Origin of the sequence: Sorangium sp. So ce145 (assembly GCF_051525985.1) — a bacterium.
Classification (GTDB): domain Bacteria; phylum Myxococcota_A; class Polyangia; order Polyangiales; family Polyangiaceae; genus Sorangium; species Sorangium cellulosum_B.
The window spans coordinates 4994188-5051858 of sequence record NZ_CP150315.1; the positions used below are offsets into that span (position 1 = coordinate 4994188).

Consider the following 57671-nt stretch of genomic DNA (forward strand, 5'->3'; position numbering starts at 1 on the left):
CACGGACCGGAACCTGCCCGGCGGCGACGCGCTGGGCGACGCGTGCGACAACGACGACGACGCCGACGGCGTGCTCGACGCCTCCGACAACTGCCCGCTCCAGCGCAACACCGATCAGACGAACACGGACGAGGACCTGACCGACGGCGACGGGTTCGGCGACGCCTGCGATGATGACGACGACGCGGACGGCGTGCCCGACGTGAACGACAACTGCGTCACGACGCCGAACCCCGCCCAGGCCAACACCGATCTGCACCTGCCCGGCGGCGACGCGCTGGGCGACGCGTGCGACGACGACGACGACGCCGACGGCGTGCTCGACGCCTCCGACAACTGCCAGTTCGCGCCGAACAGCACGCAGATCAACACCGACGAGAGCCTCGCCGGCGGCGACGCGCTGGGCGACGCGTGCGACAACGACGACGACGCCGACGGCGTGCCCGACGCCACCGACAACTGTCGCACCACCCCGAACCCGGGGCAGGAGAACAACCCGAAGAACGGGCCCGAAGACGCGCTCGGTGACGAGTGCGACGATGACGACGACAACGACCGCGTCCTCGACGCAGATGACAACTGCGGATACGACATCAACACCAACCAGCTCGATACCGACGGCGATAGCGACGGGGACGTCTGCGACGACGACGACGACAACGACCTCCTCACGGATGCAGAGGAGGCGGCGCTCCGGACCGACCCGACGAGCGTCGACTCCGACGGCGACACCATCGGCGACTTCGAGGAGGTGTTGAACCGCGACAATCCTGCCGATCCGATCAACAACACCGACGATGACGCGTTCATCGACGCCGTGGACCCCGACAGCGACGGCGACGAGGTGCTCGATTCCGAAGAGGCCGGGGACGCTCTGCTGAACACGCCGGCGATCGACACGGACGGCGATGGGACCCCGGATTACCGGGACACCGACTCGGACGACGATGGCGTGCTCGACGGCGACGACAACTGCCGTCTCATGGCGAACCCGCCGCCCGCGCCGGGCGAGCCGCAGGTCGACACCGATGGCGACGGCAAGGGCGACGTGTGCGACGGCGACTCGGACAACGACGGCACGCTCGACGTCGACGACAACTGCCCGAGCCTGGCGAACGCCGGGCAGCAAGACGCCGACGGCGACGGCACCGGGGACGCGTGCGATCCCGACGGCGATCCGGACGCCGACGGGGTGATCAACGAGGACGACAACTGCGATTTCGCGGCGAACCCGCCGCCTGCGCCGGGCGAGCCGCAGGCCGACATCGACGGCGACGGCCTCGGCGATCCCTGCGATGATGACGCCGACGGCGACTCGATACCTGACGCGGACGACAATTGCCCGCAGAACGTGAATGCCGATCAGGCAGACGCCGACGCCGACCGCCACGGCGACGTCTGCGACAACTGCCCGAGCCTGGCGAACGCCGGGCAGGAAGACGCGAACGGCGATGATCTCGGCGATGCCTGCGATCCCGACGGCGACGGGGTGGTGACCGACATCGACAACTGCCCGAGCGTGGCGAACCCCGAACAGACCGACACGGACGAGGACGGCCAGGGTGACGCCTGCGAACCGCCGGATCCGACCGGCAGCGGCGGCGGCGGAGGGGCCGGCGGAGCGGGCGGCGCTGGCGGCATGGGCGGCGCCGGCGGTGAGGCCGCGACGACGACTGCGACCAGCGGCGGCGCGGCGTCGCCAGATTTCCAAGGCGGCTGCGACTGCCGCATGGGACGTGCGCCGATGCCCCGGGAGGCGTGGGGGATGCTGCTGATCCTCGCCGCCGTGCTCCGGCGGCGAGGCCGGCTGCAACCGCGACGGGCGGCATGACTCCACGCCGCGGAGACGGGGCTCTGGCGATCACCTGAGAGCTACGCCCGGCGAGCGCGGCGGCTCGTCGTCGACGCAGCCGTCCGATATCGTCAATCTTGGATAGCGAGGTGCAGATTCGTGTGATACGGGCTCAGCCGCCAGGCAGGCGAGTGAGGCGTACGAAGGTACGCCGAAGCGAGCCGAACGACGCGGATGAGCCCGCGGCGCACGGAGATGCGCCCCGCCATAACGGAGCTTCAAGGAGGACCCTCATGCAGGCATCTCGGTGGATCGCGGTGTGGATGGCGATGGGCGCGCTCGCCATCGCCGGTACGGGCGCGGGATGCGGAGGTGACGAGGCCCCGGGGGACGCGACGACCTCGAGCTCGACGACGACCACCACCACCACGGGTGAGGGCAGCACGAGCAGCGCAGGGACGGGCGGCGCTGGCGGCGAGGGCGCGGGCGGCTCAGGCGGCGCGGGAACAGGCGGCTCCGGTGGTGCGGGAACAGGCGGCGCCGGCGGGACGGGAACGGGCGGCGAGGGAACGGGCGGCGAGGGCGGCGCGGGGGCGGGCGGCTCCGGTGGCGCGGGGGCGGGCGGCTCCGGCGGCGCTGGCGGCACGTCGGGCGAGAGCTTCAATTTCACCCTCCGCGGCACCGGTTACGTTCCCGCCTACACCGCTGGTGACATGGTCTACGTGGTCGTCGTCGCTGCCGGCGATGCCGCGCCGGCCCTGAGCGCGTCGGACGCGATCGAGGCCGACGGCACGTTCAGCGTGACGGGGCAGATACCCGGCGACAAAGCGTACAAGATGCACTGGTACGTGGACCTTTCACAGAATGGGACTTGCGACGCGGCGCCCACGGATCACGTCTGGACACAGGACATCCCCACCGTCACGGCGGATATCACGCGCGGCGTCGTACCCAACAGCGCCTTCGGCGACTGTCCGTGACGCGCCGCGCTCGGCCGTCCCATTGCCGTTGATTGCCTGATCGTCCCTGGCGCGGCGCGCCCTCGGCGCACCGTCGTCCTGTGGCCGGAATCGTGGCCACGTCGAACGCGGCGCGAGCGGGTCGCAGGCCACCTCCTTGACCTCGCCGAGGATCGCCGCGGCCAGGGAAGAAATGCGGATGTTGCCCCCCGCCACGCGCCCCCGCTATCGTGCCCAGCCGATGAGGCCTTCCTCCGTCACAGCGGTCGCGTCCACGGCCGTCCTCATGACGCTCGCCGGCGCCTCGCGCGGTCAGTCCACCGGCGGGTTCTCCCTCGACCGGTTCGAGCCGGCGCCCGCTGGAGACGCCTTCTTCGGCGTGCCCTCTCCGGCCGCTCCGGGGCACCTCGCGCCGCGCGCCTACGTGATGCTCGATTACGCCCACCGCCCCATCCACACCAGCGGTGAGACCCCGGTCGACCTCGTCTCCTCGCAGGCGTTCCTCCGCCTCGACGCCTCGCTCGCGCTGTGGGATCGCCTGCTGCTCTCGATCGACGCCCCCCTCGCCGTCGCGCAAGGGGGCGACGACCCGGGCTTCCCCGGCGTCGAGTTCACCGAGCTGACGGCGCCCGAGCTCGGCGACCTCCGCTTCGGCGCGCGCCTCCGCGTGCTCGGGAGGGACGCGGGCCCGTTCCAGCTCGGGATCGGCGGCTACCTGTTCGCGCCCACCGGCTCGCCGGCGCAGTACACCGGCGACGCGGAGGCCCGCGGCGCCGTCCACGCGAGCCTCGGCGGGCGCGTCGGCTCGGCGAGCTCGTCGCTCGGATTCCTGTGGAGCGCGAGCGGCGGCGTCGAGCTCGGGGGCGGCCCCAACCGGCCGCAGCTGCTCACGTTCGGCGGCGCCGCCGGGCTCCTGATCGCCGGCGATCTCCTCCAGCTCGGCGCCGAGGCGTACGGCGGGGCGCCGCTCGGCGAGGAGCTCCTGCTCTCCAGTACGCCGGTGCAGCGCGACGAGGCGGGCGTCAACGCCGAGCTGCTCTTCGGCGCCAAGCTGCGCGTCCTCGACGGCCTCACGTTCGGCGCCGCGGTCGGCCCGGGCCTGACGAACGCCATCGGCACACCGCCGGTCCGCGCCGTCGGCATGGTCGGCTGGACGCCGCTCCCGAAGCCGGCCCCGGATCGCGCCCAGGCCGCCGCCGTCGCGGGCGACAGGGACGACGACGGCATCAACGACGACATCGACGCCTGCCCCGACGTGAAGGGCGATCCTTCGCCCGATCGCGCGAAGGACGGATGCCCTCCGGCGGATCGCGACGGGGACACGGTGCTCGACATCGACGACGCGTGCCCGAGCACCCCGGGCGCCCGAAGCGCCGACGCCACGGAGAACGGCTGCCCCGAGGACTCGGACGACGACGGCTTCCACGACGGCATCGACGCCTGCCCCAGCGTGCGCGGCGGGGCGAGCGACGACCCGAAGAAGATCGGCTGCCCTGGCGACACGGACGGCGACGGCATCGCCGACGCCTCGGACGCCTGCCCCACGGTCAAGGGGCCGGCGAACCGTGACCCGAAGAAGAACGGCTGCCCGGACGATCCGGATGGAGACGGCGTGCGCGGCGCCGCGGACGCCTGCCCGAACGAGCGGGGGCCCTCCGACCCCGATCCACGACAGAACGGCTGCCCCAGGTTCGTTCGCGTCAACGCCGACGAGATCAAGACGTCCAAGCCGGTGCAGTTCGTCGTCTACGGCAAGACGCGCGCCGAGACGGTCGATCCCATCTCCGACGAGGTCCTGTACGAGGTGCGCGACACCATCCAGCAGAACCCGGACATCGAGCTCGTCGAGGTGCAAGGCCACACCGACGACAACGGGACCGAGGAATACAACCTCCGCCTGTCGCAGCAGCGCGCGGACGCGGTCCTCTCGTGGCTCGTGGCCGCCGGGGTTCCGAGGGAGAAGCTCGTCGCCAAGGGCTACGGCTTCGAGCAGCCGGTCGGGGACAACCGCGTCAAGACAGGGCGCCAGAAGAACCGCCGCGTGCAGTTCGTGATCGTCAAGCGCAAGGAAAAGCCCTAGCGAGCAAGCGCCGGCGTCGCGGCCCGACGGCCACGACCACGAGCGAAACAACGCCCAAGACACTACAAATCCCGACAGCCGCCCAGACGCGCAGACGCCGATACCTCGCAGTCCAGGGCGATCGCGGCGCCGCGGCACGTCATGCTGCGCCGCCCGCATGCGCCTCCGCCGCAGCCCGACCCCTGGCCGTGACCGTTCCCTGACGGCCGTGGATGGGCGCGTGTGTCACCTTATCGAATGCTCCATACGGTGGCGATCTCAGATATCCATCTTTGCGAGCTCGAGCCGGGTGACGGCCTGTGGATGCGCTACCGTCAGGCTCCTTACTCCCCCGACAGCGAGGTCGCGGCGATGCTGGACGCGCTCCGGGACGAGATGAGGCAGGACACGGCGCGCGGCGCGGGGCGCGACGAGCTCACGCTCGTGCTCAACGGCGATGTGTTCGACTTCGATGCGCCGCGCGTGATCGACCAGCAGAGCGTCTTTCACGATCTCCCCCGCAGCGCCGAGCACGCGGTCCCTGCGATGAAGGCGATCCTCGCGGACCACCCGGTGTTCATCGAGGCGCTCGGTCGCGTCGTCGCGGACGGGCACACCGTCGTGTTCATCTCCGGCAACCACGACGTCCAGCTCACGTTGCCCGAGGTGCGCGACCTGGTCCGGGCCCGCGTCGTCGATGCGGCGCTCGCCGCGCTGGGCGACGCGCAGCTCGCCAGCGCCCCGCACGCGCGCGCGGCGCTTGCCGCGCGCGTCGTGTTTCGCGCGTGGTTCCACAAGACGCCCGACGGCATCATCGTGGAGCACGGCAACCAGTACGACGCGTATTGCAGCTACCGCTACCCGATGGTCCCGTTCGGGCGGAAACCGGGCGAGATCCAGCCGACCATGGGCTCGCTCGTGTGCCGGCTGCTCGTGTCGCGGATGGGCTACTTCAACCCGCACGTGGACGCCTCGTTCATGCTGTCCGCGTTCGGGTACCTCGCGCACTGGGCGCGTTACTACATGTTCTCCAGCCGCTCGCTCGCGGGGGCGTGGGCGCTCGGCGCGCTCCGCACGCTCGTCGAGCTCGTGCGCCGGCGCGAGCCGGAGCGGCGCGCTCGCCTGCGCGAGTGCCTCGCCGCCGCGGCGCAGGAGACGGGCGCCCCGCTCCGCGCCGTGGCCCGTCACGCCCGCCTGTTCGCTCCCCCGGCCGAGGATCGGCTCGGGCTCGTCGCGCGGGAGCTATGGCTCGACCGGGCCGCGCTGGCGCTGCTCGCGGTCGGGGTGGCGCTCGTGTGGCTGCTGCTCGCGCCGCTCTGGCTCGCGCCGGGGGCGCTCGTCGCGCCGGCGGCGCTCATCGTCTATGAGCGCCTCGTGCCGAAGCTCCCGCTCGACGCGACGTGGCAGCGCGTCAGTCGCGCCGCGCGCCACGTCGCCCGCGCCCATCGGGCCAGAGCGGTCGTCTTCGGCCACACGCACACGCCCGAGGGCACCTGGGAGGGCGGGCTGTTCTTCGGCAACACCGGCTCGTGGTCCGCCGCCTTCGAGGACGTGGCCTGCACCAAGCCGGTCTTCGCCGCGCGCCCCCTGGTCTGGCTGAGGTCCGAGCCGGGGGCGGGCAGCGCCGCGCGCCTCTCGGGAGGCCTCGTGACCTGGAAGAACGGCCGCTTCGAGGCCCTCGCGGCCAGCGTCCCGCCCCCTGCCGGGCAGCGCAGCGAGCCGCACGGCGCCCATCCGCCTCTCCAGTCGCCGGCGACCGCCACGCTGCGCACGTGACGCGCGTGCCCGAGCAGGCCGGCGCTCTTCACTCGAATTGAGCTCCTTCCTGACTTGCGCGAGGCGTCCCGCCGCTGGATGCTCCCGGCACGACACGCGTCCCGCTGACGAGGAAGCTCTGTGAACCCCCCGCTCCACATCGAAGCCGCCGGTGACAGCGACGTTGGCCACCAGCGCGAGCACAACGAGGACAGCTTCGCGGTCGATCTGGATCTCGGCCTCTTCGTCGTCGCGGACGGCATCGGCGGCGCCGCCGGTGGGGAGGTCGCGTCGCGGATGGCGGTCGACATCGTGCGCTCGTTCTGCAAGGACGGCGAGGGCGAGATCACCCAGCCGACGGGGTACGACGAGGAGGTGACGCCCCTCGAGCTGCGCCTGGTCTCGTCCATCTGGCGCGCCAACGAGCGCATCTTCGAGGTCGGGCAGCGCGACCCGCTCTGCTACGGCATGGGGACGACGTTCGCGGGCGTCTACGTCGACGGGAGCTCGGCGTGCATCGCGCACGTCGGCGACAGCCGGGTCTACCGTTACCGAAAGCGCCGGCTCGAGCGGCTCACCGAGGATCACTCGCTCTGGAACGAGCACCTGAACACCGGCGAGCAGCTGCCTGACGATGTGGATCCGCTGCTCGCCCGCAACGTCGTGACGCGCGCGCTCGGGATGGGGAAGACGGTCGACGTGGCCACGCGCGTCGAGCGGCCCGAGGCCGGAGATCTCCTGCTGATCTGCTCGGACGGGCTCTCGGGCCCGGTCCCCGAGCTGGAGATCGCCGAGCTGCTCGCGCAGGAGAGCGACCTCGCCGCGACGGCCCGGTCCCTCATCGATCGCGCCAACCAGCACGGCGGCCCCGACAACGTCACGTGCGTGCTCGTGCGGTGGAACGCCGGCGGCTGACGCGGCCGAGCGCGCCGCGCCGGAGCGGGGTGCTGCTTCGATGCGCCCCGCTCTACGGGAGCGTCTTGATCCGGAGCAGATCGGCGGACCTCGTCATGTCGCTGGCGAGCGTGCCCGGGGTCGCGTCGTCGCTCTCGTGCTCCACGAGCGAGAACAGCTTCCCGAACGGCGTCGCGAGCTGCTCGTCGGTCGGCTCCGCCTCGCTCCACCCCTCCGGAAGCGGCGGCAGCGCGTCGCCTTCGATCGCTTCGTACGCGCTCGACAGCCGCTCGAAGCCGTCGCGCACCGCCTCGTCGACCTCCGCGCCTTCGGCGCCCTTGGTCAGGATCCACGGCTGGAAGGCCTTGTAGGTCGCCACGCCGGCCGCGACGTTCGCGCGCATGTCGGCGAGCGTGTACTGGGCGTAGCGGGACTCCTCCTCTCCGGTCGCCGCCTTGCTGGTCTTCTCCACCTGCTCGGCGATGGAGGCGATGACCCCGCGGTAGGCGGACGGCGCGTCGAGCGCGAGCGAGTCAAAATCCGATTGCATCTTCGCCGCGTCGGCCGCGAGGCGCGCGCAGAGCTCGTCCTTGAACGACGCGGCCTCGGCCTCGGTGGCAGGGAAGGCGGCCTCGCTGTAGTTTTCGAGCTCCGACTCGAAGGCGAGGACGGGCTCCGGGATCGCGTCGGCCCAGAGGATGCGCTCGATGGCGTGCACGCCGGTCACCCCCTCACCGTCGAAGAGGTCGTCGTCGGCCTCGACCTCGATGAACGCGTCGTAGCGGGCGTCCGTCGAGTAGTCGAGATCCGGAAAGACGACCGCGATGGCTCCTTCGATGCTCTCGTAGGCTTGCCGTGCCTTCTTCCACTCGGCCTTCATGGCATCGACGGCCTCCTTGTCGCTCGTCGCGCTCCACCCGTCGGCGTCCGGCGCGGGCGCGGCCGCCTGGAGCGCGGCCGTGGCGGCGGCGAACTGGTCGAGGTTGCCCTCGATGAAGGTCTTCACGCCGGACACGGCCTTTTGCTCGTACTCCGCGTCGGTGAGCAGCGTCTCGTTGTCGCTTCCGCACGCAGGAAGCGAGAGGGCGGCGGCGGCGATGGCCAGACCGGACCGCAGGCGGGCGGGGATGTGCATGATGTTCGAGCTCCTTGTCACCGCTCGCGTGGGGCGAGCGCGCGATGTGGATTGGTGCGTGTGCGTCTCGGTGGACGTCGATCAGAGCGAGCGCACGAAGTCGATGAGCGCCCCGCGATCCTCGTAGGAGAGCGCGCGGAACGCGGCGACCGAAGCGGCGGCCTCCGAGCCGGGGCCGTCGTGGAGCAAGATGGCCTGCTCAATGGTCCTGGCGCGGCCGTCGTGGAGGTACGAGGTGCTGTGGCGCACGCCGATGAGCGGCGCCGTCCGCCAGGCGACGGAGCTGGCCGACTCGTCGGCCAGCCCGTCGGCGAGATCTGGGCCGAGGTCGTGCAGGAGGAAATCCGTGTAGACGGGAGCGTCGATGTCCGCGAGCTGCGCGATCGGGTAGTCGGCGCGCGTCCTCAGCGAGGGGACATGGCAGGCGGCGCAGTCGGCCTCGGCGAAGAGCGCCTGGCCGCGCGCGTCGGCGGGCGCGCGCCTCGGGATCTCGAGCAAGCGCATGTAGTCGGCGACGGCGTTCACCGTGTCGAGGACCACGTCTTCGCCCGGCTTGGCGTCGTCCGTGAGCCCGTCGGGGTTCGGCAGCTCGTCCGGCCGGAGCGGCGAGGTGATGCCCATGTCGCCCTGGTAGGCGTCGGCCGTGAAGTCGTCGAGCGTGGCGACCCGCGCCTTGAACCCGAAGCGGCCGATGAGGTTCTCGTCGCCCTCGACGAAGGCGTGGAACGACTCGTCCCCGCTCTTCTTCGAGTGGAACACCACGCGGTTGATGCGCCCGCGGATGGCGTCGCCGCGCGCGGCCTGCTCGGCCGCGACCCGCTCGATCTCGGCGTCGTCGACCGCCTCCATGTAGCCGCGCCCGAACACCGGCGGGCCGAGGCGCTTCGAGACCTTGATCGTCGCCTCGGTCTCGGGCTGCGAGACCGTCGTCGCCCCCCCGACGGCGTAGGGCCGCAACGTGTGTCCGTAGGGGAGCCCCCCCTGATCCGCCGCCGGCGTCACGCCGTCGTCCTCGACGAGCGCCATCTTCTGGACCGCGCCCGGGCCGCGCGCGGCGCCGTCGTGACAGCCGGCGCACGCCGCGCGGATGTAGAGCGGCCCGAGGCCATCGCGCTCGCGAAAGACGAAATCGAAGAGCGCGTCGCCGTCCTTGAACCGAGCTACCTGCTCCGGAGAAGCGCCGTGCAGCGGGATGTCGGTGAGGTCATCGCCGATCAGCGTGATGCCAGCCAGAGGATCGCCGGGAGCGGATTCCGAGCCGCAACCCGCATTGAAGACCAGCGGGAGCGCAAGAAACAGGGCAAATCGTGACATGTCGTCGACCGGAACCGTAGCCGTAAATGAAAGTCAGCGTCAATAACCCAGGGCGCGGCGCGCTCGCCGGGCTGGTGTGCAGCATCGCGCACGGGCGGATCCCACCCCCTTGCGAAGCGTGGCGGAGGCTCGAGCGTTACACTGCCCGAGCCGGCGCGGACGGGCTCACGCTGGAGGACAGCGGATGAAGCAGCGAGATGACGAGCGGCGCGCGGCCTCGAAGGCCCTCCGGGACGGACTGCGGGAGATCGAGCGGAACGAGGAGCGCCGCGCGGCGCACGAGGAGCTCAGCGCCGGCTGGCTCCGGTACATGGGCCCCGGCTACGGCAACGACATCTGCTCGATGTGCGGCGCGCTCCTCGATAGGGGAACGGCCTACATGCACTGCGCGCCCTGCCTGGCGACGCGCGGGATCGACGAGCAGGCGCTGCGCGGCGTGTGCGCGCAGGCGATGGCGGAGGACTGGCCGTTCCAGGATCGCCGGCTCGACGGCGGGCGCTGGGCGCGCGCGCTGATCGCGTTCTGGCGGAATCACGTCGATCCGATCGAGTCGAAGGCGATCCCTTACCGGAACAACACGCTCGAGTCTTCCTTCTACTACATGAAGCGGCGCCTCACCGAGGCGGGGGTCGCGGACATCTGGACGGTGCCTGACGAGAGCCAGCGTGGGCTCGATCCTGCGATGGTCGTGCGGGCCCGGGGCGGCGCGCTGGCGATCGGCGTCACCACCCAGCGGCGCATCGCGACGGCCGACGAGGGCGCGCGCGGCGCGCACATCGCGCTGTTCGACGAGTTCCTCCGCCTCGCGGGCGCGCGCGAGGGCTTCCTTGTGGTCGAGAAGCTGAGCCGACGCGCGCGGCGCGACACGCCCGTCCGGGAGATCGTTGTGACCACCGCCGAGGGACGGCGCGTGACGCAGCTCCGCTGCATGCAGGAGGATCGGAGTTGGCCCGCGCCGGCGGCGCCGGCGTAGCGCCGGGCGCCGTCGCGGCGCGGACCTCACGCCGCGCTACTGCCGGAAACGCTGCTCGATATCGTAGATCTCCGCCGCCACGCCGTCGGCTCCGTCATGGGTCCGGCTGGCCCCGCGCCCTCCGATCCCGGCCTCACCCAGCTCGATGGTCGTGTTCGTGAGCGAGGGCTCGATGACCGCGTACGCGACGGCGATCGAGTGGCCGCCGAGCCCGCCGCCGCCCCGGCCGCCCTGGCCGCCCCGGCCACCGCGACCGCCGGGGCAGGCGGCGTTCAGCCCCGTGGCCTCGCCTCGGGTCCCGGCTGCCCCGTAATCGCCGCCCTCGCCGCCCGGCTGGCCCTCACCCCCATCGCCGCCATGGCCACCGCGGCCGGTCTTCAGGACCACGTCGTTCAAGTCGATCGACGCGCTCCCGACGAAGAGGGCGATGCTCACCCCGCCGGCGCCTCCGCCGCGGCCGCCGAGCCCCCCGCACCCGCCCGAGCCCCCGGCGCCTCCGCCGGCGCCGGCAGCAGAGGCCTCGAAAGGACACATCTGCGCGCCGGTGCCGCCCTTCGCGCCGCCGCCTCCTCCGCCGCCCTGGCCCCGCCTGCCCGGCGTCCCGTCGCCAGCGAGCGGGCCGGTATACCCGTTCAGGAAGAGATCGCCGAAGCCCGTCGCTCCGGCGCCCGGACTCCCGTCCACCCCGTCCGCGCCCTCCTGCCCCGCGGTGCAGCGCTGGGTGCTGGTCTCGCCCTTGCCGCCGTTCATCACGTCGCTCGGAACCCCGCTGCTTCCATCCCCCCCGGACTCCAGGCCACCCGTCCCTCCCGTGCCGCCGCGCGAGTCGTCGGATCGATCGTCGGGCGTACCGCAGGTGTTGTTCACGGGGAGCCCGCCGGCGACCGTCGTGGCCGAGCACGCGGCGTTGCCGAAGTTGCCGGTCATCCCTTTCCCGGCAGCGCCGTCCACGAACGCCCCGCCGCTCGCCCCCGGCGCCCCGTCGCCCGCCTCGAGGATGCACCGCCTGAAATGGACAGGGACCCCGGAGCTGTTCGCGGCGATCGCCGATCTGCCTGCCAGCTCGGTGTGGGTCACCGGGATGGAGCGCGCGATCACGTGGAGATCCTCGATCACCGCCGCGCCTTCGCCGTTGTCGAACGAGAGCGGCGTCTCGCCTTCGGGAGCGGTGAGCGTGGTCTTCTTCTTGTCGCCTATCCAGCGCCAACCGTCGTCGCAGTCGAGCCCGCCGAAGAGCCTGTGTCCCCCCGGCACGATCACCGCCTCATCGAACGTCTGGGCGCAGACATAGATGCGCCTTCCCTTGTCCGGGGAGAGCTCGAGCGCCTCCGAGATCGTCCTCACGGGCGCCCTCTGGATCCCCGCGTTGCCGTCGTCCCCCAGGGTGCTCGAGACCCACACCCCGCACTTCGAGGGGACCGTCTCGTGCTTGCTCGGAGTGCAGGTCTCGTCGGACAGCTCGTCTTCGAGGTCCCTGATCCCGACGATATTATCCGGCTGCTCGAAGCAGCCGCTCAACGCCATCGCGACCGGAATGAACCCCACTACCCATGCATCAACCTTGAATCGAATCCTCATACTATTCCTATTCCGGTCAGCCCTGCGCGTTTTCCAAGCAAAGCGACCTGCGCGTGCCGACCGGCGCGATCGCCACGCCTGCCCCGTCACGCGCGCGCTCGTTGACGGGCGCGGGCGCGCGCGTCGCCCGGGTGGGGGAGGGGTCACCCGGGCGGGGAGGCGACGAGGGCCACGGCGTGCGTGAGCGCGCGGCCGCCGGCGCGCGGCGCGTCGGCTCAGTTGCCCGCAGTTGCCCGCAGTTGCCCGCAGTTGCCCGCAGTTGCCCATCGCCGGGTATTCCGTGCGAACATCGGCGCATGAGCGCGAACCTGAGGGATCTCGTGCGCGAGCTGATCGAGGCCGGCGGCGGCGAGCCGCTCGAAGGCGGTCGCTTCCTGCCGCTCGTCACGCTGGAGTCCGGCGCCCGGGTCGGGCTGGACGGCTCGGGCGCCTGGGTCTTCGCGCCCGAAGGCGGCGGGGTGGCTCAGGCCATCGCGCCGGAGCGCGGGCGGGCCTTCTTCGAGGTGCTGGAGACGAAGCGGGACGACTTCGACGCGAGCATCGAGGCGGCGGCGAAGGCCGCGGGCCTGCCCCCCGAGGAGGTGGCCTTCTCGTTCCCCGCGGCCGACGTCGTCCGCACAGTGCTCGCGAGAGGCTTGCCGAGCATGACGCGGCTCGCGCTCTCGTGGCTCCGGTTGACGGAGGTCCGCGCGCTCCGCGCCGAGATCATGGCCGTCTCGCGCGACCCGACGATGCCCGTGCCCGTCCGGGACCTGGCGGAGCGGCTCACCGTCCCCGTGTGAGCCCGCGCCCCGCCCCCGCCCGGAGGCGGGGCGGCGCGGGGAGGGAGGTCAGACCGTCGCGAACGCGTCGGCCGGGATGTCGAGCGCGGACGAGTCCTCGCGCCCGAGGATCTCGGCCGAGAACTTCGCGTGCGGCAGCACGTTGGCCGCGAAGTAGAGGGCCGCGTGCTTCTTGCCCTCGTAGAAGGCGCGGTCCTTCGCGCCGGCGTCGCCGGCCGGGAGGCCCTCCATCGCCTTGAGCGCGATGACCGCGCCGTCGAGCAGGAGCCAGCCGATCGCGAGCTCGCTCATCATCTCGAGGAAGCGGTTCGCCGCGAGCGGCACCATCGGCATCTTGCCCAGCTGGAACCACGAGAGCAGCCGCATCGCGGTGCCGGCGACGGCCTCGTGCGCCTCGCGGAGCTCCTTGATGCTCGCGGCGAGGACGGGGTGCTTCTCGTTGGCCTTCACGAACTCGGCCACGTCGTTCAGGAAGGCCTGCAGGTTGACCCCGCCGCCCTGGCCGAGCTTCCGCCCGACGAGGTCCATCGCCTGGATGTGGTTCGTGCCCTCGTAGATCGAGAAGACCTTCGCGTCGCGGCAGTACTGCTCGACGGGGTAATCCTTCGTGTACCCGGCGCCGCCGAAGGTCTGGATCGCCGTCTCGCAGACGCGGAACGCCTGATCGGACGAGTAGGCCTTCACGAGCGGCACGAGCAGGTCGACCTGGCCCTGGTTGTAGGCGGCCGCGCGGTCGTCCTTGCCCTGGTAGACGGCGACCGCGTCCTGGTGGCGCGCGAGCTTGATGATGAGCGCGCGGATGCCCTCCACGCGGCTCTTCATGTCGAGCAGCATCCGCCGCACGTCCGGGTGATCGATGACCGGCACGCGCGGCGCCGTCGCGTCCTTCCACTGGAGGATCGACGAGCCCTGCTTGCGATCCTTCGCGTACTCGAGCGCGTTCAGGTACGCCGAGGAGGCGACCGACACGCCCTGCAGGCCCACGGAGATGCGCGCGCCGTTCATCATCCGGAACATCTGCGGCATGCCCTGGTGCTCGACGGTGCCGACGAGCTCCCCGAGGCAGGCGTCGCTCTCGCCGAAGTTGAGCACGCACGTCGACGACCCGTTGATGCCCATCTTGTGCTCGATGTTGCCGACGACGACGTCGTTCGGCCCGCCGAGCGAGCCGTCGTCGTTCACCCGGATCTTGGGCACGACGAAGAGGCTGAGCCCCTTCGTGCCCGGGGGCGCGCCCTCGACGCGGGCGAGCACGAGGTGCACGACGTTCTCGGTGAGGTCCTGATCGCCGCCGGAGATGAAGATCTTCGTGCCGCGAATGAGGTACTTGCCGTCCTTCTGCTTCACCGCGCTCGTCCGCGACGAGCCGACGTCCGACCCGGCCTGGGGCTCGGTCAGGCACATCGTCCCGCTCCACTGCCCGCCGTACATCCGCTTCAAGAAGAGGTCGCGCTGCCTCGGCGTCCCGAAGTGCTCGATCACCTCGGCCGCGCCGTACGTCAGCCCGGGGTACATGTTGAGCGCCGCGTTCGCGCCGCAGAGGAACTCCTCCACCACCGTGTAGAGCGTGAAGGGACCGCCCTGGCCGTCGTAGGTGGGCGAGACCGAGACCGACTTCCACCCGGCCTCATACAGCTTGTCCCACGCCTCCTTGAACCCCGGAGGGGTCTTGACCTGCCCCCCCTCGATGCGACAGCCGACCCGATCGCCGACCGCGTTGAGCGGGCCGAAGACATCGCACGCGAACTTGTACGCCTCGTCGACGACCATCCCGACCTCGTCGCGCCCCCACGCGTCGTAGGGCGCGCTGCCGAGCAGCTCGTCCAGGCGGAATTGCTCGAAGAGGAGGAAGCGGATCTCGCGGAGGTCGGCCTTGTAGCGGTTCTGGTGGGTTTGAGCGTTCGACATGGGAGACCTCCTCGTTGCCGCGGCAGGGAGGCGCTGGCAGCCGGTTCCCTTCCCGGTCTTCCGCGCAGCTGCGGCACAGTTCTGCATTCGCCTAGCATGTCGCCGCGGCGCGTCAACAGCCGTCCGCAACATGTGAAGAATCTCGTGGAGATCCATGAAGATCGGGGCATCCGAGGCGGGCCCTCGGCGGGGCTCCCGCGCCGGGATCCACGGCGTTGAACTGGCGCGCGGCGCGGCGTAGGCTCGCTCGCGATCGACCATGTCCGACCCGGCTTACATCACGCCCAGCGGGGCCAGGAGGCTGTCCGAAGAGCTCGCTCGGCTCCGCTCCGTGGAGCGGCCTCGCGTCGTCCAGGAGGTCGCCGACGCGGCGGCGCAGGGCGATCGCTCCGAGAACGCCGAGTACATCTACGGCAAGAAGAAGCTGCGCGAGATCGACCGGCGGATGCACTACCTGACCAAGCGGCTGGAGAAGGCCGTCGTGGTCGATCCGTCCGAGCAGCGCGGCGACAAGGTCTTCTTCGGCGCGACGGTCGAGATCGAGGACGAGGACGGCGCGCGACGCACGTACCAGATCGTGGGCGAGGACGAGATCGACAGCGCCGCAGGGCGCATCAGCTGGCGCTCTCCGGTCGGCCGGTCGCTCCTCGGCAAGCGCGCGGGGGACGTGATCACGGTCCGCCGCCCGGCGGGCGAGGCGGAGATGGAGCTCATTTCGGTGCGTTACGGCTGAGCGCCGCGCGGCGCCAGGGCCGGAGAAGGAGACGGGAATCGGCATGAGGATCTTGCACACGATGCTTCGGGTCGGCGATCTCGAGCGCTCGATCGGCTTCTACAGGGACGTGCTCGGGATGCAGCTCCTGTCGCGGCAGGACTACCCGGAGGGCAAGTTCACGCTCTGCTTCCTCGGCTACGGGAAGAACCCCGAGCACGCCGAGCTCGAGCTCACCCACAACTGGGGCGTGGACAAGTACGAGCTCGGCACGGCGTACGGGCACATCGCGCTCGGGGTCGACGACATCCGCGCGGCCTGCGACCGCATCCGGGCGGCGGGCGGGAAGATCACGCGCGAGCCGGGCCCGATGAAGCACGGCAAGACCGTGATCGCGTTCGTCGAGGATCCGGACGGCTACAAGGTCGAGCTCATCGAGGAGTCGAGCCGGAGCCGCTAGCCGGAGCCTGGGCTCGAGGCCGGCAGATCGAGGTCGGCGAGGCGCGTCGAGGCAGGGGAGGGTGCGGAGCAGCCGGAGGCCCAGAGGAGCCTCCGCGCTGCCCGCGCATCGTCTCTGCTTCGTCTGCTTCGCGCTCGCCCGCGCGCTCGCTTCAAGCCCGCGAGGCGCGGGTGATCAGGCGCCCGCGACCGGCGCGGCGTCGTTCGCCGGCTCGGGGGACGAGAGCTCGCCGCCCTCTGCCGCGGACGCCTCCTCGTCGGGCGCCTTGGCCGGCGCCTCGGACGAGGCGCTGCTCGCGGCCGCCGCGGCCTTCTCGGCGTTCGGGCGCCGGCCGCGCGGCTTCTGCAGCAGCGACGGGGCGAGGTCGCCGTCGCCGCCCTCGTGCCAGCGCAGGTACGCGACGGCGCGGCGGCACTCCTCGTACGCCTTCGCGACCAGCGAGATCGCGCGGGCGCGGCGATCGCCGGCGTCGGTGATCTTCGGCGCCGCGGACGAGCCCTTGCCGGGCTTCGCGGCGAGCGCGGCGAGGAGGCGCACGCCGAGATCCGCGGCGCGCTCGAGCTCCTCGTCCTCGACCGCCGTCTTGGCGCGGACCTTGTCCCAGGAGCCGCGGAAGAGCTCGGCCAGGGCGATGAGATCGCTCGCGAGATCCGCGTGCCCCTTGCCCTTGCGGATGTCGGCGACGCGCTGCTTGTCGAGGAGGTTCCTGTGACCGAGCGCCTCGGCGGCGACGAGGAGCCCCTCGCGCAGCGTGCCGGCGTCTTCGGTGAGCTTCTTCGCGTCGAGCTCGCTCGCGGGCGTGCTGTAGAGAAGATCGGCGTACCAGGCCGCGAGGGCGAAGTCCTCGAGCTCGTCCAGCATCGCGATCGGATGGTTCGGGAGATCCCGGACGATCTCGTCGCGGAGCTCGCGCAGGTGGGGCAGGGCGGAGAGCACGGAGCTCACGGCCCTGGGGACCTCGACGTAGACGGTCACGAGATCGTCGGGGCCGAGCTCGAGGAGCTTCGGCTCAACGCGGCCGTACGCAGCGAGCGCGGCGGCCGGCGAGGACGGGAGAACGGGAGCAGGTGCTGCTTTCGGGGGTCTCGCCATACAGGTGTCTCCAGCGGAGGGCGCGCACACTGCCAGACAGAAGCGCGAAGGGAAAGGGGGACCGCGCGATCGTCGCCGGAGGCTCGGCCGGAGGGCGCCCTGGCGCGAACAGACTCTCCGGCCGGGCGCGCTGTGCTCTGGTAGATTGCGGCGCGAGGACTCACGACATCATGTACGCGATTGCGATCATTCGTTACAGGCGACCGCTCGACGAGGTGCTCCCGGCCGTCGACGCCCACCGCGCCTATCTGAAGGGGCTCATCGAGCAGGGGCTCGTGCTCGTGTCAGGGCCGCTCGATCCCCGCTACGGCGGCGCGCTCCTGCTGCGGGTGCCCGACGAGGAGGCCGCGGCGACGCTGGATCGGATCCGGGACGGCGATCCCTTCACGGCGAAGGGGCTGGCGCAGTACGAGCTCCTGCCCTGGGCGCCGGTGTTCGGAAAGGAGGAGCTCGACAGGGTGTTCGCCCCGAAGCCCTGACGGGAGCGCCCCGCCGTTCCTCGCACCGGCGCCGTCCGCGCCGCCGACCGCGCGCTACGGCGTGTCGAACGAGAGCACGCCCGAGTCGTCCGTCGTGTAGCGCCCGCCCGGCGTGATGCGCACCGCGAGCTCCGGCTCCCGGGAGACGACGGCCACGTCGTAGCCGCCCTTCGGCAGGAGACCGGTGATCACGTGCCTGCGCGTCGCGCGAGGCACCTGATAGGACAGCGTCCCCGCGCTCGGTCGCGGCTCCGAGCGCAGATCCGAGCGGAAGAGGACGACCGTGCCCGCCACCAGCGCGCCGTCGAAGCCGGAGCCCTGCGCGCTGTCGATCCGCGTCGCCGCATCCATCGCCGCCCCCGCGTCCGCGCCTTGCAGCACGTGCAGGAAGCGGACGTCCGTCGGAGCGGCCTGATCCTCCACGACGAGGCGGTGGGTCGTCGGCTCCATCGCCGCCGGCTTGTCGACGTTCTCGACCGGCACGGCCGTCATGCGGGCGCTCCGCGGCAAGAGGCTCTGGATGAACAGCGTCTGCCCCCGCGGGGTCACGGCGCTGGCCGTCCGGCCGGCGATCCGCGGCGCCGAGGTGGTCATCAGGTTGAACCGCTTGAACCGGCCGGCGGTGCGGGACGTTGCGCGGTCGTAGACGACCACGTGATCCGGCTGCAGCCAGACGACCGACCGGCTCGCATGGACCATGTCGCGGGCGGCGTCCGTGGGCACCCAGACGTTCTCGCGGGTGTTGTACAGATCCGTCGCTATCCCCTCGGCGAACACGTAGCCGGCGCCGCGGGTCATGCGCGTGATCGGATCGCCGGCGGCGCGCCCCTCGCGCCACTGGCCGCCTCGCGCGACGATCTCCTTCTCGTACCAGCGGATATTCGACGGCTTGTCGTTCTGCAGGGAGAGGGTGTTGTGGTAGTCGGTCGTCGCCCCGATCAGGTTGTTCGAGTAACTCGTGTGCTCCTTCGTCAGCCACTCTCCCTTCCGGTAGAGCTCGATCTGATTGCAGTCGCCGATCTGGTGGTTGATGGTGACCCAGCCGCACCGCCAGGTGAACCACGTCGCGCCCGGCGTCCAGTCCGAGCGCGCGCGGAGGGAGCCGCGTCCCTGCGCCCGCTCGAAGAAGGTGGTGGGCATCGCCGGGCGAGGATCCGCGGGGAGCGGCGCGGCCGGGTCGAAGAGCATGAAGCTCAGGATCGCCCGGCTCGGGGCGGGTGAGCCCCAGATCTTGGACGTGCGCGCGTAGAGCTCGGGCGCGCCGCCCGCGATCGTGTTGGCCACGATCCAGCGCGACCTCTGCAAGCGCGCGGTGTTGCCCGTGAGCTGGTCGTAGACGCCCAGCGAGCCGAACAGCTCGGCGAAGCGCGGCTCGACCCAGATCTGCAGCGTGTCGCCGTAGTTCGCCATCTCGTAGACCGGCCCGAGGTCGCTCCTCGACGGGTACGTGACCGGGCCCGGCGCGATCGAGTGCAGGAACCCGTCCGTCAAGCGGTCCCAGTATCCGCTGCGCAGCAGCCCGATCTGAGGCCCTGACTGGGCCTGGGTGCCGTAGCCGGCCGTATAGAGCCCTAGCAGCGCCTGGTGGAGGGTCGCGACGCCGCCGCCGTAGAGGAAGCCCTCCACGGGCAGGCCGCCGCTGGCCACGCCGAGCCCGTCGGACGGGACCCCGAGCTGCTTGGCCGCGGTCTCGGAGGCCTCGAAGACGGCAAAGGCCTGGTAGAGCCACGCGCCCGTCGCGTCCGCGCGATAGCTGCGCAGCGTGTTGCCGAGCTTCCCCGCCGGCGCGCTCGGATCGAGCGGAGGGTCGTCCGCGTCGTCCATCGAGAGCGACATCAGCGTGACATTGCGCAGATGGCCGAGATAGTAGTTGTTCGCAGCCCACCTGAGCTGGAGCGGATCGCGGAGCAGCGCCGGATCGTTCATGACGCCGACCGGGTGGGGGTGCTCGTTGCCCGCCGTCGCGGCGTGGAGGTTGTCGTCAATCCACCTGAGAAAGACCTGCCGTATCTTGGCCTTGTCGCCGGCGGAGAGCACCGGACGGCCGCCGCTGTCGGTCGCGTCATAGATCCAATCGACCGTCAGCGGGAACCCTTCACCCCACCAGCGCGAGCGATCGCCGGTCGCGAACCCCGGGCGGCGGAAGGGCTGGCCATCGGCTCTCCCCTTGCTCGCCTCCTCGATGGCGACCATCAAGAGATTGCGCGCCCTGACGGCGTGGGTGGGGCGGGCCGCGACGTCGGCGTCGATGAGCGACATGAACGCGAAAAACTCGGCATACGCCTCGGTCGGATACTGCTCGTAGGCGTTGGTGCCGCTGTCCGGCCACGTCGGGTTCGGCCGCCCATTCGGGTAGAACCGGCCTTCGTAAGCTGCGATCGCACTCCGGAGCGCGGGCAACATGGCTTCCCTGTACATGCGGTTTCGGCTGTCCGCGGCCCACCCGCGCAGCCTTGTGAGGTGTTCGCTCGTAAGCCAGAGTCGCGGGTGACCGGTGACAGGCTGCGCGGCGGCGCGCCCCGGCGCCCCGACAAGGCCCAGGGAGAGCACCGCGGCGGTGAGGATGTGGTGAATCGGTCGCATGCTGGTTCTCGGTATCGCTGGGCGCGAACAGCCGCGCCGGCCAGCGTTGACCCACGCTGAACAGCACGCGTCGTGCCGAGTATTTGCGTGCGCATCGCGCGTCACGAGGAATGAGCGGTGTGCGTCCGTGTCACATGACCAACATCGACGGCGCCGCCGAGCGGCTCGCGCGTGGCGACCTCATCACCCCTCGGACCGAGACGCGCGCTTCATCCCTGCGCTCGACCGTCGGAGGACAGCGCCATGCACGTCGCGCAGGTGGTGATACTGCATACCATTCGCCTGATAAGGCGACGCCATCGCGGCCGAGGTGGCGCTCGCGCTTCGCGGGGCAGGACCGCGACGACGTAGAAATAGCGAGCGCAATCGAAATGCCGGGTGGAGTGAGCCCTCGCCTCCGCGCCGCTCCGCGGCGCCGGAAGACTCGGACACCTCGGAACCTCGGAGGACACGCGCCTGGAGGCTGGAGGGCACATGACGCGAATCCGCCACACCTCCGCGCGGATCTGTCGCTATACTCGGCGAAGATAGGAGCGCTCTGCAGCATGCCGACGCCAGACTCCTCCCAGTTCCTTGGCGATCCTCGGGTCCTGCGCGAGGGGAATCTCGTGAAGGGCACCCTGCTCGGCTCCCGCGCCGAGGCCCTGCGGCAGCGCTATGGCGAGCGAGCCGTGGCGGATCTGAGCCGCCAGCTCTCGCCGCAGGCGGCCCGCTACCTCGACGATCCGCCGATGCCTCTGGCCTGGCACGACATGGCGCCGCTCCTCGAGATCGACTGCGCGCTCCTGCACGGGCTCTTCGGCGGCAGGATGGAGAAGATGCGGTTCTTCGGCGCGGAGATCGCCCGGAAGGACCTGACGACGACCTACAAGACGATGGCGGCGGTGGGCTCGCCGTCGGTGCTCTTCAAGCGCTTCGGCCTCATGTACAAGACCTACTTCAAGTACGGCGACTTCAGCGTGACGGTCACCGGCGACGCCGCGGGGAGGGCCACGCTCTCGGGCGGCGGCCTGCCGCTCTACATGTGCGGCCATGGCATCTCGGGCTGGGTCGAGGCGGGACTCGCGCTGCTCGGCAGCCGGCGCAGCGCGGTCGAGCATACGACCTGCAGGCACCGCGGGGCGCCGCGCTGCACCTGGTCGATCTCGTGGTGATCCACCCTTAGGCGGCGGCCCGCCCGTCGTCCCCGAACGCCGCCCGCGCGAGCAGCCGCTGCAGCGCCTCGGCGCTCTCCTCCCACGACGGCGGCGCCGCCTCGGCGAACGCGTCCTCGTCCCAGGCTCGCGCGAGCGCCTCACGGAGCGCCCGGCCGAGCGCCCCGGCATCGCGCGACGGGACGAGGAGGCCGGTACGCCCCGGCGTCACCACATCCGGGATGCCCCCGACGCGCGTGGCCACCACTGGACGCGCGGCCGCGAGCGCCTCGAGCACCACGTTCGGCGTTCCTTCCGCCCAGCTCGGAAGCGCCAGAAGATCCGTCGCGGCGAGGTGGCGGGCAACCGCGGAGAGCGGCCTCGCCCCGACCGCGATGATCCGCCCGCGCCCCTCGCCCAGATCGGCGGGAGCGCGCTCGCGATCGCGCCGCGCGGCGGCCTGCTCGACCGCAGCCCGCTCCGGACCGTCGCCGACGATCACGAGATGGACAGGCTCGCTTCCACCGCGGCCGTCGCTGCCGAGCGCCTCGAACGCGCTCAGCAGCTCGTGGATCCCTTTCTCCCGGCTGACGTGCCCGACGAAGGTGACGATGCGCCCGCGCGCCGGGAGCCCGAGCTCGCGCCGGGCAGCGCGCCGGTCGGCGGGGCGGAAGAGCGCGCGGTCGACCCCGTTGCGGACGAGGACCGCGCGCTCCTTCGGCGCGCCGAGCGCCACGAGCGCCTCGACCATCGGCCGGCTCACGCCGATGGCGCATGCGGCGGACCGGAGCGCGCTGCCGACGAGCGGCCGCACCGAGCGCCAGCGCGCCACGACGTTCACGTCCGTGCCGTGGGCCTTCACCGCATAAGGGAGGCCGAGCATCCGGGCGAGCAGCGCCGCGGCGCAGGCGTCGGGGTAGAGCCACGCCCCCAGCACGACGTCGAACCGCCCCCGCAGCCGCGGGACGTACGGCAGGAGCCCGGCCAGGTAGAGCGGCGCGTTCACGGGCGCCAGCACCCGGCCCGCCCCGGGGAGGTACGGCGCGCGCGCGTGGACCACCGGGACGCCGTCGATCTCGTCGCGCGCGGGCACCGCAACCAGCCGGCCCGGGCGTGTGCGATCGCCCAGGAGCGATACGCCCGGGTGGTACGGGATCGCCGCGAGCACCTCCACCGCGCACCGGCGCGACAGCGCCGCGAGCTGCTGCCGCTGGAACGCGCACGACAGCGGCTCAACCCGGTTCGGAAAGATGCGCGTCACCCAGAGGACGCGCAGCGGCCTCGGCCAGCCCGCCTCCTTCATGCCCACGTTCACACCCGACTTCATGGTGTAACATTTGTTACATTCGATGGGTCCGCCCTCAGCGGGGCAGCGATGGACTCCTGGGTACGTCCTGTCCTGTCGGCGCACGTCCACACCGCGAGCGGGCTCCTTGCACGGCCTGGCCCGCTCTCCGGTGCGTCCCCGGCGGCGTCGCGCAGCCCTCGCGCGGCGCGCGGTGGCACCCGCACGCGCACGCCGAGGCCAGATTTGTAATGTTGCAAACATCATCGAACGTGGGACGCTCCGGGCGCCGGGCGTGCTGCCGGGGAGGGGAGGGCGGCCGATTCGGGTCGCTCCGTGCCGCGGGGCTTGCCGCTCGACAGCGAGGGGGCGCGTGTTCTCGTTCGTCTTGCCGATGTGGGACTCCGACGTGACGGCGCGGGCGGCGCTGGAGCAGAGCGTGGCGTCGAACGTCGGGGACGTGGGCTCGGGAGCGCTGATGGCTGGCGTCGTGGGCTCGCTCGAGGGCTCTCTCCGGGGCGAGGTGTCTCGTTATGGACTGAGCGTCGATGGAAGCTACGAGCGGGTATTTCAGGTCTCGCTCGACCCGGCTCGACTCACGCCCTCCGACAGCGCCTCGGCGCGGCTCGGCGGGGGAGCGGGCTGGGCGCTCTCACCGCTCGCGGATCTCTCCGTGGCCGCGGCCGGCTACCTCGCGACGCGCCTCGGCGTGCGCGCCGACGACGCGCTCGCCGCGCGCGATCCGTTCCTGTCCGGCGATCGCCTGCAATACACGCTCTCCGCCGCGCCGGCCGTCGCCATCACGGCGTCGCGGCGCTCCTCGGTGCGCGTCGGCGTCGGCTACGAGCAGGCGGGCGCGCTCTCGGCGGACGACCCTGCCGCGGTCGGGATCGACGCGCATACGGGGCGCGCCGAGGTGAGCACCTCGTTCGACCTCGGCGCGCTGGACACGCTGACACCCGAGCTCCGGTACGAGGTCACCCAGTACCATCACGCGCTGCTCGACACCGAGCTCACGCGCGGCGCGGCCCGCGTGCACGCCGGCGCCGCGCTCCTCTCCGAGTCTCACGAGCTCACGCGGAACCTCTCGACGCGCGTCGCCGGCGGCGTGACCGTGGCGAGCCCGCCTCCGGTGCTGTCGTCGCGCGACGCGGTGATCTCGCCGGCGGCGCGGCTCGGGCTCACCTACGTGGAGGAGCGCTATCGGCTGACGGCGGGTTATGCCTATGCCTACACGTCGCTCGGGCCGAGGATCGGATTCGGACACGAGCACGAGGCGTCCCTCGAAGCGAGCTTTCGGCCCGCCCGGGGCGGCGCGACCCGAGACCTCATCGTGACCGGGGTCGCCCGCTTCTCGACCGGCAGCGCCCCCGTCGCCGCCAATCCGCCGCTCCACCTCACCCCCGGCGCGGCGGCGCCCTCCAGGGAAGGGTCGCTGTCCACGACCACCGCGCTCGCGGGCGCGGAGATCTCCTATCCCCTCTTTCGCGGGCTCGCGCTGAGCGGCGGCGTCGATCTGGAGTACGTGCGCGCCGCGCTCGATCCGGCGCCGAGCGCAGGCGAGGCCGGCGGCTCGCTGAGGAGCATCGTCAGCGCCGGGATCTCGGGGACGCTATCGACGGATCGACACCGGACGCTCCGCCGCGATCCCGACGGCGCATGGGACGACGAGCGCCGCGGCGCGATGATCCAGGGGATGCCCTCCGGCCGCTGGCAGGCGCCCGAGCCAGGCCGCGAGCCCGACGACGGCGGCGACAGCTCCGGCGAGGCCCCACCCGCGCGCGCCGCGCAAGCCGACCCGCGCGCGACGCGCGACGCGCGATAAGCCCCCTCGACACGCCCATCGCTCCCCCGCAGCGGGCGGCGCGCCCACCCGCGCGACGGCTCAGCCGCCGGAGAGCCGGCGAGACGACCGTGCGCCGGGCGGCGCATCCCTGGCGTAGCGCGTGGCGCGTGGCGCGCGGCGGCTCAGCCTCGGTCCACGTGACGCTAAGGACTCGACGTAGGTAATCCGTCGACGGCGTTCTCGCGCCGCGACTCCCCACGACAGGTCGCACGTCATCGCCGCAACCCGGCCGCAAGAGCGCCAATTTCGCCGGGCCCGGCCTCGCGCGCGGCGGCTCAGTCCGCCGTCATGAAATGAGATTCGTCAGAGGCATCTGGCGATCTGCCCCGGTCTGCTCTAGTGTAGGTTCAACTACAACCGTAGGTGCCCCGTCAGAGGCGACGCGCCGTGATGTGCGACCGCCCGGGGCCGACGAGTGGAGGAACGATGCTGGAGCTGTTCCGGTCGCCGCGCCGGGCGATGGTGTGGTTTGTCGAGGCCAGCCTGCTCTCGCTCCTGGTGTGCTGCGCGCCGGGCGTGCTCGTGGGCTGGGAGCACACGCTCGATGCGGAGCGCTTCGGACGGACGGCGAGCATCTCGTTGGTGGCGCTGGCGTCGCTCTATTATCACGGCCTCTACGGGCCCGAGCCTCCCAGGGCACGGGCGCTGGTCCTGACGACGTTCCGGGCGCTCGGCCTGGCGGCGGCCGTGCTGTGGCTCGCGTTCTGGCTCGTGCCGGACGCGCAGATCGGCGACCGGGTGATCCTGACGTCGCTCGGGGCGGCGGCGCTCGTGCTCCCCGCGTGGCGCGCGGCGTGTGATCGGGTGATGAGGAGCGAGAGCTTCTCCAAGCGCGCGGTCGTGCTGGGCTCAGGCGAGCTCGCCCGCTCGTGCGCGGCCCTCATCCGGAAGGATGGACAGGTCCTCGGGCTGCGCCTCGCCGGCCGGCTCGTCCGAGACGAGGAGCCGATCGACGAGCCCGAGATCGCGGGCAGGTACCGTGACCTCCGCCGCCTCGTCGAGCAGCGCGGCGTCGCGGCGGTGATCGTGGCGACGTCCGATCGCCGCGCCGCCTTCCCGCTGGAAGAGCTGCTCGATCTGAAGCTCCGCGGCGTCGAGATCGAGGAGGGCATGGATTTCTACGAGCGGGTGACCGGCAAGATCTGCGTGCGCGAGCTGAAGCCGAGCCAGATCATCTTCTCTCACGGGTTCAGCGTGCGGCGGCGGACGCTGATCGCGAAGCGGATCTTCGACGTCGCGTGCGCGACCGCCGGGCTCGTCCTCGCGCTTCCGCTGATGGCGCTCACGGCCGCCCTCGTGAAGCTCGACTCCAGGGGGCCGGCGCTCTATTCGCAGATCCGGACAGGCGCTCTCGGGAAGCCGTTCAGGATCCACAAGTTCCGCTCGATGAGGACCGACGCCGAGAAGGACGGGGCGGCGTGGGCGACCGAGAACGATCCGCGCGTGACCCGCGTCGGGCGCTTCATCCGGAAGACGCGGCTCGACGAGCTGCCGCAGCTCTGGAATGTGCTCGTCGGCGAGATGAGCATGGTGGGGCCGCGGCCCGAGCGCCCCGAGTTCATCGACGCTCTGGAGAAGCAAATCCCCTTCTTCCGGCAGCGGCTCTTCGTGAAGCCGGGAGTGACGGGGCACGCGCAGGTGCGCTGCCGTTACGGCGCGTCCGCCGAGGACGCGCTGGAGAAGCTCCAGTATGATCTCTATTATATGAAGAGCTTCTCGCTCTGGTTCGATATATCCATCCTCATCGACACCGTGAAGGTCGTGCTCTGGCGCATCGGCGCACGGTGAATCGTCCGGCCGCAGCTCCGTGCAATGGCTGCGCTCTTTAACGCCGGGCTCGGTGGCGCGCCCTCTGCAGAGCACGCGCGAGAGATCGGCGGGCGTCGGTCTCCGGGGGGTTCGGCGATGAAGACGTGGATGAGGGCGAGCGTCGTGAGCTCGGTGCTTCTGGTCCAGGGCTGCGCGGAGCTCGACCCGGCGCCGGGAGAGAGCGTCGCCGTCGCGGCGAGCAGCCTGAACGTCTCGGCCTTCCGCTTCATGGAAGGAGGAGAGCTGCCGTATGTGCTCGGCTTCTCGCCCGAGACCGGCCAGATCCTCGGCGGCGCGCACCAGCTCCTCATCCCTCGGACCGGCGGCCGCGAGGCGCTCGACGGCGCCAACCTGCCCTCGCACCTGCACCCCGAGCTCCGGGGCTCCCTGCTCCAGCTCAACTCGACGCTCCGGGAAGGCGAGGCGCAGTCGACCGCGTTCGCCTCGAACTGGTGGCCGCAGCGGCAGAACGGCATCGCCGATCGCTGGAACTCGACCAACAAGAACTACTCCGACCGGATCTCCGACCCGGACAACATCTCTCCCGTCGAGAAATACGATGTCCTGTTCCACTCGGGGCAGATGGAGACGCTCGGGGCCATCGCCTCGTGGAGCATGGATGATCTCAGGAGGCCTCCCTACCTGCGCAATCCTCCGTATATCCAGCCGACGGTGGTCGTGGCCGGCCCGGCCACGCGCTGGGAGCTACAGCATCACGGGCTCTACCAGGGTGTCTATCCGGAGTACTGGTGGGGGCACTGCAACGGGTGGTCGGCCTACGTCGCCGCCGAGGGGGCCGGGCCGCGCCGCGACGTCCGGGTGAAGCTCTCCGGCACGACGGTGACCGAGTGCGCCGCGGCGGAGACCGGCTGCGTCCTGTTCCGCATGGCGGACATCGAGGCGCTCATGAGCGAGCTCTACTTCAGCGACTCGGTGACCTTCTCGGGGCGCCGCTGCGAGACGCGGGCGGATCGGACGATGCGCGACGTCTACGGCAGGCCCGTCGACCCCGCCTGCCGCGACCTGAACCCGGCGACGATGCACGTGGCCATGACCGGGCTGCTCGGGGTCGGAGCAAAGCCGCTCCACGGCGACTCGACCGAGCGACAGAAGCTCATGTTCGTCGTCGACCACACGTGGGACGTCGAGGTGTGGAGCTTCCCGGTCAAGCAGTTCTCGATCGATGTCATCGAGGAGGTGGACGTCCGGCAGGCCGCGCGGCTCCTGTGCGGCGGCGCGTATGCGGGCGCCGACTGCTACAATTACAGGTTCAACCCGGGCGCGACGCGCTTCGTCCGCGTCGCCGCGCGCTTCTGGATGATCTCCGATTCGGTCACCGGCGAGACGCTGCTCACGCCGCCCGAGCAGCGCACCGTCCCGCTCTCCGTGTCGGAGCTGCACTACGTGCTCGAGCTCGACGAGAACCTCACCATCCTGGGCGGCGAGTGGATCAAGAACCCCTCGATCGTGAACGGGGTCAACGGCAAGGAGCTCCACCCGGATTATCTCTGGATCCCGGTCCGGGCCCAGGGCACGGGCGAGGACGCCGACGATCTCGGGGGCGCCGAGGACAACCCCTACATCTCGTACGCGAAGGTCAAGGCGCTGCTCACGCTCTCGCGGCGCGACGACTGAGGCGCTATGCCGTGCGCGCCGCGCACACCACGCCCGAAGCGCCCGGCCTGTCAGAAGAGGGACGGCGGACGGCGGCGCGGCGGAGATTCAAGAAGCGTTGGCGGGGTGGACGGGACTCGAACCCGCGGCCTCCGGCGTGACAGGCCGGCGTTATAACCAACTTAACTACCACCCCAGACGTCAGGGATACGACCGCTCAGCGAGCGCCGAGCCAGCTCGGCTTTGCTTCCCATGAGCAAGCTCGCCATGAGCCAGACCTCCTCGCCTGGCCTGCACCGAGCGATGCAAGCCAACCAAGGGAGGCTCAGGCGAGCATCGACTCAGATGACAGGGAAGAAAGCTGGCGGGGTGGACGGGACTCGAACCCGCGGCCTCCGGCGTGACAGGCCGGCGTTATAACCAACTTAACTACCACCCCAGACTGACATCACTACAGATCACCCAGGCCCCTAAACCCAGGAAGTGGGCGGGACAGGGGTCGAACCTGCGACCATCGGCTTGTAAGGCCGACGCTCTGCCGCTGAGCTACCCGCCCCGTCGGAGAGGTGCGCGACTGTACTCGCCGAACGGAGTCCGTCAAGATTTATTTCTCGCGGCCTCCGTCCCTGGCTGATCGAGCCCGCGCCTGCCCTTGGATCTCCGTGGCTTTCGCCGCGCGCCGCCACACGCGCCCGCACCGGTCCCGCCGCCCCCCTCGCGATCCGCGCCCGCGTTCGTTCGCGTCCGCGCCGCCCGTCCGCCGCGATTGCAAGCGCCATCACGAACACGCCGGGCAGACGTGCGAGCAGAGCTGTTGGATCGTGTGACAACCTGACTCATCGACACACTTACAGCGCAAAATTCCCGTGTGTCCGCGCTACGCTGTGCGTCAGCGGCGCCAGCCGCGCGTACGCGTAGTGGAGGAGCAAGCAACGTATGGCGGAGAAGATCGGCATCCTCGTCGGCTGGGAACAGTCGTTCCCTCAGGCCTTCCTCGAGAGGTGCAACAAGGTGCCGGGCGTCCGGGCGGAGATCGCGAAGCTCGGCGGGACGCCCGAGCGGTTCGAGAGCCCGTACCGGGTGCTCATCGACCGGATCAGCCAGGAGGTGAAGCACTACCGCTTCTACCTGAAGGCCGCCGCGCTCGGCGGGGCGTTCGTGATCAACGACCCGTTCTGGTGGAGCGCGGACGACAAGTTCTTCGGCTACTCGCTGGCGTCGCAGATCGGCATCGCGACGCCGCGCACCGTCATGCTGCCCCAGCGCGACTACATCCCGGCGATCGTCAAGGAGCGCAGCCTCCGCAACCTCGAGTATCCGCTCAACTGGGAGGCGATCATCGACTACGTGCGCTTCCCGGCCATCCTCAAGCCCGCGGACGGCGGCGGGTGGAAGGACGTGTCGGTGGTGCGCAGCCAGGAGGAGCTGCTCGCCGCCTACAACGCCTCGGGGCAGAACGTCATGACCCTGCAGGAGTTCATCGACTTCGACGACTACGTCCGCTGCATCTGCGTCGGGAAGGATCGCATCCTCCCGATCCAGTACGACCCCAGGGCGATCGGCCCCACGGGGCTCCGCGGCTGCTACGTGCAGCACGACAGCGAGCGGTGGCTCCCGAAGGCGCTGCACGACCGCGTCATCGAGGACGCGATCAAGATCAACAAGGCGCTCGGCTACGACATGAACTCGATCGAGTTCGCGATCCGCGACGGCGTCCCGTACGCGATCGATTTCACGAACCCGGCGCCGGACATGCACATCGAGCACCTGCGGGAGCGGTACTTCAACATCGCCGTCGACTGGATGGTCGCGTTCGCCGTGGAGTGCTCGAGAGGCGACCGGCGGACGCGGGACGGCTACGCGTGGTCGAGGCTCGTCCGGCCCTCCGTGGGCAAGGTCCGGCTCGGGGCCTCGTCATGACCGACGTCGAGGGGCTCCTCGACGGCCAGTTCACGCTCGGCATCGAGGAGGAGTTCCAGATCGTCGACGCGGAGACGCGCGAGCTGCGGTCGTACGTGAGCCAGCTGCTCGAGGGGGGGCCGGGCCACGAGCTGCTGCGCGGCCGGGCCCGCCCGGAGATGCACCAGTCGGTCGTGGAGACGGGCACCGGCGTCTGCCGGGACATCCGGCAGGCGAGGGGAGAGCTCGTCGAGCTGCGCGGCAGCCTGAACGCGCTCGCGCGGCGAGGGGGGATGCGGATCGTCGCGGCCGGGACGCACCCGTTCAGCGACTGGAAGAAGCAGGACATCACCGACGGCGAGCGCTACCGGTGCATCGTGGAGGACCTGCAGGACGTCGCCCGCGCCAACCTCATCTTCGGGCTGCACGTCCACGTCGGCGTCAAGGACCGCGAGGTGGCGATGGCCCTCGCGAACCAGGTCCGCTACTTCCTGCCGCACATCCTCGCGCTCTCCACGAGCTCGCCGTTCTGGCTCGGCCGCCCCTCGGGGCTGAAGAGCACGCGCAGCGAGATCTTCAAGCGCTTCCCGCGCACCGGGATCCCGGGGCTCTTCGAGTCGCACGGCCACTTCCAGCGCTTCGTCGATCTGCTCGTGAAGACGGGCTGCATCGACAACGCGAAGAAGATCTGGTGGGACGTCCGCCCGCACCCGTTCTTCGACACGGTCGAGGTGAGGATCTGCGACATGACCACGCGCCTCGACGACACCGTGGCGCTGGCCGCGCTCGTCCAGGCCGTCATGGGCAAGCTCTACCTCCTCTACCGGCGCAACCTCGGGTTCCGCGAGTACCGGCAGGAGCTCATCGAGGAGAACAAGTGGCGCGCCGTGCGCTACGGCCTCGACGGGCAGCTCATCGACTTCGGGAAGCAGGAGCAGGTCCCCGTCCGCCACCTCGTCGGCGAGCTCCTCGAGTTCGTGCAGGAGTCGGCGGAGATCTTCGGATCGCAGCGCGAGATCGAGCGGGTCCGGAGGATCCTCCACGAGGGGACGAGCGCGGATCGCCAGCTCGCGGTCTACGCCCGGACGAAGAGCTTCCACGCCGTGGTCGACGACCTGATCGAGCAGTCGAGCCTGGGCCTGTAAGAGCTGCCCGGCGGCGGAGGCCGCCGTGGGGAGGCCGCGCGCCGGGAGAGGAGCCCTCCTTCTGGCCGCGCGCGGGTCCGGCGGAGGCGCTCGGCGGGGCAGGGGCGGCGGGGCGGCGGGGTGCATCGAGAGGCGTCCGCCGGCCGAGGCGCGCCTCCGTGCGAGAATTTCTGCTCGCGCTCCGGCTCTGCTACCGTGCGGCCGTGGGAAACGCTCCGCATCGCTGCGTCGCAGCTCTCTCGGTGGGCTGGCTGCTCGCGCTGTCCGTCACCGCGGGCGCCGCGGGTTGCGCGTCGACCGAGTACGTCAACGAAGGTCCTGGGCAGCCGACGCCGCGGGCCTCCGGCTCGCTGCCTCCCGGATCGGTGGGCGTCTGCAAGCAGCCGCTCACGAAGCGGCCGCCCATCGTGAGCGAGGAGCTCTGGGCGCACGCGAAGCCGTGCACGTCGCGCACGCCGCCCTCGACCATCCGGCTCGGCTACGCGAAGGACGGCTCCGCGGGCGCCGATCCGGAGACGGAGCAGCTGGTCGAGAAGGTGCTGGCGGCGCTCGCCGAAGGGACGAAGCCCGACGGCGGGAACAACCAGGTCACGGGCGCGATCCGCGCGGTCCGATCCTACGCGGCGAGGAAGGACGAGCTGCGCGCCAGGATCGCGCGGGACTCGACCTCGGATCAGGCGTGCGACGTGACCTACCTGCTCAACACGATGTCCGCCGCGCGGGGCAAGCTGTCCGGAGGCGACGCCTGCACCGCGGAGGTGTTCGACCCGGAGACGCGCGCCGACGCGTGCCTCTTCGACACGAAGCGGCCCGAGGGGCTCTGGCTGTCGAGCGGCTGGTCCTGCATGACGTTCACCGGGGCGCTCGGGAACGAGGCGTCCTGCCATCAGCTCTGCGGTTACGACGACTACTGCGCGCGGCAGGTGTACTGCGCCGCAGGCGACGTCAACCTGCTGCTCTGCGCGCTCGGCGTCTGCCTGCCGGAGCCGTCCGCCGGCATCAAGTGACGGCCGCGCGGCGCTAGTCCGCGCTAGTCTGCCAGGAGCGCGCTCAGCCGCTCGAGGACGCCGCGGAGCAGCTCGCGCGCGCCGCGAAGGAGCGCGCGCACGTCGCGAAGGGCGTCGTGGACCTCGCCGGGCACGGGCAGGAGGCCCGCGCGGGCGGCGAGCGCCGCCCCCGAGACGAGCAGCAGGACCACGACCAAGGCGAGGAAGATGCGGCGGGGCCACCGCCGCCGCCGGCGGGGCGCCGGCGTCATCAGGGCCGGAGGCGCGGACTTGACCGGCAGCTTGCGGCTGGAGGGCGGCGGCGGGAAGGAGGACTTGGGCTGCGGCTCGTCGAGGGAGACGGGGAGGATGCCGGCGAACGTGGCCGGCAGCGGCGTGTTCCCGGCGGGCGGCCGCTTGCTGCTGCGCGGCTCGCCTCGCCGCCCGGACGTGGAGCGGAGCTCCCCCCGCGCCGACAAGCGGCTGTCCGCGAGCTGGATCGCCGTCGCGAGCTTCTTCCGGCGCTCGGCGACGGCGTCCCCGAGCGTCTCGCGGACGAAGCGGCCGACGTCGCCCTCCGTGACCGGGGTGCCGAGAGAGATCGCGATCTGGTCGAGCGTTCGCTGGAACGACGCGCAGTCGCTCCAGCGGTCCGCCGGATCCTTGGCCAGCGCGCGCTCGATCGCCAGCGCGAGATCGAAGGGGACGTCCGGCACGAGCTCGCGGATGGGGACGGGGGCGAAGCGAATGATGTTCTCCATCGTCTTCGCGTCCGTCTTGCCGCGGAACGGGTGGTAGCCGCTGAGGGTCGTGTAGAGGAGGACCCCGAGCGAGAAGATGTCGGCGCGCCGATCGACCTTGCCCGACGTGAGCTGCTCCGGCGAGAGGTACGGGATCTTTCCCTTGAGCTGGCCGGCGACGTGCGTCTCGTGCAGGCGGCCCGTGGCCTTGGCGACGCCGAAGTCGACGATCTTCACGATGCCGTCGAACGACACCATCACGTTCTGCGGGGAGATGTCGCGGTGCACGAGGTCGACGAGCCTGCCCTCGTCGTCGCGCAGCTCGTGCGCGGCGTGCAGGCCGGCGCAGATGCTCGAGGCGATGCGCAGGAGGATCGGCAGCGGGACGCCGACGCCCCCGGTCGATTTCACCTGCTTGTTCAGCGTGGCGATCGTGTCGCCGTCGACCCACTCCATCACGATGTAGAGCACGCCGTTCTCGTCGCCGAGCTCGACGATCTCGACCGCGTGGGGGTGCCGGATGCGGGACGCGAGGCGCGCCTCGTCGAGGAACATCGCCTCGAAGGCCGGGTCGTCGCCGAACTCCGGCAGCATCGTCTTGATGGCGACGATCTTCTGGAAGCCGCGGGATCCCACGAGGCGCGCCGCCCAGACGGCCGCCATCCCTCCGCGGGCGACCGGCATGAGGAGCTCGTAGCGGCCCAGCGTGTCTCCAGGCTTGAGGTCCGACAGGATCTGCACGCGGTGGTCGTCCTACTGGATGGGGAGGCGGAGTTTGGAGGGGTAGGGATCGAGTGCCACCGTTACGTTCGTGGAGGCCCGTAGCCTCGACGTCTGCCGGAGCGACGCAGCGCCATCGCGCCTGCACGTCACGAAGGAGGTCCCGCAAAGCCAGGGTGCCACGAAGCGTATACGGACCTCAAGCTCGGGGGCGAAGGCGCCTCGGAGGGACGCATCGCTGCGGAGGGGAGGCGAGCGCGGCCCGAAGAGAGGACGCGGCGAGCGCGGCCGGGGCGATCGATGTGGCGCGCGAGGAGATCGGAACGGCTGCGAACCGATGCGAACCGCGTGCGGCGAAAGGGAATGATTCGTTGCGTATAAAGACGCGTGTAAAGACGCGTGTAAAAGTGCGCGTAAAGGTGCGAAAAGTGCGCCAGCTCGCGTTGAAGACGCGGGCGCTGGAGTCGTGATACACGGTGAGCGACCTGCTCGACGAGGCCTCATGGAAGCCAATTTGCGCCCGATCCCGCCGCCGCACGACGAAGACAACGAAGACGTGCACTGGGCGCTGTCGACCGCGACCGCGCTGTGGGGGCGCGGGGAGCGCGATGAGGCCCTGAAATGGCTGCGCCGCGCCGCGGAGCAGGCCTCGGATGCCAACGCCGACCTGCGCGCCCTCGAGCTCTTCAAGGCCGCCGCGGAGGTGGCGCAGAAGATCGCGGCGCTCGAGGCGGATACGGCCACGGCCTCGCAGCCCACGACCGCGAGCGCGCCGCCGAATGCGGCCGCGAGCGCGCCTCCCCAGGCGTCCGGCGCGCCTCCCGCGACGGCGAGCGCGGCGCCGCCGCCCAGGCCGAGCGCGCCGGGGGCACTGGCGCGACCGTCGCATCCGCCGGGCGTGGAGGCAGGACGAGCCGAGCGCGGCGGCGCGGGCACGAGCGCGCCGCCCGCCGCGATGCGGGCGCCTTCGGTCCGCGCGCCTGCGGGCGATGCGCCGACAGGGCCGATCACGTCCGCGGCGGCGACGTTCCGCGACGGCGCCGTGCCCAGGCCCGCGGCGGGGCTGGGCCGGCCGGCGTCGGTGGTGCCGGGGCGCGCCCCTGGGCCGGTGAGCGCAGCGGCCCTTCGCGAGGTGACCCCGACCCAGCTGTCGCCGGCGGCGCGCACGCCGAGCCACGCGCCAGGGCTCCCGGCGCGCCCTGCCGCGGCGACGAAGACCGGCGCCCCTCCGGGTGCAGCCGGATCGCCTGGTCGCGCCGTCCCGGCGAACGCGCGTGCGATCACCGGCTTCGCGGCGTCGCCCCACGGGAGGGTGTCGTCGACCACCGCGGTGACCGAGGAGGTCCCAGCGGTCAAGCTCCCGGCCGCGGGTGCGCTCGCTGGCCAGGAGCCGGGGCGGGGCGCGTCGGACGTCGCGCGCGAGGGTGCCAGCGGGGAGCAGCAGCCGGCCGACGCGGATCCCCCGGCCGATCAGCGCGCGACGGTGCCGACGCCGACGGCCATGGCCGCGGCGTTGGCGCGGCGGCCGGCGGTCCCGCTCGGCGCGGGCTCTTCGCAGGAGGCGACCGAGCGGCGCCCGGGCCTCTGGCCGAGCACGGACGATGAGGGCACCGCGCGCCGCCCCCTGACCCCGCAGGAGCAGCGGGTGCTGATGGAGCTCCGGATCGAGGACCTGGACGAAGAGACGCCGATGCTCGCCCTGGAGCAGCTGGCGGGCGACGGCAAGCCGCCCGCTGCCACGCCGGAGGCGGGCCACGCGTCCGACGACCGCGCCGACTGGACCGAGGCCGAGCCGGATGAAGCTGAAGAGGAGGCCGGCATCGCCTCTGCGGATCATCAGGGCGACCCGACCTTGGCGGGGGAGCCCTCGGATGCGGTGCATGGGCAGCGCGCGGAGGATGCGCCGTCCTGGTCGCAGGGAGACGCCACGGACGATCGTGGGGGCTCGTCGGAGGACTCGTCGTGGAGCGATCCGCCGTACGAAGGGGAATGGCAGGCGCCGCCGCCGCGGCTGCCCGCGTCGCAGATCGAGCCGCTGCCGGCGCTGCGGATCGCGGTGATCGGCATCTCGAGCGCCGGGGAGCTCCGGCTCGTCCCGATGGACGGAAGGAACGCTCCGCCACGGGGCGCAGCGCTCGGGATCCTCGTCCCGCTGAGCCCCGGGGACGGCGAGACGATCGCGCGGCTGCTCCAGCTGCGCAGCTGAGCTGCCGCGGCGCCGCGGGGATACGTTCGGCAAGAAGTGGGGCATCCCCAAGCATCGACGGTAGCCTCGGGGGATGCATGACGAACGGACAGCCCCGAAGCGGATCCGCGTGACAGGACTGCAGGAGGCCCAGCTGCCGGCGCTCGTAGCGCTGGAGCAGGCCTGTACGGCGACGCACCGCGAGGCTGGCCCTGGGGTCTCGGAGATCGAGGCGCGGACGCTCGCCGATCTCGCCGCGCTGACGCGGCGGCACGACGTGCGCGTGGCAGAGGCCGACGACGAGGTAGCCGGCTACCTGGCGTGGCGCGACGAGGCGCCCGGGGTCGCGGTCCTGGAGGAGCTCGCGGTGCACCCGGACCACCAGCGAGGTGGCATCGGCACGCGGCTGCTCGCGGAGCTCCAGGATCGAGCGCGCGAGCTCGGCATGGAGCAGGTCGTGGTGCGCTCCAGGGAGAAGGCGAGCTGGGCCCAGACTTTCTACGAGAAAAAGGGCTTCCAGCCGCTCGGCGAGGGCGCGCCGGCGAAGGTCCGCGCATGGTGGAGCGAGCAGGAGGCCTCCGGGAGCCCGCCGGCCCGAGCCGGCGAGGTCATCCTGTGGGCGGCCATCCCGCCGCAGCGCCCTGAAGCGCTGGACGAGGGCGACGGGGGCGACGAGCGCAGCGAGAGCTGAGCCCGGCCGGGCGGACGGTTCGCTCGGGGACGGCGGGCGCCCGGGCGCGGTCGCAGAAGCGCGCGACGGCTCGGCCGGGGTTCGCCTGGCTGCGCTCGCGCCAGCCGTGGGGCCCGGAGAATCCACCGGGGGCGCTAGTTGACATAATGTTTCTTATGCGATCCAAGGCCGGTGCGACGGGCAGGGGAGATCGGCTCGATTTCACGAGCAAATTCATGCACCTGAAGGCCGATCGGGCCCGCGGCGGTCGCCGCCGTCGCCGCAACCTGGGTCGGTCGACCTCGCCCACGGCAATCTGGGTCCGGCGCCCCGGTCGCCGCTGTCGCCGCTGTCGCCGCAACCCGGGTCGGTCGGCCTCGCCCACGGTAACCTGGGTCCGGCGCCACGGTCGCCGCTGTCGCCGCTGTCGCCGCTGTCGCCGCAACCCGGGTCGGTTCGGCCTCGCCCACGGCAACCTGGGTCCGGCGCCCCGGTCGCCGCTGTCGCCGCAACCCGGGTCGGCGTCGCCCACGGTCGCCGACACCCCTGGCTCTGCCCGCCACGAGACCTGGCTGGAGGCACCCCCGCAACGCGCCCCAAGGCGTCGCGTCGTCCGCAACGCCCTGCGCGGCCCTTCAGCCCGCCAGCATCGAGCCGCCGCGCCTCAGTCTGTACGTGTGTTCAGCCCTTCGGAACCGGGGGCGTCTCGACGTCGAGGCTCAGCAGCGAGCCGCCGTTCGTCAGGACGAACGCGCGCCGGCCGTACGCCGCCGGCGTCATCGCGATACCGCCGCCGGTCTCGATGCCGTCGATCACGGCCCCGTCCAGCGGCGAGAACAGGAAGATCCCGTAGCGCGTGGTCGTCACCAGCAACGCCCCCGAGAACGGCACGGGGGCCGAGATGCCGCCGTCAGGCAGGTCCCGGCGCCAGATCGTGCGGCCATCCTCCGGATCGAGCGCCCACAGGCCGGTCATGCCGGAGGACGCAAGCAACACCTTCTTCGCGGGCACGATCGGACCGCCTCCGCTCCGAGGCTGATGCGCAGGCTGCTCCCACAGGAGAAGCTCGGTCACGCCGACCGCCGCCTCGTTCATCCAGGCCCGGGTCCCGTTCTCGGCGTCGAGCGCGAAGACCCCGCCCGCGTAACCCGCCACGAAGACCACATCGCCCGAGGCGATCTTCCCGAGGACCGGCGTGGTGTCCGTGTCGAGGTACTTCGGCGTCTGGCCGCCCGCGCTCTGCTCGGCCTCGGCGGCCAGGTCGACGAGCGCCCACTGCTCGGACCCGTCCTTGAGGTCGTAGGCCATCACGACCCCGTCCGAGAACGCGGTGTAGACCTTGTCCCGGCCGAGCGCCGGCCCCGCGTGCCCGGAGATCTCCATCCCGCCCGCCGGCGTCCTGTGCTGGTGCCAGCGCATCGCCCCCGTCGCCGCGTCGAGCGCGATCAGCGTGTCGTTCGAGTTCGTCACGTAGAGCACGCCGTCGCGCAACACCGGCCGCCGCGCGACCCTCGCGTTGGTCATGAAGCGGTAGAGCAGCGCGCCGTCGGACGCGCGCACCTTGTAGAGCGCGCCATCGTCCGAGCCGAAATAGACCGTGTCCGACGCGGCGTCGTAGAGCGGCTCGCACTGCACCGGGCCGAGCGTCTCGAAGCGCCAGAGGACGTCGCTCGTGTCCGCGCGCAGCGCGTACAGGCCGTGATCGCTCGATCCGACGAAGACGCGCCGGTGCGCCACGTCGATCTCGGGGCGGCCGCGCTCGTAAGCCTCGCCGACCTTGCGCGTCTCGGCGGTGAGCTCGCGGCGCATCGTGACGCCGAGGGCGCCGCCCGGGTGGTGCAGCCAGAGCGGCGCATCGGGCGCCGCAGCGACGCCCAGGTTGCCGCAGCCGCTCAGCGGCGCGAGCCCCAGCCAGACGAGCGCGACGCCCGCTGCGCGGCTAGCGCGGCGCATCGCCCGCCTTCTTCTCCGCGTTCTCACGCGCCCGGCGGAGCAGCTGCTCGATCTCCTCCGGCGTCATCGACTGGCCCTTCGGACCGCCGAACGCGGCGCGCGACGGCACGGCGGCCGGATCGATCTTGCGGAGCATCTCCTCGACGACCGCCTCGAGGAACTGGAACGGGCGTCCCTCCGGCGACGGCGCCTGAAGCTTCTCGTGCGCGCTCTTGAGCAGCTCCTTCGCCTTGTCGGTGTCGCCCTTGGCCAGGTGGAGCCGCGCCTGGTGGTACAGCGCGAGCTCCTTGTAGCCCTTCATGTCGATCGCCTCGAGCTCCTTGAACGACGCGAGCGCGCCGTCGAGATCCCCCTTGCCCTCGCGGGCGAAGGCGATGCCCTCGATGGCGCGCCCCTTCACGTCGGGATCGGCCCCGGCCAGCGGCGACGAGACCACGACGCTGTACGCGTCCAGCGCGTGCGCGTAGTCCTTCTTGTCGAGCAGCACCCCGGCCTGCCCGAGCTTCGCCAGCGTCGCCGCCCCGGTGCCGGCGTGCTCGTCGATGACCTTGTTGTACTCGGCGAGCGCGGTGGCCGACCGCTCGTCCGCGGTCTTGAAGGTCCTCGTGACGTCGAGCTCCTTCTCCTCCTCGGTGCGCGTGTCCTCGGCGAGCACCCTGCCCCGGTCCGCGGCGACGGCCGAGACGAGCGCCGACGAAGAGACGGCGTCCTTCTTCTCGGCCCGCGACACGTAGAACAGCGCGCCGCCGGTCGCGACGAGTGCCGCCAGCGCGCCCCACTGGAGGATGTGGAAGTTCGCCTTGATCCACCGGCCAGCGCCGCTGCTCATCCGGCTGAGCGCGTCCTCGACCATCTCGCCCGGCAGCAGCTGGACCGGACGGCGCCCCTCGGCCTGCTCCCTGCGGCGAGCGAGCAGCTCCTTCGCGCGGGCGTTCTTGTCCTTGGGCAGCTCCTCGCCGGTCGCCTTCTTCTTGCGACGGCGCGCGGTGGCCTCGTCGCGGCGGCGAGCCGCGCGGTTCGGCGCCGCCTCGGCCGCCTCTTCGCCCGCCGCCTCCGGCGCGGGAGCCTCCTCCGCCTCGCCGACGCCGAGCGCATCGGCCACGCGCTGCGCGGCCTCGCCGTCGCCGTCGCCGCCGGCGTCCTTCACCGGAGCGCCGCGCGGCGGCCTCGCCGGGGCCGCCTCCGCGGCCCCGTCCTCGTCGCCATCGCTCCGCGTGGCGACATCGCCGTCGCTCCGCGCGGATTTCTCTTCGGCCTGCTCTCGGTCCTTGTCCGACACGCGGCGGACTCTAGTCTCGCGGCCTGCGGCGTCAATCTGGCCGGTGAGCGGCGGGCGCTTCGTCGTCCGGGCGCGGCGGCGCCCCGGCCTCCCCGGGCGACCAGGGCGCAGGCGGCGGGGGCGGGATCTCGTCGCTCAGCGGGACGACCGCGCACGCGGACACCTCGACGTTCTGGGTCGCGTACACCACGAAATCGCCGTAATTGCCGGCCTGCGCGCCCGCCGCGGGCGGCAGCGCCGCGAACGCCTCGGTCGGCTCGCTCCCCGGCGGGATCGCGAGCGTGACCGCGCGCTCCGGATCGAGCTCCGGCGCGCTGGCCGGGACGAGCGACGCGCCGTCCCGCTTCGGCGGGCGCCAGCCACGCGTGGGCCTGCCGAACCGCACCTCGCCGGGGCGGCCGTCGTCGGTCCGCGCGCGGCAGATGACGCGGACGCCCTTGCCGTTGCCGGCCTTCGGGATCACGACGCCGAGGCCCACCCCGCTCTTCGCGAAGCGGCGCAGGCGGCCGAGATCGCGCTCGCGCGGCCCGCCGAGCAGGTCGAGGATGTCGGCCCGGAGCGCGAGCCCGAGCCCCCCCGGCAGCGGATCGGGCGTGCCGAGCATGCGCAGGAGCGGCGCCCGGAGCTCGGGGCCGGCGCCGAGCTTCACGAGGGCCTCCGCGATCGCGACCCGCGCGGTCTGGTACGGCTCCTGGCTCAGCCGCTCCGCGAGCGCCGGCCGCGCGGCGTCCTCGCCGATCGCCGCGAGCGCGGCCGCGGCGTACGGGCGGAGCCGCACGTCGCCGAGCGCCGCGATGAGCGGCGGCAGCGCCGCCTTCACCCGGATCTTGGCGAGCGCGTCCACGATCTCGCGCGCCCGCTCGAACGAGGTCACCTCGCCCGCGTCGGCGCCGCCGTCCTGCTCGGGGCCGCGGACCACCTGCCGCAGCCACGCCACGAGCACGTCGTCGCCGCGGCGATCGCCCGCCTCCGCCAGCGCGAGCGCCGCGAGGCGCCGCCACTTGCGATCGCGATCGACGACGAGATCGCGGGTGAGCGGCGCGCCCTCGCCGAGCCGCGTGAGCGAGAGCGCCGCCCAGCGCCGCACCTCGTCGTCCTCGTCGCGCACGAGCGCGAGGCGCAGCGAGGGCGCCGCCTCGGAGCGGCGCAGATCGAACAGCACCTCGCCCGCCTTGCGCCGGATGGCCACGTCCGCGTCGTCGAGCAGCGCCGCGACCTCGACGACCGCGTCGGCGTCGCCCGCGATGCCGCGGCGGAGCGCGTCGGGCCAGCCCTTGCCCTCCTGCCGGAGGCCGCGGACCTCGTAACGCCCGTGCGACGCCTCGACCGCGCGCAGCTCCGACCGCATCGCGGCGAGCTCCGCCGGGCGCAGCGCGGAGATGTCTTCCTGCTGGCGCGGATCGGTCGCCACGTCGTAGAGCGCGCACGCGCCGATCTTGCGCGCGCAGACGAGCCGCAGCGTGCCCTTGGCGAGCAGCGTCTGCGTGTCCGTCTCGGCGAACGCGAAGCCCGGGAGCGAGGGCGGCCCGCCCGGCGCGGCCGCCTTGCCCTGCTCCGCCGCCTCGTCGCCGGAGGCGAGCAGCGGCCCGAGGTCGGCGCCGCGCACGCGCGCCGGCCTCGGGATGCCGAGCCCCGCGAGCACCGTCGGCAGGAGATCGACGAGCTGCACCGGCGCCCGGACCACGCGCGGCGAGAGCAGGCCGGGCGCGCTCACGAGGAGCGGCACGCGCGCCTGCTCCTCGTACACGGTCGTGCCGTGGTAGCGACCGCCGTGCTCGCCGAACTCCTCGCCGTGATCGGCCGTGACGATCACGACGGCGTCCGGGCGCCCCTTGCGGACCTCGTCCACGATCGCGCCCACCCCCGCGTCCGCCACGGCGATCTCCGCGTCGTAGCGGTCGATGTCGCGGTCGCCGAGCGGGTGCTCCGGGTGCGCCTCGTACGGCTCGTGCGGCTCGAAGAGATGCACCCACATGAACGCGCGCTGCTCCGGCCCGAGCCCGGCGAGGTAGCTCCGCACCTGCTCCAGCCGGAGCCCTGCGCTCGCGAACTCGACCTTCCGGTACTCGAAGTCGAGCGCCCGGTCGCGCAGCGCGCCGAAGCGCTCGCCGTCGATGAAGAACACCGCCGGCGGGTAGAAGCCCGCCGTCTTGTAGCCGTAGCGGCGGAGGTGCTGCGCGAAGGTCTCGGAGTCGTCCCCGAGCCCTTGCAGCACGAGCGGGCGGATGTACTTGCCCGTCATGAGCGACGACACGGCGTACGACGTGTGCGGCGTCGGCGTGTACGCCGCGTCGAAGCGCACGCCCTCGGCCGCGAGGCGATCGAGGTTCGGGGTGATCTTCCTGTCGTAGCCGTACGCCCCCACGTGGTCGGCGCGCAGGGCGTCGACGCTGATCAGCACGATGTCGCGCCCCCGCAGATCGATGGCGTGCCCGCTCGCGCGCTCGTCGAGCGGCGCGGCGTCGAGCGGCTCGGGCGGCGACAGCACGGCGGCGAGCTCGACCACGTGACCGAGCAGCGGGCCGTGCGTCGCGTAGATCAGCCGGATGTTGTCCGCCAGCGCGAGCCTGTCCGCGGCGCCGGGCGCGAGCGCCGCGCCGAACGCGAAGAGGACGAGCGCGAGCGCCGCGCGCACCAGCCTGGGCGAGCGCCGCCCGTGCAGGTCCTCCAGGCGCGTCGCGCGCGCAGGCAGCGCCGGCGTCGCGAAGGTCGCCGCCGCGAGGGTGAGCGCCGCGAGCCCCAGGTGGAAGGCGGCGTAGAGGCGCGGCAAGACGCGCACGTTCGCGACCTCGAGCAGGACGATCGCGCAGATCGCCGCGAGGAGGAGCCACCTGCCGGAGGCCGCGGCGCGCGCTCGCTTCAAGGCGCGCGCGGCGCGCGGCGCCGCGGCGAACGTCGCCGCGGCGGCGACGAGCGCGAGCGCCGCGATGAAGGGCGCGCGCCGGCCGCCCTCGAGCATGCGCCCCGTCGAGACCCCGAAGGCCACCGCGCCGCCGAACGCGCCCGCGATCAGCGCGGCGGCGGCGCGGAACGCCTTGCGCTCGGCGCGCATGACGATCTCGAGCACCGCGCCGAGGACGGCGGCGCACGGCGCCGCGGCCGAGAGCGCGAGCGGCAGGAGGTCGCGCAGGGCGCGGCCGAGCTCGTAGGGCCCGAGGAGCTCTCGCCACCGCCACACGCCGACGACCAGGAGCTCGGCGAGCGCGAGCGCCGCGATCGCGAGGTAGGCGTCCGCCATGCGCCACCCGATCTCCGTCTCCAGCTTCCTCGGAGGCGCGTCGGAGTTCCCGCTCGGGAAGGTGGAGCGGCTCGGCGCGGGCGCCGGCGTGGACGGGCGCGCCGGCCCGGCCTGCGGGCGCGGCGCCGCCGGGGCCCGGTGGCCGGCCGGCCCCGGCACGACGCCGGCAATCCCCTCCCCGGCGGCCGTCGTGTCAGGCCGGCTCCCCAGGAGGGGCCGCCCGGAGGGCGCGGGCCCCCCAGGAGGCCGGCTGGCGCCCCCATGGCCCCGCGGGCGCATCGGAGCGGCCCCGTTGCGCTCGGTCATGCGTAGGAGACTTCGAGGATCTCGTACGTGCGCGGCCCGGCGGGCATGTTCACGCGGACCTCCTCGCCGACCTCGTGGCCGAGCAGCGCGCGCGCGAGCGGCGAGGCGATGGAGATGCGCCCGACCTTGAGATCGGCCTCCTCGGGCCCGACGATCTGGAAGCTCTGCTCCTCGTCCGTGTCCACGTTCGCGAGCTTGACCTTGGCGCCGAACTGGACCTTGCTGCCGCTCAGCTTCGACGGGTCGATCACCTCGGCGCGCGAGAGCGTCTGCTCGAGGTAGCTGATGCGGGCGACGATCATGCCCTGCCGCTCCTTGGCGGCGTGGTACTCGGCGTTCTCGGAGAGATCGCCGTGCTCCCGGGCCGTGCCGATGTCCTTGACGACTTGCGGCAGGTCGATCTCTTTCAGCCGTCGCATCTCTTCGCGGAGCCGCGCTTGCCCCTCGGGCGTCATCGGTACTTTCTCGGACATGGTGGGACGCTTTTAGCATGGCTCCCGGCCGGGAGACGACGGCCCTGGGCGCGCCAATCGCCCGAGGCGCCAGGCGCCCGGACCGCAGCGCGTGCCCCGCCGCCTTCGCCTAGCCGCGCCAGCGAACGATCTTCCGCGGCGGCCGCCGCGCATGGGCGTCCGCTGACTTGGTCGCGCTCCGGACGAGGGCCGCCGCCGTCCTGGAGAGCTCCTCGGGATGCGGTCCGCCGTGCGGGACGGCCGCGGCGTCCACCGTCGCCGTGGCCGCGCCGGTCGCCTCGGCGACCCGCACCTCGACCGGGACGTCCGCGTCCGGGAGCCGCACGAGGCCCCGGTACACGAACTCCCCTGGCGCATCTCCGGCGTCGGCCTGCTCCAGCACGTAGCGGGCGCCGGAGGACGGCCGTCCGACGGCCTGCGTCACAGCTGCGGCCCCGCGGGGGCGCGGCCCGACGCCGCCTTCTTGGCGGGCGTGCCGCGCGGCCCGCCCATCTCGTCGAGGAACCGGCGCGCGGTCACGGCGAACGGGCCGCCCCAGTCCCGGATGACCGACTCGAACACGGCGCGCGCCTCGTCGGGCTTCTTCATCTTGAGGAGCGTCTCGCCCTTGAGGACGAGCGCCTCCGGATCGAGCCCGGAGCCCGGGAAGGTCCGCAGCGCGTAGTCGATCCGGGCGAGGGCCGCGTCGAACGCGTCTTCCTTGAGGTAGTAGCGCGCGACGTAGAGCTCGTGGCGCACGAGCCGCCCCGTCACGACCTCGAGCATGTAGGCCGCGTCCTCGCGGTACCGGCTGCGCGGGTACTGCCGGAGGAACGTCCGGATCTCCTTGTAGGCCTCGAGCGTGGTCGCCTGATCGCGCTCCTCGGCGGGCGGCAGGAACACCGTGTCGTCGATGTCCAGGTAGAGCGCCTTCGCCATCCGGTACTTCGCGTACTCGACGTTCCGGTCCGTCCGGTGCTCCTGGATGAACGCGCGGTACTCCGAGATCGCCTCCGGGTACTTTCCCTGCTCGAAGTCGAGGTCCGCGATCCTGAGATCGGCGAGCCGGGCGTAGCGGCTGTAAGGGAAGAGACGCTTCACCTCGCCGAAGAGGGCGCGAGCGTCCTCCCAGTCCTTGGCCTGGAAGGCGGCCATCGCCTCGTTGTACGCGGCGCGCGCGTCCTCGGTGTACGTGAGGGTCGCGGTGCGGCCGTCGTTGAGCTCGAAATCGCAGCCCACGAGCCCGCCGAGGGCAGCGAGGCACCCGGCGAGGGCGAGGACAGCGGCGGAGGGTCTCATCGAGCAGGCCTCGTACCCAATCCGGCGCCGGCGCGCCAGGGCTTCCGCCGCGGGGGCGAGCCTGTGCTCCTTCGCTGCCCGCATCGTGGCGCACGGCGGAGCTGGGGTATGGTCGACCCATGCCCGCTTCCTCTCCGCCGCCCGCCCCAGCGGCCACCGCCCCGCCCGGAGGCGCCGCCGCGCCCACCGTGCTCGTGGTGGACGACGAGCGCAACATCCGCCGCACCCTCGCGCTGGTGCTGCAGGGCGAGGGCTACCAGGTCGCGGAGGCCCCGAGCGCCGAGGCGGCGCTGGAGCTGCTCGCGCACGGCGACAGCCCCGTGGACCTCGCCCTCGTCGACCTGCTCCTGCCCGGCATGAACGGCCTCGACCTCCTCCAGCGCGTGCGCCAGGACGACGCCACCCGCGAGCTCCCGGTGATCGTGATCAGCGGCCACGCGACCGTCAACGACGCGGTGAAGGCGATCAAGCTCGGCGCCAGCGACTTCTTCGAGAAGCCGCTGAACCGCGAGCGCGTCCTCGTGGGCGTGAAGAACGCGCTGCAGAACTCGCGGCTCGCTCGAGAGGTCGAGGATCTCAAGGCGCAGGTGCAGGCGCGCTACGAGATGATCGGCCAGAGCGCGGCGATGCAGCGGCTGTTCAAGGAGATCGACCGCGTCGCGCCCACGAAGGCGAGCGTGCTCATCACGGGCGAGAGCGGCACGGGCAAGGAGCTCGTCAGCCGCGCCATCCACCGGCTGTCGCCGCGGGCGCGGGGCCCCTTCGTCCGGGTCAACTGCGCCGCGATCCCGCGCGAGCTCATCGAGAGCGAGCTCTTCGGCCACGAGCGCGGCGCGTTCACCGGAGCGAGCGGACCGAAGCGGGGCTTCTTCGAGCAGGCCCACGGCGGCACGCTGTTCCTCGACGAGATCGGCGACATGGACCTCGCCGCCCAGGCCAAGGTGCTGCGCGCGCTGCAGTCGGGCGAGATCTGCCGCGTCGGCAGCGAGCACAGCCGGCACGTCGACGTCCGCGTGCTCGCCGCGACGAACAAGGACCTCTCGCGCGAGGTCGCCGCGCTGCGCTTCCGCGAGGACCTCTTCTTCCGCCTCGCCGTGTTCCCCATCAAGAGCCCGGCGCTGCGCGACCGCATGGAGGACCTGCGCGCGCTCGCCGACGCGTTCATGGCGGCGTTCTGCAACGAGAACGGCCTCAAGCAGAAGGCCATCGATCCGGTGGTCTACGCCGCGCTCGAGCGCCGGAGCTGGCCGGGCAACGTCCGCGAGCTCAAGAACGTCATCGAGCGCGCCGCGATCCTCTCGGGCGATGTCGTCACGATCGCCGATCTCCCGGAGGATCCGCACGAGAACCCGTTCGAGGACGACGCGCAGGGGGCCGCCGGTGACGGCGCGGCGGCGCCCCCCGCCCCCGGCGCGGCCGAGCCGCCCGCGGGCGCGGCCCGCCACGAGCCGGGGCGCCCTCGCCTCACGCTCCGCGAGTTCCGCGATCGGGCCGAGCGCCGCTACATCGTCGAGGTGCTGGCCAGCCTCGACTGGAACATCTCGCGCGCGGCCGTCCTGCTCGGCGTCGAGCGCACGAACCTCCACAAGAAGATCCGCGCGTACGGCATCAAGCGAGGTGAGGCGCCGTAAGCAAGGCCGGCGCGTCCCGCCTACGCGGCCCCCTCGAGCGCCCTGCGGACGGCGCGGAGCAGCGACTCGGCCGTGAAGGGCTTCCCCAGCACCGCGGCGCCCGGGCGGACGGCGAACGGGCCGTCGAGGGCGTCGCCCGTGTAGCCGGACATGAAGAGCACCTTCATGTCCGGCCTGAGCTTCACCAGGCGCGCGGCGAGCTCGCCGCCGGACATCTCGGGCATCAGCACGTCGGTGAGCAGCAGGTCGACGCGCCCGCGCTGCGCCTCGCAGACGCGCAGCGCCTCGCGCGGCCCGCGCGCCGTCAGCGTCGTGTAGCCGTTCTGCCCCAGGATCCGGCTCGCGAGCGCGACCACCGCGTCCTCGTCGTCGGTGACGAGCACCGTCCCGCCCTCGCCCGGGCGCGGCGCGGCGCGGCGCGGATGCCCCGCGCGCGCTCGCCGCGAGGACGCCGCGCGCGCGGAGAGCGGCAGGTAGATCTCGACGCGCGTGCCCTCCCCGGGCCGGGAGGCGAGCTCGATGTGGCCGTGCCACTGCTTGACGATCCCGTACACGGTGGCGAGCCCGAGGCCGGTCCCCTTCCCCCTCGGCTTCGTCGTGAAGAACGGCTCGAACGCGCGCGTCCGCACGTCGTCGCACATCCCGCTGCCGGTGTCGCTCACGACGAGGCGCGCGTACCGGCCAGGCGGGACCGCCGGGTGCGCGTCGCGCAGGCTCCCCGCAGCGCCGACGCGGACCGCGCGCGTCTCGATCGACAGCCGGCCGCCGCCTTGCATCGCGTCGCGCGAGTTCAGCGCGAGGTTCATCACCACCTGCTCGATCTGCCCCGCGTCCGCCAGCACCCGGCAGGCCGACGGACCGAGCGCGATCGCGAGATCGATGCTGCCGCCGACGGCGGCGCGGAGCGCGCCGTCCATGCCGCGCACGACGTCCCGCAGATCCAGCACGACCGGCTGCGCGAGCCCCCGCCGGCTCACCGTGAGCAGCTGCCGCGTCAGCGACGCGGCCCGCTGCGCGGCGCGCTTGATCTCGGCGAGATCCTTCTGCACCGGGCTCTGCTCGTCGAGCTCCTCTATCACCAGGCTCGTGTAGTTCAGGATGATCGCGAGCAGGTTGTTGTAGTCGTGGGCGATCCCGCCCGCGAGCCGCCCCACCGCTTCCATCTTCTGCGCCTGACCGAGCCCTTCCGAGAGCTCGCGCCGGCGATCGTCGGTGCAGCGCGCGGAGGAGAGATCGACGACGGCCCCGACCACGAGCCGCTCGCCGCGCGCTTCCGTGACGGTCTCGGTCCTCATCACCCGGACCGCCGATCCATCGCGGCGGGTGAGGAAGCCCTCGACCGCGCCGGCCGGCGGCGGCGTCGCGCCCGCCGCGCCCCCGCCGAGGTGGAGATCACCCGCCGCGAGCGCCTCCTCCCGCGAGCCATAGCCGAGCAGCCGGGCGAGCACCTCGTTACAGTCGACGAGGTGGCCGTCGGGCGCGGCGACGTAGAGCCCCGCCGGCGAGCAAGCCGCGAGCAGCGGGCTGTGCGCCACCGGATCCCTCGACGATCGTCCGCTGCTCATCGACGCATGGCCGTGGAGAAACGTTTCGTCGGAGGGACATCTCCGACAACCAGAACTGAAGCGCGGACTCTCCGTCTTTGCAACGTCGTTCACACCGGCCGCCCCGCGAACGTCACCGCAGGGCGGCGCGGCGAGCCGCGCAGCGTGGACGGTGTCTCGTTCTCAACTTCTCCACTTCTCCCCTTCTCCCCTTCTCCCCTTCTCCCCTTCTCTATTGCATCGAACTGGCCTAGACCGCACCGGGGCTCGAGCGAGCCCGCTGGAGCGATCCATGTTCTTCCTCGACAGCTCGAACCCGGCCGAGATCAAGGAGCTCTTCTCCTGGGGCGTGCTCGCCGGCGTGACCACGAACCCGCTCATCCTCGCGCGCGACGCGGGCTGCGTCGATCTCGAGCGGCGCATCCGCGAGGTGCTCGCGGCGTCGGCGGGGCCCGTGTCGGTCGAGCTGACGAGCGAGGACGAGGCGGCGATGCTCGACGAGGCCCGCGCCTATCACGCGTGGGCGCCCGAGCGGATCTGCGTCAAGGTGCCGTTCAGCGACGTCGGCCTCAAGGTGACGCACGCCCTCGCGAAGCGCGGCGTGCGCACCAACGTCACGTGCGTGATGAGCTTCAACCAGGCGTACCTCGCGGCGCTCGCCGGCGGCGCGTACGTCTCGATCTTCAGCGGGCGCATCCGCGACATGGGCTACGCCGCGACCCCGGTCATCGAGCGCACGCGCGCGAGGCTCGAGCGCGAGCGGCTGGGCGCCGAGATCATCGTCGGCTCGATCCGCCACCTCATGGACGTGAACGAGGCGCTCGACGCCGGCGCGCACATCGTGACCGTGCCTCCCGCCATCTTGCGGAAGATGCTCCACAACCCGAAGACCGAGGAGACGATCCGCGAATTCAACGCCGCCTGGGAGAAGCGTGCTAAGTAGCCGCGCGTGAACGCCGAGCCCGGCCACGCGCGAGGAGACGGGGAAGACGTGGAAGGCCGCGAAGACCGCGGGCCGCGCCCTCTCGGCAACGGGGACGCCCCGGGCCGGCGCTCGCCGCCCCGCGCCGCGCCGGAGGCCTTCGCCGGGCGCAAGTACGCGGTCGAAGAGGTGAATCGGGCCCTCGTCGCCGTCGCCGGCCGGCCGCGGACGGTGCTCGACGTCGGCTGCGGGATCGGGCTCAACGGCGCCGCCGTCAAGCGCACGGGCGCGCGCGTGACCGGGATCGAGATCGCGCCCGGCTCGCTCGCGCGCGCCGGCGCGGCGCTCGACGAGGTCCTCGCCGCCGACATCACGAGCGACTCCGCCGTGCGCGAGGCGCTCGGCGACCGGCGCTTCGACCTGCTCCTGTTCGCCGACGTCCTCGAGCACACCGCCGACCCGCTCGCCGTGCTCCGCCGCTTCCTGCCCCACCTCGAGGAGGACGGCCACGTCATCGTCTCGCTCCCCAACGTCGCGGCCTGGCCGGTGCGCCTCGGGCTGCTCGCCGGCCGGTTCGACTACGAGCCGAGCGGCATCCTGGACGACACGCACCTCCGCTTCTTCACCCGCGCGTCGGCGGTCCGGCTCATCGAGCGCGCCGGGCTCGAGGTGCTCCGCGTCGAGCAGAACCCGATGCTCGTCCGGGCCGCCAAGGGGCTCATCCTCCGCGGCCTCGGCGCAGGAGACGACCCCGGCGATCTCGCCAGCTCGCTCCCCTACAAGGCGTATCACGCGCTCGTCCGCCCGCTGGAGGACGTGGTCGCCGACCGCGCGCCCGGCCTCCTCGCGTTCCAGCACGTGATCGTCGCCAGGAAGCCGCCGCGCCCGCGCCGGATGCGGCTCACCGTCGGCATGCTGACCATGGATGAAGAGGAGAGCGTCGGCGCCATGATCGGCGAGATCAGGAAGGCGGCGCCCGACGCGGAGATCCTCTGCGTCGACAGCTCCACGCGGGACAGGACCCCGGAGATCGCGGCCGGCCTCGGGGCGCGCGTGCTCCGGCAGGTGCCGCCCCGCGGCCACGGGCCGGCCATGGAGCTCCTCATGTACAGCGCCGCCGCCCGGAGCGATCTGCTCATCTACCTCGATTGTGACTTCACCTATCCGGCCGAGAACATCCCCGTGATCAGGCGCCTCATCGAGGAAGAGGGCGCCGACGTGGTGAACTGCGCGCGCACCCGCACGAGGCCGGCGGCCATGCCGGTCCCGAACTACATCGCCAACCGCGCCTTTGCCGCCATGACACACGCGATGCATGGCATCCCGACATCTGACGTCCACAGCGGAATGCGCGCCTATCGCTGCTCGGTGATTCGCGCGTTCGATTTCGACGGTGAGGGCGACGCGTTGCCCATCGACACGCTGCTCTTCCCCGCGAAGTGCGGCTATCGCGTGGTGGAGATGCCCATCGAGTACAACGAGCGCGTCGGCACCTCGAAGCTGCGCAAGCTGGCTGGCACGGTGTGGACGATGATTCGCCTGCTGCGCGCGCTCCCCGTCGGCGCCCGGCTCGGCGACCGCTACGAGCGCCGCTAGGCGTCACGCCGCGCGGCGACGCGGACGAAGCGCGCCGGGCTCATCGGCGTGTGACGTGAATGTGGCTGTAGCGACGCGGCGCGGCGTCACCTCGACCGCGTGGTCATCGCATTGCCGCCGCCTATACTCCGCACCTTGCAACACCAGAGGAGGCAAGAGATGCGGTTTCTGAAGGGTTTTTGCGTATTAGGTGTGTCCGCGCTGATGGGCGCGGCGGCGGGAGCGGGGTGCGGGGGCGACGACGCCGGCGAGACGAGCTCGAGCTCAGCGGGAGGGACCGGCGGCGGGGCTCCTGCCGACTGCTCGCCCACGAACCCGGTCTGCACGGCTGTCGCTTCCGAGTGCATTGCCGTCCACGACAATCAGGGCGCGACCAAGTTCGGTCTGCGGATGGCGCAGCTGACGATCACGAAGCCCGACGTGCTCGCGGTCGGCTATATCGCCCGCCTCGTCGCCGAGGGCCTGACGATGAATCTGCCCGTGTGCAACTTGAATGGCACCGGGACCTTCTCCTGGTTGCTCGAGTTCGACACGGCGACCGGCAAGCTGCGCACCGGCGGCGCGATGCCCACGAGCGATCCGCGCGCGGGCTACTGCTTCGCCAACATGTCTGCAGGCGAGTTCGAGATCGCGCCGAAGGAGCTCGACGCCCCGCTGACCGACGGCGCGTGGAGCGGCGCGGCCGACATCCTGAACGTCCCGATCTTCCTGGACACGGGCGCGGGAGGCGCGGCCGCCGAGCCGATCGTCCTGCCCATGCACCAGGTGCAGCTCACCGACGCGAAGGTGTCGGCGGACAACAACTGCATCGGACGGTACAACCGCGAGGGGCTCAACCCGATGGAGGCCTGCCTCCCCGGCCCGGACGGCGATCCCCCAGCGTTCATCAACGGCGGCAAGCTCACCGCGTTCATCACGCTGGAGGAGGTCGACCGGGTGATCATCCCCGGGATCGAACAGAGCCTCTGTGTCGTGCTCTCGGGCGATATTGGAGAGTACGGCACCGGTGAGACGCCCAATACGTGCAAGCGCGACGAGAGCGGCGAGATCGTGCTGAAGGGCGACTGGTGCAGCGCGACGAACTCGGCCGCGACGGACGAGTGCGCCGACGCCTATGCGCTCGGCGGCGAGTATGCCGCGAGCGCCGTCAAGATTACCGGTCTCTGTCCCCAGTAGCGCTTGCGGGCGGCTCTCCGGGGAGCGTACGATCTGTCGTGGCGTCCTGGAGCCCGCGCCCAGCGGGCGCGGCGCTGCGGGTCGTGCTCCCCCGGAGGGTTCCTTATGCCCCGCGTCATCAAGCATTTCTCTGCCATCCTTGTTCTCCTCGTCATCGCCGGATGTGCCGCTTCGGGAGGCGGGTGCGCCGGCTGTGGAATGACCCCCCTCCCCGCCGGCTTCAAGCCCGCGGACCGCATCGAGAACGCCGGCGCGGCGCGGCTCACGCAGTCGGGCGTCGAGTTCCTCGAGCACAACCTGGGTGTCCTCGGGCGCGCGCTCCTCGGGGGTGGGGACGGCGGCGTGATCACGTTCTCCATCCCCCGATCGACGGGCTCCGTGGCCCTCGGGGCCATCGATTACGCGCTCTGCCCTGACGGGGCCGATCCGTCGGCGACTCCCCCGGAGTGCATCGCCGAGATCGACGCGGGGCGCGCAGCGCTTCAGATCCAGCCCAGGACGCCACACAACCTGCTCGTCCGGGGCGAACTGCCGGTGCGCCTGCAGAGCCTGCCCATCTTCCTCGACGGCGGCATCCTGGGGGAAAGCACCCAGTACGTCACCCTCAACGGCAACGACGCGTGCCCGCCCGACGCGCAGACCTTCACGAACATCGATGTCGAGGTCGAGCTCTCGATCGAGATCGACGTCAATCCGCAGCACTCGCGGCAGGGCTACTCGCGCGTCAAGGTCGTCCGGCTCTCGATCGACGAGGACCAGCTCGTGTCGAACCTGCACCTCGACTGCGGAGGCACGTGGGTCGGTGATGCGCTGGATTTCGTGAAGCCGATCATCACGAGCTTCATGGGATCCATGTCGAACGCGCTGAAGGCCCAGCTCGACCAGCAGCTCTGTCTGAAGGCGGAGCCGACGCAGGATCCGGCCTGCCCCGACGGCACGAACGACATCGGCGGCGTCTGCCGTTACGGCACGCACGCGAGCGACGAGTGCGCCTCGATCCTGCTCGGCGTCGAGGGCCACATCGATCTCGGCCGGCTGCTCGCGAGCGTCTCCCCGGGCACGCAGGGCGGGTTCGACCTCCTGCTCGCCGGCGGCGGCACGAGCGAGCGGGACGACGGCTCCGATCTCGCGTGGGGCGACCTCAACCCGGTCGGCAACGGGCTCACGCTTGGCCTCTATGGCGGCGCCGAGCCGGTGCCGACATCGAAATGCGTGCCGCTGTCGAACATGGCGCTCCCGGCGGGCATCCCGATTCCCGATGAGCTCGTCGCCAACACCGTCTCCGACTGGCCAGCCGACCTTCCCGGCCCCCACGTCGGTCTCGCGATCTCCGAGCGCTTCGCGAATTATGCCATGAACGGTCTCTACAACAGCGGACTGCTCTGTCTCGGGATCTCCACGGAGACGGTGCCTCTCCTCAACTCTGGCACGCTGGGATTGCTGGCCCCCTCCGCAAGGGATCTCGCGCTGCAGCGCGAGTCGCAGCAGGTCGCGGTCGTCATCCGTCCGCAGGTGCCCCCTCGGCTCACCTTTGGCAATGGCACGAACGGAAGCGACGACCCGCTGATCCGCATCCAGCTGGACCGGGCGAGCTTCGATTTCTACGTCTGGTCGCTCGACAGGTTCATCCGGTTCATGACGGCGACGTTCGACGTGGATGTGCCCATGAACCTCTCGGTCACCCCCGAGGGGCTCACGCCGGTGATCGAGGCGCTCAGGGTCGAGAACGGCGAGGTGACGAACAGCGGACTGCTCCGGGAGAACCCCGACAACATCGCGAAGGCGCTGGGCGGCCTCCTCGGCGGCCAGCTCGGGCAGCTGATCGGCGGCGGCATCCCGGCGATCGATCTCGACGGGCCGCTCTCCGCGCTCGGGCTCTCGCTGGTGATCCCGGAGTCGGCCGAGGGCGCGGGCTCCCCCGGCCTGCGGAAGCTCACGAAGGGGCAGGACAACTACCTCGGCATCTTCGCGGCGTTCGGAACGACGGCGCAGCAGCGCTCGGCGAGGAGCGACACCCGGGCCGAGCTGAGCCGCAAGGAGGTGCGCGCCGAGGGGCTCCGCCTGCCCACGATGACCCGCGACAACGGGCCGACGGCGCGGCTCGTCATGAGCTCGCCGCTCGACGACGGCACGCGGGCCGTCGAGTACTCGTACCGCATCGACAGCGGCGTGTGGCGCCCGTTCACGCGCGAGCGCATCGTCGAGCTGCGCGACGACTGGCTGCGGCTGCCGGGGCGTCACGTGATCTCGGTGCGATCGCGGATCGCGGGCGCTCCCCTGTCGCTGGATCCCACGCCGGCGATCGTCGAGATGGTGGTCGACGTCGATCCGCCGGTCATCTCCGTCGGCGCCGCGGTGGACGGCCGGGCGCCGCTCGAGGTGCGCGATCGGGTCTCGGACGCCGCGCGCGCGAAGGTGCGCGTGCGGCTCGACGACGGCGCGTGGTCCCCGTGGTCGACGGCGGCGGAGACGACGTCGGTGGACGTCGGTGACGCCGTCGACATCGAGGTCGAGGCCGTGGACGAGGAGGGGAACCTCGGCACGGCGCGGCAGGCGATCCTCCGCGGCCGGGTCCCCGTCGACCCGTCGGCGGGCTGCAGCTGCGTCGTGGCTGGCGGCGCCGGCGAGACGCCGTCGGGCGTCCGCTGGCTCGGCCTCGCCATCGCGGCGGCGGCCTTGCGGCTCGCGCGGCGCGGCGACCGGGGCTCGTCGCCTCGGCGCCCCGCGCGGCGCGGCGCGCGGGGCGTGAAGGGCGCGCTGGCCGGGGTCGCCGTCATGGCGCTCCTCGGCTCGCACGCCGGATGCTCGTGCAGCGAGGAGCCGGAGCAGGTGGAGCCGGGGTGCGTCGCGCCCGACTGCATGACGCTGGAGCACGGGCTCATCGGCGCGTACACGTCGGTCGCGGTCGCCGCCGACAAGCGCACGGTCTGGGTCGCCGGCTACGCGGAGGCCGACTGGCGCAACGCGTTCGCGTGGGGTGACCTCGTGGTCGGCACGTGGGACGGCGAGGCGGTCGCGTGGGAGGCGATCGACGGGGTGCCCGCGGAGCCCCCGGTCGATCCGGCCCGGTTCGACGTGAGCGGGTTCCGCGGCGGCCAGACCGAGCCCGGCGACGACGTCGGCCTCTGGACGTCGATCGCGGTGGGGCCGGACGGCGAGCCGGCGGTGGCCTACTACGACCGCACGAACCGCGCGCTCAAGTTCGCGCAGCGGCAGGGCGGCACGTGGGCGGTGAGCTTCGTGCAGCAGGCGCCGAGCAGCGACATCGGCCGTTACGCGAAGCTGCTCTTCGTGAAGGGGTCGCCCGTCATCGCTTACCTCGCGATGGAGCCGGGCGAGGGCGGCGCGGTCACGTCGAGCGTCCGGATCGCGACCGGCGAGAGCGCCACGCCCGGGGAGGGTGCGTGGCGGTTCGAGGACGTGGCGAAGGACGAGGCGACGCCGTGCCGCGCCTTCCTCTGCGGCGCCGGGGCGAAGTGCATCCGGAGCACGGGGCGCTGCGCGACGGCGCTCGCGGCCGGCGACTGCGAGCCGGGGTGCGCCTCCGGGCAGGCGTGCATCGACGACGGCGGCTCGCCGGCGTGCGCAGCGACCTCCGACGGCAACCGGATCGAGACGTACCCCGAGGCGATCGGCGACTACATCGCGATGGCGCCCGACAATGCGGGCGGGTTCGGCCTGGCGTTCTACGATCGCATCCACGGCGACGTGGTGATCGCGTCGAGGTCGATGGGCGCGTGGGAGACCCGCATCGTGGACGGCGCGGCGCCGGACGGGACGGACACGGGCGACGTGGGCATGGGGACGTCGCTGTTCATCGATCGCGCCGGCGACTGGCACCTCGCCTACGCGGACGGCCGCTCGGAGGGGCTGCGGTACGCGCGGGTGAAGGGAGGCACGGAGGTCGAGCCCTCCGAGGTGGCGGACGACGGGCTCGGGATCGAGGGCGTCCCCTTCGAGGACGGGCAGCACCTCATCGGCGACGACGCGAACGTGTTCGTGACGGCGGCCGGGGAGGTGCGCATCAGCTACCAGGACGCGACGAGCGGGACCCTGCGGCTCGCGATCGGGACGAAGAGCGGCGACGGCCACAGCTGGCTCATCCAGGAGATCGAACAGGAGGGGTTCGCGGGCGCGTTCTCGCGCATCGTGGAGGTGGACGGGCGGCTGCTCATCGCGAACTGGTGGCGCGTCGGCGGACAGACCACGAAGGGAGACGTGGCGCTCGTCACCCCCTGAAGCGCGCGCCGGAGCGCGAGCGCCTGGGCCGTGACACGACGGGATCACCGCGTGCGGCGTCCCCCTGGAGCACTCGGCCGACCGATCGCCGTTGAGCAGGCGATCCGCCGACTGGGTATGCTCCCGGGTCGGCGCGGCCAGGGCGCGGGTGCGTCTTCTGCGAGGATCCGCAGGCAGAGCGAAGCGTCACAGGAAAGGCTTGGGACGATGAGAGCGACGGAACGAACGAGCAGCAACGCGGTGAGCAACGCATCCCCTGCGCCGTCCGGTGGAGCGCAGGATCAGTCCGGTGCGCCCGCGCGGCGCGCCGCGCGGCGGCGGATCGGCGTCCCGCTCTCGCTGTGGCTGTTCCCCGCCGCGTCGGCCGTCGCGGCGCTGCACCTCGCCGGGTGCTGGCCGCTGTCCTACGCCGAGGATTGCAAGGAAGACTCGAGGTACTGCCCCCCCGACACGACGGGCGGCGGCGAAGGCCCTGGCCCCACGTGCGAGCCGGACCCGACCCAGGATGCGAGCACGGTGGTGGACCGGTGCGCGGTGTTCGCGAGCGCGGGCGCGGCGTCCGGAGGAGATGGGACGAAGGCCAGGCCGTACGCGTCGCTCTCGGAGGCGCTCGCGAACGCGAACGGCAAGCGGGTGCTGGCGTGCGCGAGCGGAGTGTTCGAGGAGAGTGTCACGGTCCGGGCGGCCGTCGAGGTGATCGGCGGCTTCGACTGCGGCGCGGGCTGGACGTGGAGCCCGGCGGCGCGGAGCGCCATCGAAGGGCCCGGGAACAAGGTGGCGCTCACGCTGACGGAGGACGCGGGCGGGACACGGGTGCGGAGCTTCACGATCAGCGCGGCCAACGCGACGGTTCCGGGCGGATCGTCGATCGGCGTGGCGGTCGCGGACATCGACGCGCAGCTCGAGCAGGTCGACGTGATTGCGGGGAACGGGGTGAACGGCGCGAGCGGCGAGACGCCGGAGATCGTGCAGGACGGCGCGGACGCGCTGGAGGACGTCTCGAGCGCGTGCCTCGTGGCGGTCTACAGCGGCCAGCCCGGCGTCACGACGTGCGCGGATGGCGAGACGAGCGGCGGCGCCGGCGGCCTGGGTGGACAGCCCGCTGTCGATGAAGGGCGCGGGCAGACCGGCAGCGACGGCACGCCTGGTGCGGCCTCCCCGCCCGCATCCGGCATCGGCGGTATCGGGCACGGGCAGACGGGAGAGATGGGAGAGACGGTGGAGTGCAGGGACGGCGCGAGCGGCGCGCGGGGCGCCTCTGGCGGCGCTGGCACAGCTGGCAACGGCACCACGCTCACGCTGGCCAGCATCACCGGAGGAGACGGCGGCACAGGCGTCGGCGGGACGCGCGGTCAAGGCGGGGGTGGAGGCGGCGGCGCGAAAGCAGGACGTTTCTGCATGTCCAGCGGGGGTGGCTACATCGACGGCGCGGGCGCCAGCGGCGGCGGCGGCGGGGCCGGCGGCTGCGGTGGAACGGGAGGCGGCGGTGGAAAGGCCGGCGGGTCGAGCATCGGGATCCTCAGCCTGGG

The 57671-nt window shown here is 72.0% G+C and carries 40 protein-coding genes and 3 tRNA genes (2 of these 43 only partly in view); 25 read left to right on the top strand and 18 right to left on the bottom strand.

Translation table 11 applies throughout. The annotated features are described in order from the left end of the window. From WMF34_RS18440 to WMF34_RS18460, 5 genes are all read left to right on the top strand, one after another. Positions 1-1831, top strand: partial view of a thrombospondin type 3 repeat-containing protein gene (locus WMF34_RS18440; RefSeq protein ID WP_012236195.1) — the 3' portion only. It extends 1649 nt beyond the left edge of the window; only the last 1831 of its 3480 coding nucleotides appear in the window; its start codon lies off the left edge, out of view; the stop codon is at positions 1829-1831. Positions 1832-2085: 254 nt separating this feature from the next. Then, positions 2086-2772 (top strand): hypothetical protein, encoded by a 687-nt coding sequence (locus WMF34_RS18445; RefSeq protein WP_437994066.1) that lies wholly within the window; start codon positions 2086-2088, stop codon positions 2770-2772. A 220-nt stretch (positions 2773-2992) separates the two neighbouring features. Beyond that, positions 2993-4831, top strand: coding sequence for an OmpA family protein (locus WMF34_RS18450; RefSeq protein WP_437994067.1), 1839 nt, complete (start codon positions 2993-2995; stop codon positions 4829-4831). Positions 4832-5080: 249 nt separating this feature from the next. Then, entirely contained in the window at positions 5081-6586 is a 1506-nt protein-coding gene (locus tag WMF34_RS18455; RefSeq protein ID WP_437994068.1) for a hypothetical protein, read from the top strand. A 120-nt stretch (positions 6587-6706) separates the two neighbouring features. Then, positions 6707-7480 carry a PP2C family protein-serine/threonine phosphatase gene (locus WMF34_RS18460; RefSeq protein WP_012236199.1) on the top strand — a complete coding sequence of 258 codons (774 nt, stop codon included), beginning with the start codon at positions 6707-6709 and terminating at the stop codon, positions 7478-7480. A 52-nt stretch (positions 7481-7532) separates the two neighbouring features. Here WMF34_RS18460 and WMF34_RS18465 read toward each other — a convergent pair whose 3' ends face one another. Next, positions 7533-8594 carry an EfeM/EfeO family lipoprotein gene (locus WMF34_RS18465; protein WP_012236200.1) on the bottom strand — a complete coding sequence of 354 codons (1062 nt, stop codon included), beginning with the start codon at positions 8592-8594 and terminating at the stop codon, positions 7533-7535. Positions 8595-8675: 81 nt separating this feature from the next. Then, a complete protein-coding gene (locus WMF34_RS18470; RefSeq protein WP_012236201.1) occupies positions 8676-9908 on the bottom strand; it encodes a di-heme oxidoredictase family protein in 1233 nt (410 codons plus the stop codon). Positions 9909-10092: 184 nt separating this feature from the next. Here WMF34_RS18470 and WMF34_RS18475 point away from each other — a divergent pair, with 184 nt between their 5' ends. Next, positions 10093-10881 (top strand): hypothetical protein, encoded by a 789-nt coding sequence (locus tag WMF34_RS18475; protein ID WP_437994069.1) that lies wholly within the window; start codon positions 10093-10095, stop codon positions 10879-10881. A 36-nt stretch (positions 10882-10917) separates the two neighbouring features. Here the strand turns inward: WMF34_RS18475 and WMF34_RS18480 are convergent, their stop codons facing one another. Continuing rightward, positions 10918-12459, bottom strand: a complete 1542-nt coding sequence (locus WMF34_RS18480; protein WP_437994070.1) for a PGRS family protein — start codon at positions 12457-12459, stop codon at positions 10918-10920. Positions 12460-12755: 296 nt separating this feature from the next. Between WMF34_RS18480 and WMF34_RS18485 the strand changes: the two genes are divergently transcribed. Beyond that, positions 12756-13241, top strand: a complete 486-nt coding sequence (locus tag WMF34_RS18485; protein WP_012236204.1) for a hypothetical protein — start codon at positions 12756-12758, stop codon at positions 13239-13241. Positions 13242-13289: 48 nt separating this feature from the next. On the opposite strand, the gene WMF34_RS18490 is transcribed toward WMF34_RS18485, so the two are convergent. Continuing rightward, a complete protein-coding gene (locus tag WMF34_RS18490) occupies positions 13290-15149 on the bottom strand; it encodes an acyl-CoA dehydrogenase (protein WP_012236205.1) in 1860 nt (619 codons plus the stop codon). 259 nt (positions 15150-15408) lie between these two features. Between WMF34_RS18490 and greB the strand changes: the two genes are divergently transcribed. After that, a complete protein-coding gene (greB, locus tag WMF34_RS18495; RefSeq protein ID WP_012236206.1) occupies positions 15409-15882 on the top strand; it encodes a transcription elongation factor GreB in 474 nt (157 codons plus the stop codon). A gap of 43 nt (positions 15883-15925) precedes the next feature. Further along, positions 15926-16321: a lactoylglutathione lyase gene (gene gloA / locus WMF34_RS18500; protein ID WP_012236207.1), complete on the top strand. Its 396-nt coding sequence runs from the start codon at positions 15926-15928 to the stop codon at positions 16319-16321. Positions 16322-16495: 174 nt separating this feature from the next. On the opposite strand, the gene WMF34_RS18505 is transcribed toward gloA, so the two are convergent. Next, entirely contained in the window at positions 16496-17413 is a 918-nt protein-coding gene (locus WMF34_RS18505) for a hypothetical protein (protein ID WP_012236209.1), read from the bottom strand. 170 nt (positions 17414-17583) lie between these two features. Between WMF34_RS18505 and WMF34_RS18510 the strand changes: the two genes are divergently transcribed. Continuing rightward, positions 17584-17892, top strand: coding sequence for a YciI family protein (locus WMF34_RS18510; RefSeq protein WP_044965204.1), 309 nt, complete (start codon positions 17584-17586; stop codon positions 17890-17892). A gap of 54 nt (positions 17893-17946) precedes the next feature. Here WMF34_RS18510 and WMF34_RS18515 read toward each other — a convergent pair whose 3' ends face one another. Then, positions 17947-20295, bottom strand: a complete 2349-nt coding sequence (locus WMF34_RS18515) for a hypothetical protein (protein ID WP_437994071.1) — start codon at positions 20293-20295, stop codon at positions 17947-17949. A 725-nt stretch (positions 20296-21020) separates the two neighbouring features. Here WMF34_RS18515 and WMF34_RS18520 point away from each other — a divergent pair. After that, on the top strand, positions 21021-21629 hold the full coding sequence (locus WMF34_RS18520; RefSeq protein WP_437994072.1) for a hypothetical protein: 609 nt from the start codon (positions 21021-21023) through the stop codon (positions 21627-21629). A gap of 7 nt (positions 21630-21636) precedes the next feature. Here WMF34_RS18520 and WMF34_RS18525 read toward each other — a convergent pair whose 3' ends face one another. Beyond that, entirely contained in the window at positions 21637-22935 is a 1299-nt protein-coding gene (locus tag WMF34_RS18525) for a glycosyltransferase family 4 protein (protein ID WP_437994073.1), read from the bottom strand. A gap of 331 nt (positions 22936-23266) precedes the next feature. Between WMF34_RS18525 and WMF34_RS18530 the strand changes: the two genes are divergently transcribed. The 3 genes from WMF34_RS18530 (at position 23267) to WMF34_RS18540 (ending at position 28183) form a co-directional block, all read left to right on the top strand. Beyond that, positions 23267-24718: a hypothetical protein gene (locus tag WMF34_RS18530; RefSeq protein ID WP_437994074.1), complete on the top strand. Its 1452-nt coding sequence runs from the start codon at positions 23267-23269 to the stop codon at positions 24716-24718. A 447-nt stretch (positions 24719-25165) separates the two neighbouring features. Continuing rightward, on the top strand, positions 25166-26527 hold the full coding sequence (locus tag WMF34_RS18535) for a sugar transferase (protein WP_437994075.1): 1362 nt from the start codon (positions 25166-25168) through the stop codon (positions 26525-26527). Between the two features lie 144 nt (positions 26528-26671). Beyond that, complete coding sequence (locus WMF34_RS18540; RefSeq protein ID WP_437994076.1) at positions 26672-28183, top strand: hypothetical protein; 1512 nt, start codon at positions 26672-26674, stop codon at positions 28181-28183. A 98-nt stretch (positions 28184-28281) separates the two neighbouring features. Here the strand turns inward: WMF34_RS18540 and WMF34_RS18545 are convergent. The 3 genes from WMF34_RS18545 to WMF34_RS18555 form a co-directional block, all read right to left on the bottom strand. Beyond that, a tRNA-Asp gene (locus WMF34_RS18545) sits at positions 28282-28358 on the bottom strand. 166 nt (positions 28359-28524) lie between these two features. Then, positions 28525-28601 (bottom strand) — tRNA-Asp (locus tag WMF34_RS18550). Between the two features lie 45 nt (positions 28602-28646). After that, positions 28647-28718, bottom strand: a tRNA-Val gene (locus tag WMF34_RS18555). 380 nt (positions 28719-29098) lie between these two features. On the opposite strand from WMF34_RS18555, the gene WMF34_RS18560 reads away from it, so the two are divergent. The 3 genes from WMF34_RS18560 to WMF34_RS18570 all read left to right on the top strand — a co-directional run bounded on the left by WMF34_RS18560 (position 29099) and on the right by WMF34_RS18570 (position 32213). Continuing rightward, a complete protein-coding gene (locus WMF34_RS18560; protein ID WP_012236216.1) occupies positions 29099-30082 on the top strand; it encodes an ATP-grasp domain-containing protein in 984 nt (327 codons plus the stop codon). Beyond that, positions 30079-31206, top strand: a complete 1128-nt coding sequence (locus WMF34_RS18565; RefSeq protein ID WP_437994077.1) for a carboxylate-amine ligase — start codon at positions 30079-30081, stop codon at positions 31204-31206. The genes WMF34_RS18560 and WMF34_RS18565 overlap by 4 nt, the downstream gene beginning before the upstream one ends. Before the next feature lie 158 nt (positions 31207-31364). After that, the gene (locus WMF34_RS18570) at positions 31365-32213 is read left to right on the top strand and encodes a hypothetical protein (protein WP_437994078.1); all 849 of its coding nucleotides are present in this window, start codon (positions 31365-31367) and stop codon (positions 32211-32213) included. A gap of 23 nt (positions 32214-32236) precedes the next feature. Here the strand turns inward: WMF34_RS18570 and WMF34_RS18575 are convergent, their stop codons facing one another. Next, the gene (locus WMF34_RS18575; protein ID WP_012236219.1) at positions 32237-33673 is read right to left on the bottom strand and encodes a serine/threonine protein kinase; all 1437 of its coding nucleotides are present in this window, start codon (positions 33671-33673) and stop codon (positions 32237-32239) included. Positions 33674-34154: 481 nt separating this feature from the next. Between WMF34_RS18575 and WMF34_RS18580 the strand changes: the two genes are divergently transcribed. Next, the gene (locus WMF34_RS18580) at positions 34155-35858 is read left to right on the top strand and encodes a hypothetical protein (protein ID WP_012236220.1); all 1704 of its coding nucleotides are present in this window, start codon (positions 34155-34157) and stop codon (positions 35856-35858) included. 109 nt (positions 35859-35967) lie between these two features. Then, positions 35968-36528 carry a GNAT family N-acetyltransferase gene (locus WMF34_RS18585; protein WP_157907683.1) on the top strand — a complete coding sequence of 187 codons (561 nt, stop codon included), beginning with the start codon at positions 35968-35970 and terminating at the stop codon, positions 36526-36528. A 660-nt stretch (positions 36529-37188) separates the two neighbouring features. Here WMF34_RS18585 and WMF34_RS18590 read toward each other — a convergent pair. The 6 genes from WMF34_RS18590 to WMF34_RS18615 all read right to left on the bottom strand — a co-directional run bounded on the left by WMF34_RS18590 (position 37189) and on the right by WMF34_RS18615 (position 45034). Further along, the gene (locus WMF34_RS18590; RefSeq protein ID WP_012236222.1) at positions 37189-38460 is read right to left on the bottom strand and encodes an outer membrane protein assembly factor BamB family protein; all 1272 of its coding nucleotides are present in this window, start codon (positions 38458-38460) and stop codon (positions 37189-37191) included. Continuing rightward, positions 38447-39739, bottom strand: coding sequence for a tetratricopeptide repeat protein (locus tag WMF34_RS18595; protein WP_012236223.1), 1293 nt, complete (start codon positions 39737-39739; stop codon positions 38447-38449). The genes WMF34_RS18590 and WMF34_RS18595 overlap by 14 nt, the downstream gene beginning before the upstream one ends. Positions 39740-39770: 31 nt before the next feature. Beyond that, positions 39771-43136 carry a sulfatase-like hydrolase/transferase gene (locus WMF34_RS18600; protein WP_437994079.1) on the bottom strand — a complete coding sequence of 1122 codons (3366 nt, stop codon included), beginning with the start codon at positions 43134-43136 and terminating at the stop codon, positions 39771-39773. 143 nt (positions 43137-43279) lie between these two features. Beyond that, positions 43280-43756, bottom strand: a complete 477-nt coding sequence (greA, locus tag WMF34_RS18605) for a transcription elongation factor GreA (protein ID WP_012236225.1) — start codon at positions 43754-43756, stop codon at positions 43280-43282. A 109-nt stretch (positions 43757-43865) separates the two neighbouring features. After that, entirely contained in the window at positions 43866-44180 is a 315-nt protein-coding gene (locus WMF34_RS18610) for a hypothetical protein (protein WP_044965207.1), read from the bottom strand. Then, complete coding sequence (locus WMF34_RS18615; RefSeq protein WP_012236226.1) at positions 44177-45034, bottom strand: outer membrane protein assembly factor BamD; 858 nt, start codon at positions 45032-45034, stop codon at positions 44177-44179. Before WMF34_RS18615 ends, WMF34_RS18610 begins: the two co-directional genes overlap by 4 nt. 119 nt (positions 45035-45153) lie before the next feature. On the opposite strand from WMF34_RS18615, the gene WMF34_RS18620 reads away from it, so the two are divergent. After that, positions 45154-46665, top strand: a complete 1512-nt coding sequence (locus WMF34_RS18620; protein ID WP_437994080.1) for a sigma-54-dependent transcriptional regulator — start codon at positions 45154-45156, stop codon at positions 46663-46665. A gap of 20 nt (positions 46666-46685) precedes the next feature. Here the strand turns inward: WMF34_RS18620 and WMF34_RS18625 are convergent, their stop codons facing one another. Then, the gene (locus WMF34_RS18625; RefSeq protein WP_437994081.1) at positions 46686-48230 is read right to left on the bottom strand and encodes an ATP-binding protein; all 1545 of its coding nucleotides are present in this window, start codon (positions 48228-48230) and stop codon (positions 46686-46688) included. 271 nt (positions 48231-48501) lie between these two features. Between WMF34_RS18625 and WMF34_RS18630 the strand changes: the two genes are divergently transcribed. The 5 genes from WMF34_RS18630 to WMF34_RS18650 form a co-directional block, all read left to right on the top strand. Then, on the top strand, positions 48502-49152 hold the full coding sequence (locus WMF34_RS18630) for a transaldolase family protein (RefSeq protein WP_012236229.1): 651 nt from the start codon (positions 48502-48504) through the stop codon (positions 49150-49152). Between the two features lie 48 nt (positions 49153-49200). Further along, positions 49201-50727 carry a methyltransferase domain-containing protein gene (locus WMF34_RS18635; RefSeq protein WP_012236230.1) on the top strand — a complete coding sequence of 509 codons (1527 nt, stop codon included), beginning with the start codon at positions 49201-49203 and terminating at the stop codon, positions 50725-50727. Positions 50728-50886: 159 nt separating this feature from the next. Beyond that, positions 50887-51903: a hypothetical protein gene (locus WMF34_RS18640; RefSeq protein ID WP_437994082.1), complete on the top strand. Its 1017-nt coding sequence runs from the start codon at positions 50887-50889 to the stop codon at positions 51901-51903. A gap of 198 nt (positions 51904-52101) precedes the next feature. Then, positions 52102-56142, top strand: coding sequence for a hypothetical protein (locus WMF34_RS18645; protein WP_437994083.1), 4041 nt, complete (start codon positions 52102-52104; stop codon positions 56140-56142). Positions 56143-56382: 240 nt separating this feature from the next. Next, positions 56383-57671: the 5' portion of a hypothetical protein gene (locus WMF34_RS18650; RefSeq protein WP_437994084.1), read on the top strand. Its footprint extends 394 nt past the window's final position; 1289 of the gene's 1683 nt are visible here — the first part of the coding sequence; the start codon lies at positions 56383-56385; the stop codon falls past the right edge of the window.

Coding starts and splice junctions, on each gene's coding strand:
- WMF34_RS18560 (WP_012236216.1), top strand. CDS start 29,099: ATGGCGGAGAAGATCGGCATCCTCGTCGGCTGGGAACAGTCGTTCCCT.
- WMF34_RS18580 (WP_012236220.1), top strand. CDS start 34,155: ATGGAAGCCAATTTGCGCCCGATCCCGCCGCCGCACGACGAAGACAAC.
- WMF34_RS18565 (WP_437994077.1), top strand. CDS start 30,079: ATGACCGACGTCGAGGGGCTCCTCGACGGCCAGTTCACGCTCGGCATC.
- greB (WP_012236206.1), top strand. CDS start 15,409: ATGTCCGACCCGGCTTACATCACGCCCAGCGGGGCCAGGAGGCTGTCC.
- WMF34_RS18465 (WP_012236200.1), bottom strand. CDS start 8,594: ATGCACATCCCCGCCCGCCTGCGGTCCGGTCTGGCCATCGCCGCCGCC.
- WMF34_RS18625 (WP_437994081.1), bottom strand. CDS start 48,230: ATGAGCAGCGGACGATCGTCGAGGGATCCGGTGGCGCACAGCCCGCTG.
- WMF34_RS18450 (WP_437994067.1), top strand. CDS start 2,993: ATGAGGCCTTCCTCCGTCACAGCGGTCGCGTCCACGGCCGTCCTCATG.
- WMF34_RS18525 (WP_437994073.1), bottom strand. CDS start 22,935: ATGAAGTCGGGTGTGAACGTGGGCATGAAGGAGGCGGGCTGGCCGAGG.
- WMF34_RS18535 (WP_437994075.1), top strand. CDS start 25,166: ATGCTGGAGCTGTTCCGGTCGCCGCGCCGGGCGATGGTGTGGTTTGTC.
- WMF34_RS18470 (WP_012236201.1), bottom strand. CDS start 9,908: ATGTCACGATTTGCCCTGTTTCTTGCGCTCCCGCTGGTCTTCAATGCG.
- WMF34_RS18515 (WP_437994071.1), bottom strand. CDS start 20,295: ATGTTGCCCGCGCTCCGGAGTGCGATCGCAGCTTACGAAGGCCGGTTC.
- gloA (WP_012236207.1), top strand. CDS start 15,926: ATGAGGATCTTGCACACGATGCTTCGGGTCGGCGATCTCGAGCGCTCG.
- WMF34_RS18520 (WP_437994072.1), top strand. CDS start 21,021: ATGCCGACGCCAGACTCCTCCCAGTTCCTTGGCGATCCTCGGGTCCTG.
- WMF34_RS18480 (WP_437994070.1), bottom strand. CDS start 12,459: ATGAGGATTCGATTCAAGGTTGATGCATGGGTAGTGGGGTTCATTCCG.
- WMF34_RS18630 (WP_012236229.1), top strand. CDS start 48,502: ATGTTCTTCCTCGACAGCTCGAACCCGGCCGAGATCAAGGAGCTCTTC.
- WMF34_RS18590 (WP_012236222.1), bottom strand. CDS start 38,460: ATGCGCCGCGCTAGCCGCGCAGCGGGCGTCGCGCTCGTCTGGCTGGGG.
- WMF34_RS18475 (WP_437994069.1), top strand. CDS start 10,093: ATGAAGCAGCGAGATGACGAGCGGCGCGCGGCCTCGAAGGCCCTCCGG.
- greA (WP_012236225.1), bottom strand. CDS start 43,756: ATGTCCGAGAAAGTACCGATGACGCCCGAGGGGCAAGCGCGGCTCCGC.
- WMF34_RS18640 (WP_437994082.1), top strand. CDS start 50,887: ATGCGGTTTCTGAAGGGTTTTTGCGTATTAGGTGTGTCCGCGCTGATG.
- WMF34_RS18445 (WP_437994066.1), top strand. CDS start 2,086: ATGCAGGCATCTCGGTGGATCGCGGTGTGGATGGCGATGGGCGCGCTC.
- WMF34_RS18490 (WP_012236205.1), bottom strand. CDS start 15,149: ATGTCGAACGCTCAAACCCACCAGAACCGCTACAAGGCCGACCTCCGC.
- WMF34_RS18505 (WP_012236209.1), bottom strand. CDS start 17,413: ATGGCGAGACCCCCGAAAGCAGCACCTGCTCCCGTTCTCCCGTCCTCG.
- WMF34_RS18615 (WP_012236226.1), bottom strand. CDS start 45,034: ATGAGACCCTCCGCCGCTGTCCTCGCCCTCGCCGGGTGCCTCGCTGCC.
- WMF34_RS18645 (WP_437994083.1), top strand. CDS start 52,102: ATGACCCCCCTCCCCGCCGGCTTCAAGCCCGCGGACCGCATCGAGAAC.
- WMF34_RS18510 (WP_044965204.1), top strand. CDS start 17,584: ATGTACGCGATTGCGATCATTCGTTACAGGCGACCGCTCGACGAGGTG.
- WMF34_RS18485 (WP_012236204.1), top strand. CDS start 12,756: ATGAGCGCGAACCTGAGGGATCTCGTGCGCGAGCTGATCGAGGCCGGC.
- WMF34_RS18620 (WP_437994080.1), top strand. CDS start 45,154: ATGCCCGCTTCCTCTCCGCCGCCCGCCCCAGCGGCCACCGCCCCGCCC.